The 57,671-nt window shown below is 38.3% G+C and carries 49 protein-coding genes (2 of these 49 only partly in view); 38 read left to right on the top strand and 11 right to left on the bottom strand.

The window, feature by feature from the left end; genetic code table 11:
- The 15 genes from J2Z82_RS04875 to J2Z82_RS04805 form a co-directional block, all read left to right on the top strand.
- A protein-coding gene (locus tag J2Z82_RS04875) for a CHY zinc finger protein (protein ID WP_209479653.1) crosses the window boundary here: on the top strand, positions 1-150 show its final stretch. It extends 165 nt beyond the left edge of the window; 150 of the gene's 315 nt are visible here — the last part of the coding sequence; its start codon lies beyond the left edge, outside the window; its stop codon occupies positions 148-150.
- A gap of 75 nt (positions 151-225) precedes the next feature.
- Complete coding sequence (locus J2Z82_RS04870) at positions 226-462, top strand: ferredoxin family protein (protein WP_209479652.1); 237 nt, start codon at positions 226-228, stop codon at positions 460-462.
- 337 nt (positions 463-799) lie between these two features.
- Positions 800-1,504, top strand: coding sequence for an ATPase domain-containing protein (locus tag J2Z82_RS04865; protein WP_209479651.1), 705 nt, complete (start codon positions 800-802; stop codon positions 1,502-1,504).
- A 94-nt stretch (positions 1,505-1,598) separates the two neighbouring features.
- Positions 1,599-1,856, top strand: a complete 258-nt coding sequence (locus tag J2Z82_RS04860) for a hypothetical protein (RefSeq protein ID WP_209479650.1) — start codon at positions 1,599-1,601, stop codon at positions 1,854-1,856.
- Positions 1,853-3,991 (top strand): LuxR C-terminal-related transcriptional regulator, encoded by a 2,139-nt coding sequence (locus J2Z82_RS04855; RefSeq protein ID WP_209479649.1) that lies wholly within the window; start codon positions 1,853-1,855, stop codon positions 3,989-3,991. The genes J2Z82_RS04860 and J2Z82_RS04855 overlap by 4 nt, the downstream gene beginning before the upstream one ends.
- Before the next feature lie 244 nt (positions 3,992-4,235).
- On the top strand, positions 4,236-4,652 hold the full coding sequence (locus J2Z82_RS04850) for a DUF192 domain-containing protein (protein ID WP_245251106.1): 417 nt from the start codon (positions 4,236-4,238) through the stop codon (positions 4,650-4,652).
- 39 nt (positions 4,653-4,691) lie between these two features.
- Complete coding sequence (locus tag J2Z82_RS04845; RefSeq protein WP_209479648.1) at positions 4,692-4,865, top strand: Flp family type IVb pilin; 174 nt, start codon at positions 4,692-4,694, stop codon at positions 4,863-4,865.
- Between the two features lie 76 nt (positions 4,866-4,941).
- Positions 4,942-5,451: an A24 family peptidase gene (locus J2Z82_RS04840; protein WP_209479647.1), complete on the top strand. Its 510-nt coding sequence runs from the start codon at positions 4,942-4,944 to the stop codon at positions 5,449-5,451.
- Positions 5,448-5,825: a TadE/TadG family type IV pilus assembly protein gene (locus J2Z82_RS04835; RefSeq protein WP_209479646.1), complete on the top strand. Its 378-nt coding sequence runs from the start codon at positions 5,448-5,450 to the stop codon at positions 5,823-5,825. The genes J2Z82_RS04840 and J2Z82_RS04835 overlap by 4 nt, the downstream gene beginning before the upstream one ends.
- A gap of 16 nt (positions 5,826-5,841) precedes the next feature.
- A complete protein-coding gene (locus J2Z82_RS04830; RefSeq protein WP_342453600.1) occupies positions 5,842-6,753 on the top strand; it encodes a pilus assembly protein TadG-related protein in 912 nt (303 codons plus the stop codon).
- Positions 6,754-6,765: 12 nt separating this feature from the next.
- On the top strand, positions 6,766-7,743 hold the full coding sequence (cpaB, locus tag J2Z82_RS04825) for a Flp pilus assembly protein CpaB (RefSeq protein ID WP_209479645.1): 978 nt from the start codon (positions 6,766-6,768) through the stop codon (positions 7,741-7,743).
- 14 nt (positions 7,744-7,757) lie between these two features.
- Positions 7,758-8,573: a CpaE/TadZ family protein gene (locus J2Z82_RS04820; RefSeq protein ID WP_209479644.1), complete on the top strand. Its 816-nt coding sequence runs from the start codon at positions 7,758-7,760 to the stop codon at positions 8,571-8,573.
- Complete coding sequence (locus tag J2Z82_RS04815; protein ID WP_209479643.1) at positions 8,570-10,003, top strand: TadA family conjugal transfer-associated ATPase; 1,434 nt, start codon at positions 8,570-8,572, stop codon at positions 10,001-10,003. The genes J2Z82_RS04820 and J2Z82_RS04815 overlap by 4 nt, the downstream gene beginning before the upstream one ends.
- A gap of 5 nt (positions 10,004-10,008) precedes the next feature.
- A complete protein-coding gene (locus J2Z82_RS04810) occupies positions 10,009-10,938 on the top strand; it encodes a type II secretion system F family protein (protein WP_209479642.1) in 930 nt (309 codons plus the stop codon).
- Entirely contained in the window at positions 10,938-11,864 is a 927-nt protein-coding gene (locus J2Z82_RS04805; protein WP_245251104.1) for a type II secretion system F family protein, read from the top strand. Before J2Z82_RS04810 ends, J2Z82_RS04805 begins: the two co-directional genes overlap by 1 nt.
- Positions 11,865-11,896: 32 nt before the next feature.
- Here the strand turns inward: J2Z82_RS04805 and J2Z82_RS19525 are convergent, their stop codons facing one another.
- The 5 genes from J2Z82_RS19525 to J2Z82_RS04785 form a co-directional block, all read right to left on the bottom strand.
- Entirely contained in the window at positions 11,897-12,031 is a 135-nt protein-coding gene (locus J2Z82_RS19525) for a hypothetical protein (RefSeq protein WP_280922968.1), read from the bottom strand.
- Positions 12,032-12,256: 225 nt separating this feature from the next.
- Complete coding sequence (locus tag J2Z82_RS04800; RefSeq protein WP_209479641.1) at positions 12,257-14,302, bottom strand: thioredoxin domain-containing protein; 2,046 nt, start codon at positions 14,300-14,302, stop codon at positions 12,257-12,259.
- 453 nt (positions 14,303-14,755) lie between these two features.
- Positions 14,756-15,184 carry a YmaF family protein gene (locus tag J2Z82_RS04795; RefSeq protein WP_209479640.1) on the bottom strand — a complete coding sequence of 143 codons (429 nt, stop codon included), beginning with the start codon at positions 15,182-15,184 and terminating at the stop codon, positions 14,756-14,758.
- Between the two features lie 89 nt (positions 15,185-15,273).
- Positions 15,274-16,938 (bottom strand): glycoside hydrolase family 13 protein, encoded by a 1,665-nt coding sequence (locus tag J2Z82_RS04790; RefSeq protein WP_209479639.1) that lies wholly within the window; start codon positions 16,936-16,938, stop codon positions 15,274-15,276.
- 13 nt (positions 16,939-16,951) lie between these two features.
- The gene (locus tag J2Z82_RS04785; RefSeq protein WP_209479638.1) at positions 16,952-18,700 is read right to left on the bottom strand and encodes an alpha-glycosidase; all 1,749 of its coding nucleotides are present in this window, start codon (positions 18,698-18,700) and stop codon (positions 16,952-16,954) included.
- A gap of 444 nt (positions 18,701-19,144) precedes the next feature.
- On the opposite strand from J2Z82_RS04785, the gene J2Z82_RS04780 reads away from it, so the two are divergent.
- The 20 genes from J2Z82_RS04780 to J2Z82_RS04685 all read left to right on the top strand — a co-directional run bounded on the left by J2Z82_RS04780 (position 19,145) and on the right by J2Z82_RS04685 (position 42,786).
- Positions 19,145-20,437: a sugar ABC transporter substrate-binding protein gene (locus J2Z82_RS04780; protein ID WP_209479637.1), complete on the top strand. Its 1,293-nt coding sequence runs from the start codon at positions 19,145-19,147 to the stop codon at positions 20,435-20,437.
- A gap of 85 nt (positions 20,438-20,522) precedes the next feature.
- Positions 20,523-21,827 carry a carbohydrate ABC transporter permease gene (locus J2Z82_RS04775; protein ID WP_209479636.1) on the top strand — a complete coding sequence of 435 codons (1,305 nt, stop codon included), beginning with the start codon at positions 20,523-20,525 and terminating at the stop codon, positions 21,825-21,827.
- On the top strand, positions 21,827-22,666 hold the full coding sequence (locus tag J2Z82_RS04770; protein ID WP_209479635.1) for a sugar ABC transporter permease: 840 nt from the start codon (positions 21,827-21,829) through the stop codon (positions 22,664-22,666). The genes J2Z82_RS04775 and J2Z82_RS04770 overlap by 1 nt, the downstream gene beginning before the upstream one ends.
- Before the next feature lie 40 nt (positions 22,667-22,706).
- Positions 22,707-25,052 carry a glycoside hydrolase family 31 protein gene (locus J2Z82_RS04765; protein WP_209479634.1) on the top strand — a complete coding sequence of 782 codons (2,346 nt, stop codon included), beginning with the start codon at positions 22,707-22,709 and terminating at the stop codon, positions 25,050-25,052.
- 24 nt (positions 25,053-25,076) lie between these two features.
- Positions 25,077-26,102, top strand: a complete 1,026-nt coding sequence (locus J2Z82_RS04760) for a LacI family DNA-binding transcriptional regulator (RefSeq protein ID WP_245251102.1) — start codon at positions 25,077-25,079, stop codon at positions 26,100-26,102.
- A gap of 960 nt (positions 26,103-27,062) precedes the next feature.
- A complete protein-coding gene (locus J2Z82_RS04755; RefSeq protein WP_209479633.1) occupies positions 27,063-27,515 on the top strand; it encodes a flavodoxin in 453 nt (150 codons plus the stop codon).
- A 228-nt stretch (positions 27,516-27,743) separates the two neighbouring features.
- Positions 27,744-28,586, top strand: coding sequence for a MurR/RpiR family transcriptional regulator (locus J2Z82_RS04750; RefSeq protein ID WP_209479632.1), 843 nt, complete (start codon positions 27,744-27,746; stop codon positions 28,584-28,586).
- A gap of 17 nt (positions 28,587-28,603) precedes the next feature.
- Positions 28,604-29,665 (top strand): serine hydrolase domain-containing protein, encoded by a 1,062-nt coding sequence (locus tag J2Z82_RS04745; protein ID WP_209479631.1) that lies wholly within the window; start codon positions 28,604-28,606, stop codon positions 29,663-29,665.
- Between the two features lie 17 nt (positions 29,666-29,682).
- Positions 29,683-31,230 (top strand): ABC transporter substrate-binding protein, encoded by a 1,548-nt coding sequence (locus J2Z82_RS04740; protein ID WP_245251101.1) that lies wholly within the window; start codon positions 29,683-29,685, stop codon positions 31,228-31,230.
- A 60-nt stretch (positions 31,231-31,290) separates the two neighbouring features.
- Positions 31,291-32,235 carry an ABC transporter permease gene (locus tag J2Z82_RS04735; protein WP_209479630.1) on the top strand — a complete coding sequence of 315 codons (945 nt, stop codon included), beginning with the start codon at positions 31,291-31,293 and terminating at the stop codon, positions 32,233-32,235.
- Positions 32,236-32,267: 32 nt separating this feature from the next.
- Positions 32,268-33,095 carry an ABC transporter permease gene (locus tag J2Z82_RS04730; protein WP_209479629.1) on the top strand — a complete coding sequence of 276 codons (828 nt, stop codon included), beginning with the start codon at positions 32,268-32,270 and terminating at the stop codon, positions 33,093-33,095.
- A gap of 24 nt (positions 33,096-33,119) precedes the next feature.
- On the top strand, positions 33,120-34,325 hold the full coding sequence (locus J2Z82_RS04725) for an anhydro-N-acetylmuramic acid kinase (protein WP_209479628.1): 1,206 nt from the start codon (positions 33,120-33,122) through the stop codon (positions 34,323-34,325).
- Positions 34,325-35,341, top strand: coding sequence for an ABC transporter ATP-binding protein (locus J2Z82_RS04720; protein ID WP_209479627.1), 1,017 nt, complete (start codon positions 34,325-34,327; stop codon positions 35,339-35,341). Before J2Z82_RS04725 ends, J2Z82_RS04720 begins: the two co-directional genes overlap by 1 nt.
- Positions 35,310-36,350, top strand: coding sequence for an ABC transporter ATP-binding protein (locus J2Z82_RS04715; protein ID WP_209479626.1), 1,041 nt, complete (start codon positions 35,310-35,312; stop codon positions 36,348-36,350). Before J2Z82_RS04720 ends, J2Z82_RS04715 begins: the two co-directional genes overlap by 32 nt.
- A gap of 20 nt (positions 36,351-36,370) precedes the next feature.
- Complete coding sequence (locus J2Z82_RS04710; RefSeq protein ID WP_209479625.1) at positions 36,371-37,336, top strand: N-acetylglucosamine kinase; 966 nt, start codon at positions 36,371-36,373, stop codon at positions 37,334-37,336.
- A 20-nt stretch (positions 37,337-37,356) separates the two neighbouring features.
- On the top strand, positions 37,357-38,232 hold the full coding sequence (locus tag J2Z82_RS04705; RefSeq protein ID WP_209479624.1) for a MurR/RpiR family transcriptional regulator: 876 nt from the start codon (positions 37,357-37,359) through the stop codon (positions 38,230-38,232).
- 223 nt (positions 38,233-38,455) lie between these two features.
- Positions 38,456-39,367 carry an N-acetylmuramic acid 6-phosphate etherase gene (gene murQ / locus J2Z82_RS04700; RefSeq protein ID WP_209479623.1) on the top strand — a complete coding sequence of 304 codons (912 nt, stop codon included), beginning with the start codon at positions 38,456-38,458 and terminating at the stop codon, positions 39,365-39,367.
- 116 nt (positions 39,368-39,483) lie between these two features.
- Complete coding sequence (locus J2Z82_RS04695) at positions 39,484-40,779, top strand: ABC transporter substrate-binding protein (RefSeq protein WP_209479678.1); 1,296 nt, start codon at positions 39,484-39,486, stop codon at positions 40,777-40,779.
- Between the two features lie 89 nt (positions 40,780-40,868).
- Positions 40,869-41,762, top strand: a complete 894-nt coding sequence (locus J2Z82_RS04690) for a carbohydrate ABC transporter permease (protein ID WP_209479622.1) — start codon at positions 40,869-40,871, stop codon at positions 41,760-41,762.
- Between the two features lie 181 nt (positions 41,763-41,943).
- Positions 41,944-42,786 carry a carbohydrate ABC transporter permease gene (locus J2Z82_RS04685; RefSeq protein WP_092491909.1) on the top strand — a complete coding sequence of 281 codons (843 nt, stop codon included), beginning with the start codon at positions 41,944-41,946 and terminating at the stop codon, positions 42,784-42,786.
- A 681-nt stretch (positions 42,787-43,467) separates the two neighbouring features.
- On the opposite strand, the gene J2Z82_RS04680 is transcribed toward J2Z82_RS04685, so the two are convergent.
- From J2Z82_RS04680 to J2Z82_RS04670, 3 genes are read right to left on the bottom strand one after another with little or no spacing between them, the layout of a single operon-like run.
- Positions 43,468-44,733: an exo-beta-N-acetylmuramidase NamZ family protein gene (locus J2Z82_RS04680; RefSeq protein WP_209479621.1), complete on the bottom strand. Its 1,266-nt coding sequence runs from the start codon at positions 44,731-44,733 to the stop codon at positions 43,468-43,470.
- 24 nt (positions 44,734-44,757) lie between these two features.
- A complete protein-coding gene (locus tag J2Z82_RS04675) occupies positions 44,758-46,866 on the bottom strand; it encodes a glycoside hydrolase family 3 protein (protein WP_209479620.1) in 2,109 nt (702 codons plus the stop codon).
- Positions 46,867-46,876: 10 nt separating this feature from the next.
- The gene (locus J2Z82_RS04670) at positions 46,877-48,568 is read right to left on the bottom strand and encodes a serine hydrolase domain-containing protein (RefSeq protein ID WP_209479619.1); all 1,692 of its coding nucleotides are present in this window, start codon (positions 48,566-48,568) and stop codon (positions 46,877-46,879) included.
- 219 nt (positions 48,569-48,787) lie between these two features.
- On the opposite strand from J2Z82_RS04670, the gene J2Z82_RS04665 reads away from it, so the two are divergent.
- Positions 48,788-49,678 (top strand): DMT family transporter, encoded by an 891-nt coding sequence (locus J2Z82_RS04665; RefSeq protein ID WP_209479618.1) that lies wholly within the window; start codon positions 48,788-48,790, stop codon positions 49,676-49,678.
- Between the two features lie 43 nt (positions 49,679-49,721).
- Here the strand turns inward: J2Z82_RS04665 and J2Z82_RS04660 are convergent, their stop codons facing one another.
- Positions 49,722-50,735 (bottom strand): potassium channel family protein, encoded by a 1,014-nt coding sequence (locus J2Z82_RS04660; RefSeq protein ID WP_209479617.1) that lies wholly within the window; start codon positions 50,733-50,735, stop codon positions 49,722-49,724.
- A 159-nt stretch (positions 50,736-50,894) separates the two neighbouring features.
- Between J2Z82_RS04660 and J2Z82_RS04655 the strand changes: the two genes are divergently transcribed.
- Positions 50,895-52,559 (top strand): sensor domain-containing protein, encoded by a 1,665-nt coding sequence (locus J2Z82_RS04655; protein ID WP_209479616.1) that lies wholly within the window; start codon positions 50,895-50,897, stop codon positions 52,557-52,559.
- A gap of 33 nt (positions 52,560-52,592) precedes the next feature.
- Here the strand turns inward: J2Z82_RS04655 and J2Z82_RS04650 are convergent, their stop codons facing one another.
- Positions 52,593-53,921, bottom strand: coding sequence for a short-chain fatty acid transporter (locus tag J2Z82_RS04650; protein WP_209479615.1), 1,329 nt, complete (start codon positions 53,919-53,921; stop codon positions 52,593-52,595).
- 310 nt (positions 53,922-54,231) lie between these two features.
- On the opposite strand from J2Z82_RS04650, the gene hag reads away from it, so the two are divergent.
- Positions 54,232-55,080, top strand: coding sequence for a flagellin Hag (gene hag, locus J2Z82_RS04645; protein ID WP_209479614.1), 849 nt, complete (start codon positions 54,232-54,234; stop codon positions 55,078-55,080).
- Between the two features lie 373 nt (positions 55,081-55,453).
- Here the strand turns inward: hag and J2Z82_RS04640 are convergent, their stop codons facing one another.
- Positions 55,454-57,671, bottom strand: partial view of a YheC/YheD family protein gene (locus tag J2Z82_RS04640; RefSeq protein WP_209479613.1) — the 3' portion only. 299 nt of this gene lie beyond the right edge of the window; the window shows 2,218 of its 2,517 coding nt (coding positions 300-2,517); its start codon lies beyond the right edge, outside the window; its stop codon occupies positions 55,454-55,456.

The raw sequence follows: 57,671 nt of genomic DNA, 5'->3' as shown, positions 1-57,671 counted from the left end.
TTTAATGAAAAGGCTATTTTATGTGGTACGTGTAAAACAGAACTTACAATAAATAAATATCTTGATAGTGGGTACAGCTGTCCGTCTTGTCATGTGGCATTTAACCCTGGCTGTTCTTTGCATTATCACTTGTATTTTGACAAATTGTAAATTGAACAGTTTACTTGATAGGCTTGTATCATGTATTATTAACTGTAGCAATGAATGTAGAGGAGGGTGCGATAGATGGCTTTTGTAATATTGGACCCATGTCGTCAAGAACAATCAGCAGAATGTTTGACTGTTTGCCCGGTTGATTGCATTGAAAAAGGACCGGAGCAATACTACATAGATCCAGACGTTTGTATTGATTGTGGTGCATGCAAATCGGTATGCCCAGTTGATGCGATTGTGGAAGAATATGATTTAACACCAGATCAGGAAACTTACTTGGAACAAGCAGAAGAGTTCTTTGCGAAGTAGCAATATAGAATTAGAAAAACCCCTTAAACATTGTTCAGCAATATGGACATAGTTTGGGGGTTTTTATTTTTCAAAGTCTGAATCTTTAGTCCTTATTTTATGCTAAATATAGGAAATAATCCTGCTAAATACCTTATTTTGCCGAAAGTTTTGAGTCTTTGTTATTATTTATTACCTGATACTAATAGTCGATATTAATAGGAACAGCGCATAAATTAAAATGAGAACAGTAGGGGATATATATCAAAAGATCGCTAGTATAAGATAGGATGTATCTTTCCTATAGCTTTGTACTGTTATGGATGAATGCCCCTGACTGAAAAGGATAGGTGAGATAATGCGACAAAAAACTGTTTCAGGAATACCTGGATTAGATAACGTTTTATTCGGAGGTTTTCCACAAGGAAATACAATTATTGTAGAAGGTGGACCAGGAACTGGAAAGACAACGTTTGGTATTCAGTTTTTACTTGAAGGTATTAGAAAGCATAATGAACCTGGGATTTTCATTACATTTGAAGAATTCCCTGAACAAATTTATGAAGATATGAAATTATTTAACTGGGATCTGCGTAAGCTCGAACAGGAAAATAAACTGCGTGTTGTTGGTCTATCGCCAGAAACTCTTATAGACCAAATGGTTAAACCAGGCGGATTGTTCGAGGAATTGATTAAGGAAATTGATTGTAAGCGAGTTGTAATTGATAGTATTAGTCTTATAAAATACGTAAACGGTGATGAACGGAAAATGCTTTACACAATTCGAAATGTGTTACGTAAGCATGGCCTGACTTCAATCCTTCTTCAGGAACAGTCTCCTTTAAAATCAGAAACAGCTTCAGTTGAGCATTTTGTGTTTGATGGCTATATACGGCTAGCAATAAAGACGCGTTTCAATACTTTGCGTAAAAGAACGATCGAAGTATTAAAAATGCGCGGTACAAGGACCGCTGATGGAGAACACCCTTATCGTATTTTAGACAACGGACTATATGTACAAAAAATGAGCCTGCTTTCCAGATTTATGAAATCCTTAGTTTAATAGTTAATAAAGTAGGGTAAACATGTGCAAACAATATAGGCTTACATAGTAAATGTTTTTAAGGAGTAATTGGAAATTTAGAGGAGGAAATCCCATGGTAAAGGATGATCTATTGCCATTGAGGGCGGAGTGTACTATGCTATTCCAATCAAATCCTTATATGGTTGAATCGATTGATGGCTTGGAGCTGCGGCTTGGAAGAAAAAAGGAAAATCTTGTTCCAGTATTGGAACTATTGGTGAAGCAAGGAATATTACAGCTATTGGGAGATGAATCCATACCATTATACCGGTATAAAGAACCTTTTATCATAACGGAGCTTGAAAGTAAAAGTACACTGGAGGGTACATGAACCAAAATATCGAAGTATTGAAAGAAATTCTTGATATATCCAGTGAACGTTTCATGCTTTCCGTTATAACGACAGATGTAAATGGCGAACCTGTGCTGCCGATAAAAGGGAATAATAGACTTTGTACAACATTGCTTCACCAGCAACATGACAGTTTATTGACTGTTATGAAAAAGACATTAAGCGAAGCGAAAAATATAAAGAATCCACTGGTCTACGAAATATGGCCAGGTATTCATACAATCATAGCCCCTATAACATCAGGTGAATCTACATACTTTTTATGGGCGGGCTTAATGATTGAGGAAGAAACAAAGCATTTAGTTAAGAAACAGTTGGAAAATAATTATCCTGATGTTAATGAATGGGAATATATTCTTGATGAAACACCGGTACTTACTATGGAGAAAAAGCGCGAATGGATTAGTTGGATTAATAAATTGATTAAACTCTCTTCAGCATATTCTGACGAGAGAAACGAATATGCATCCTTCCAAATATATAACGAGTTGCTCATGGATGCCTTCCAAAACAGTGATTTAGAACTTAATGCATTAATGGGAAAAGTTTTTGACAAACGTAATGATTTTGATTTTATGGGACTAGCTGAAAAATGTGAAGAAGAAACCTACTCCATTACAAGTATTTCAGGAGAAACTGCACAGGGATTATTGAATGCAAAATTCTCAGTAGGGGAGGGGTTTTTAGGCCGAGTCCTTATAACTGGTGACAGTGAGTACTGGGAAAATATTAAGAATGATCCAAGAACGAATTTTTTTAATAGATTTCATTTTCATCCTGCAGCTTTGTATTGTTTTCCATTTACAAAGCATGACGGTTCATTAGCACTGTTTTTTGGCGGACATATAACACGTAATACATTTTCTAAAGAACTTGAGTATGCCAAAACGTTAGCTATTATTCTGGAAAACAGCCTTCTGACTGGTGCGTTGACTAATGAGAATATCCAGCAGCACCAACGCTTATCATCGCTTGTTGAGATATGTAAAATGATGGTCACTCGACCAGAATACAAACGAATTATTTATATATTAGTAGACATTAGTCTTAGCTTGGTGGAAGGACCCTTCTCATGCATGGTCCTAAAAGATTCAACAAGCGGGAAAATGAAACTAGTCTCCCGTGGTGATCATAATGAAAATATGGGTGTATACGCACAGGATGTTATAAACCGATATTATAATGATTCACAGAGAGTCAGTACGGATGTTGTGTTAAAAAATAGTTCAGACGAAACGAGATGGGAACATCCAGTAATTGAGTGTCCATTATTTTATAAGGATGAGCTACTCGGCGTGTTATGTGTGGGTACTAGTTCAATGGGCCAATTCCGATTAAATGAGGACATGAATTTTTTACAGACTCTATCGATTATTGGTGGCGCTACCTTACAGTTAGCACAAAACCAGGACGGTGGTAAGGAGGATAAGCAAGTGTACTCCTTATATCAAGCAACTGGCCAGTTTGATCCAGCAGCATTCGTCAATGCTAAAAAAGCATCACAAATAGCTGGTGAATTTACCGGGAAACTGGGGCTGTCATCGTGGAATATTCATGATTTAATCAATAGCTGCCTTCTTTATAATTATGATCCAGCTTTTATTAGAGATATGATCCCTGATAGCAGAGTTGCAAGCATCGTGGAGGATGCCAAAGATCTGATAGGTGAAAAATCAACAGTTCAGTGGGATGAAGTAAGCTTAGAAAGTCAATCTTTAGCAATTATTTTAACTTATGTGAAATATAATAATCTGGAAATAATTAAGTCCTTTACATCTAAGTCAAGTGAAATCATATCTAAATTTATAGCATTTATTCATGATGGGCAACTAATTGAAGAAGAAGTCTCAACTGAAGAGTTCCAGAGTAAAGGAAATATTGAATCTATTGAACAGACCATTAAGGAATTGAAGATTTCCCCTAGAGAACAAGAAGTGCTCGACCTTGTTATACAAGGTTTGAATAACCGGGAAATCGGAGAGAAGTTATATATTAGCGGTCATACCGTAAAGAACCATGTTACAAGGATTTTCCAAAAACTTGATGTATCGGATCGTGCTCATGCCATATCAAAGGTATATCAATTAAGGTATGGACGATCACATTCTAATTAGACCTCCCATTTGGGGGTCTTTTTGCTTTGGGTATTTAGACTTATCATATGTCAGATGTCGATTTTTGTAGGTTATTTTACATGTTTTTGTACCTTTAAGCACGGGGTTCCTGAGTCATAAGTATTGATAATTGACCCTCTCCCCTATTTTATAGGAAGGCATTCTCAATATCTGGAATTTAGAATAACGGGAACGCTGAGGGATGCCTTATTTATACAATTTTCGGCATAATAGGACATACAGATTGCAAAAGCAGCTGTACAACAGAATAAGTACAGAAGCGGGGGTGCTACCGATCAATTTGGTCAACAGAGATACTGGCCAACTAATCGCTAGTGATGTACAGACAGCCTATTCATTTTGGAAAAGACTTAAGGGGTTAATGTTTGTAAAAAGTTTACCAGATAATTTTGCATTGCATATCGCTCCATGTTCATCAATTCATACGTTCTTTATGAAATGCCGCATTGATATATTATATCTTAGCCAAGAGAACGAAATTGTTGGAATGGAGGAAGATCTTGCGCCAGGTAAAATTGGTAAACGATTTTCCAATGTACAATCAGTGCTTGAACTACCGGCTGGTAATATCAAAACTTCTGCTGTAAATGTTGGACAAGCTGTCGATTTTGTTAAAAGAGAACATGAGAAAGTCACTTAGACAGGAATTAATATATTTTATATAAAAGGAGAGGTTCACATGTTAGATAAGTTAAAAGGATTGTTTATTGAAGAAGAAGGACAAGGTATGGTTGAGTATGGGTTAATTTTAGGATTGATTGCAGTAGTGGTAATTACACTCCTAACCACATTAGGTACAGAGATTGAGGCTTTATTTCAAAGTCTAGTAGATACATTACAAGGCGAAGTATAGGTTTAATAAAAATTAAGGACCCTCCCCCTTGGGTCCTTTTTAACTAATTAATCAAACTACGAATGAAGGGATGGTCATGATGCTCGATACTTTTCTACTACTGATTCTATTAATTTGTGTAATTACAGATCTGAAAAACAGAAAAATCTATAATAAAGTTATTTATCCAGCATTGTTAGTTACCTTTATCTATCACTCGGTTACAAGTGGTTTAGAAGGGTTATCCCATTCTTTCATTGGTTTTTTGATTGGTCTTAGTTTGCTGCTTATTCCATACCTTATGGGTGGAATGGGAGCAGGAGATGTCAAACTTCTCGCATTGATCGGTGCAATGAAAGGCGGGGCTTTTGTTTTTCAGTCATTTCTTTATATTGCATTACTAGGGGCAGTCCTAGCGATAGGAATTATCATATTCCGTAGTGGTGTAGTTAAATCAATCGTCTATTATGTGACAAGTCTAAAGAGCGGTGTCGTTCTTCGTGGTGGCGTATCAAGAGGCTCCTTAACGGCAACATATCCATACGGTGTGGCAATTGCAGGCGGGGCGGTGCTCTGCATGGTGATGCAAGGATGGCGTTTTCTATGAACAAAAATGAAGATGGTCAATCATTAGTGGAGTTTGCGCTAATCTTACCTATACTGCTTATGCTAGTGGTAGGTATTTTTGACTTTGGAAGAGTTTTATATACCCATTTGCAATTGGAATTAATTACTCAGGAGTCTGTTCGAATAGCCGGGTTAGGACAGGGTGATGAGGCTGTTCGTACGTATGCACAGAATAATTTTGATATTGGTGAATTAACTGATCTGGGTATCGCCATCTCCCCTGAAGAACCTAATCGTTCATCCGGTGAATATGTAACCGTGACGTTGACATATCCAGAGGAATTTCTCAATGTGCTTGGGGATGCTGCAATTCACTACACAGTCAAGACCAGTTCCACTATACGGGTTGAGTGATGAGAGGTGAGGGAACGTGCTGAAAAGGTTAAAAATGAATGAGCAAGGTAATGCAATTGTATTGGCTGCCTTAGCGCTGGGCGGTTTGCTTTTAATAGTAGGTTTAGTCATTGATGGCGGACACTTATTTATGACAAAAAGTCATTTGCAGAAAACTGCTAATGCAGCAGCATTGTCAGGCGCCCAGGAACTTCCTAATTCAGATGCAGATGTAAATAATGTTGTCGATAAAATAATAGAAGAACACGGAGAAACCAGCACTCAAAATCGAGTTAACCTTGACGTTGAACAACAATTGGAAGTCGAACTAACCAAAGATGTGCCCCTTTTCTTCTCGAAACTATTTGGAGTCGAAAAAGTACCAATTCATGTCAATGCTAAAGCAGCACTTAACCCGATGGCAAAAGCCAAAGGTGCAGTACCACTTGGAATTGATGAATCAGTTGAACTGGTTTACGGAGACACTTATTCATTGAAAGTAGACTCAGGTGATTCCGAGGCTGGAAACTTTGGTGTGCTTGCATTGGATGGTCCTGGTGCAAAATTATATAGCGAAAGTTTAACGACTGGCTTTGATGAGAACTTAGAAATTGGCGATATCATTAATACACAAACAGGTAATATTGCTGGCAAAACTCGTGATGCTATCAATTACAGAATTGATAATTGTCCATATCCAGTTGGTGAATATGAGCACCGAGATTGTTCGCGGGTAATGCTAGTTATTGTATATAAACCGTACGACAATGATTCAAATCAAATGAAAAGTATTGAAATTACCGGATTTGCTTATTTTTATATAACAGAGCCAATGAGTTCAACAGACGACTCAATTGAGGGTATTTTTATAAAACGAACTGGTACAGGATTTACCGGTGATAATGGACCATTGGATCGTGGCGCATACGCAGTCAAATTGATAGAGTAGGTGAACACATACATGAAAGCTAGACGAATAGTACTACTTGCACTTATTTCAGGTATTATTACTACAGGTATTTTTTATATCGTTATGAACCAGGCTGCACCAACAAGTTCTAATCCGAATGAACAAACAGAGATGGTGGAGGTTGTAGCTGCGAATACCGATATAGCAATCGATCAAAAGATAACAGATGAAAACTTGAATACAAAAGAAGTACCAAAAGACCAAATACATACAGAGTCTGTGAAAGAAAAAGAAGAGGTGATTGGGAAATTTGCCTCAGCTGAAATTAAAGCCGGAGAAGTAATAATGAATCACCGAATCCGAACAAAAGAAGAAGTAACTGATGTAGTTTCCAGGAAAATCACTGAGAATAAACGGGGGGTTTCGGTTAAAGTAGAATTTGACGAATCCGTCTCTAACCTGACAGTACCAGGAGATTATGTTGATGTAATGTCAAATGTAGTTTTAGATCAATCTATTCCTTTAATAGAAACAGATTTGATTCTAGAAAAAGTACGTGTTTTGGCTGTTGGTGAACGAATGATTGAAAAGAAAGATGGTGATGTCGAGAAAACATACATGACAGTGACGCTTGAGCTTTCAAAAGAAGATTCTGTAGAACTTGTACATGCTAGTGAACTAGGAAGTATTCATCTTGCTTTGTACAGTAAAGTTGATTCAGTTGAGAAAGAGTCAGAGCAGGAGTCAGGAGAACAGCAAGAACCAGAAGAAAAGGATAACGAGGAAAGTGAAGCGAAAATCGGTGATGAAACAGATACCCGTTTTGTTACAACCCCGGAACGATCGATTATCCGTAAAGCACCCCAATTAACGGCGCCCGTTGTAACGGTTGTTGATCAAGGGACTGCTTTACTTTTTTTGAATGATCAGAAAACAGATGATGATGAACGTGTATGGTTTAAAGTGAAAACAAACAAAAAGAAAGATGGCTGGGTGAGCAGCCGTATCGTAAAGCACGAGGATGAATAAAGGGGGGATAGTCAGTGGCTATTGATACTGCAAAAAAGAGACAGATAGTTGCCGTCTGTAGTGCCACTGGTGGTCAAGGGCGAACAACAGTAACCGTTAACCTGGCAGCATTTCTAGCGGCAAGAGGGTCAAATGTGAGCATTATAGACGGTGATCTTCAGTTTGGTGACCTCGCGATGGCACTTGATCTTGATCCTATTTTAACGATAAAGGAAATCGCAGAACGAGATGATAGCGAGAATAGTGTTAATTACTATTCCACCCATTCATCTGGTATTGAATTATTAGCCGCCCCAAAACGGCCAGAGCACGCAGACGTGATTGATAGTGAACAGATTTCAGCAGTTATTGACGCAGTACACGCTACATCAGAAATTTTATTTGTCGAAACGCAGACAGGGCTGACGGACCATACTTTACAAGTTGTGGAAAAGGCAGATCAAATACTGGTAACGGCAACTCCAGGAATGGCTTCCTTAAAAAATGCCCGGTTAATGATAGAAACCTTTGAGGCACTTGGCCTAAAAGATAGAGTCAGGTTAGTTATCAATCAATCAACTGCTTCGTCAGTCGTCAAAAAAAGTGACATTCCTGAGCTTGTGAAACTATCAGAAGTATTCTATTTACCATATGATAGTAAACATGTTTCACATTCTTTAGATATAGGTGTTCCAATTGTTCAAAGTCAACCAAAGCTTGAGTTTTCGAAAGGAATAGAACGGCTGGCAAAAAAACTGTTTGCAGTTGAACGCAGTGCTTCTAAAAAATTGCCATTTCGCGGACTTTTCCGCATCAAAAAAAGTAAACGATTGCGAGGGAAGACCGAATGAGTCTGTTAGAAAAGCTACAATCAAAAAGTGAAACCAAAACGAACACGACGGAACCAATAAATGAGGATAATAAAATAAAAACAAATATAGAACAGGAACACCAGGAACAACCAAGTGATCTTAACGTTATCGATCCTTCCCCTAAGCCTAAACAAACCAAAAAAACTGCCGTGTCTCAAGAATATCGTGAAGTAAAAAGTCTTGTCTTTAAGTACATTATTCGCGAACGAAAAGACGAAGATGTGAACGAAATTGTGTCTGATCTTGATACAATTATATCTGAAATTATAAATGAAAATGATTATAAGCTTCGACGTGCTGACGATAGGAAAAATTTGAAGGAAGAAATCGAGAATGACCTTACTGGATATGGTCCAATCACTCCCTTATTGAATGATGAGAGTGTTACGGAGGTAATGGTTAATGGACCTAATCAAGTATATGCAGAGCGAAACGGACGTTTAGAGCTTACAGATACCACCTTCCGTGACAATGACCATGTATCGGCAGTTTTAGAGAAGATTGTTGCTCCACTTGGCCGTCGAATTGATGAAAGCAGTCCAATGGTTGATGCCCGACTTAAAGATGGGTCACGTGTAAATGCGATCATCCCGCCGCTTGCACTTGGCGGACCGACAATCACAATTCGTAAGTTTTCTAAAGATCCGTTTACCATTCACGATCTTATACGATTTGGAACACTTAGTCAGGAAATGGCTGAATTTGTGCAAGCATGCGTTGCCTCCAAATTAAATATTTTTGTAAGTGGTGGAACAGGTTCCGGGAAAACAACAACGTTGAATGTATTATCATCTTTTATTTCAAATACGGATCGGATTGTAACGATTGAGGATGCTGCGGAACTGCAGCTTGGGCAGGATCATGTTGTCTCGCTTGAAACTCGTCCACCGAACATCGAAGGAAAGGGTGCCATTTCAATTCGTGACCTCGTTCGAAATTCACTGCGGATGCGGCCAGATCGAATTGTTATTGGTGAGGTTCGAAGTGGTGAGGCGTTAGATATGCTTCAGGCAATGAATACCGGCCATGATGGCTCATTGGCAACTGGACACTCGAATAGTCCGAGGGATATGGTTTCACGTTTGGAAACAATGGTCCTAATGGCTGGTATGGATTTGCCAATTAAAGCTATACGTGAGCAAATAGCTGGTGCGCTTGATGTTATTATCCAGCAATCCCGTTTAAAAGATGGTACCCGGCGAATTACAAATATAACGGAAGTACAAGGCCTTGAAGGTGACATAATTGTACTACAGGATATTTTTACGTTCAGACAGTCTGGTGTTGATGATGATGGCAAGATTTTAGGTAAGCTTGTACCTACTGGAATACGTCCGAAATTCTATGAACAGATGGAGTATCAGGGAATTACACTTCCGCCATCTATCTTTTCGGAAAAAATGGAGTGATTTAAATGGAAGCACTTTTATTAATTTCAGTATTTATAACGGTTTTTCTTTTTTTATTAGCGTTCAGTAATTTACGCGGATCCAAAAAAGAAGATGAATCTGTGGTACAAAAATCGCTGTCGATTTCGGAGCTTCTGAAAAACGCAAATCAGCGACTCAAAATGCTATTAATTCAAAAGAAAAAACCAAGTAAAAAGCGTAATACACTGGAAGATAGACTTAGTGTAGCTGGACTTCCAATAAAGCCAGAAGAGTTTGTCGCGTTTCGCTGGCTGTTAGCTGTGATTTCAGGAGGTATTCTTCAATTGAACAGCAACATTCTACTGGGAATTATTGGAGTCGTTTTTGGTTATTTTATTCCTGAAGTTTGGCTGAAAAGCAAACAGCGAAAGCGTATCAAAGCGTTTAACGAAGGTTTACCTGGAATGATTACATCGATAATTGGATCATTGCGGGCAGGTTTCAGTTTCGTGCAATCACTGCAAATGGTTTCCCAGGAATCCTATTCACCAATCAAAGAAGAAGTGGAGCACATTATTAAATCAATGCAATATGGTACAAGTATGGAAGATGCCCTATTAGAATGGCAAAAAAGGATGCCAAGTGATGATCTTGGATTGCTTGTTGATGCTATCTTAATACAACGGCAAGTAGGCGGAAATTTAGCCTATTTGCTGGATAAAATTGTTGAAACAACCCGTGAAAGAACAAAGATCGAAAATCAGATTAAAACATTGACAGCGCAGGGAAGGCTATCCGGAATTGTAATTAGTTTATTACCAGTGGCCCTTGGTTTTATTATTTATTTAATGAATCCAGGGTATATTACAACACTGTTTGTAAATCCGATTGGTCAATTAATGCTTGGGGCAGCTTTGGTTGGTGGAATTATTGGCTTTTTCCTAATTCGTAAAATAACTACTATCGAGGTGTAATGATGTTAGCAATGTATATTAGCTTTTTTCTAAGTATCAGCTTAATTTCATATGGCGTTGTTGCCTACTACTCGGGACGAAGGGGAAAAGTTCAAGCACGTATTCAGGCTTATTTTATAAACAATACACCTGAGGTTGACCAAAGCGCCGCTGTTGAAGAAGAATTGCCTTCCTTTTATGAGCGTGTTGTTTTTCCAGTTTGGAAGAAGATCAAGCGTAAATACAGTAATAAATTAGGTCAAGAAGAGGCTTCTAAGATCGAAGTGAAATTACTGCAAGCAGGTCAGCCATTTGGGCTAAGTCCAGTTGAGTTTAAAATGCTGCAGCTAATTATGATCGTTTCATTTTCTGTTGTTGGTCTAGGGTACGGACTGCTGTTAAGCGTTTCCGTTCCACTTCTGTTGCTATTAGCAATTATGGGGCTAGCAGTTGCTGTTGTTCTCCCAAAATATTATCTTAAGACGAAGATTGAGCGAAGAAGTAAATTGGCAGAGAAAAGTCTGCCTGATGTCCTTGATTTACTAACGATTAGTTTGGAGGCTGGACTGGGATTTGATGCAGCAGTCAGTCAGGTAGCAGCAAAGAAAAAAGGTGTATTAGCTGATGAATTCAAGGTCACTTTGGAAGAAATGCGTTTAGGAAAGACAAGGAAAGAAGCATTAAATGCAATGAATGACAGGATTTTGTCAGATGATTTGAGGACGTTAATTTTCAACATTGTACAGGCTGAGAAGCTTGGTATCGGTATGGTTTCAGTATTACGTGTTCAAACCGAGGACATACGTGAACGCAGGCGCCAACGGGCAGAGGAAGCTGCTATGAAAGCGCCAATTAAGATGATGTTTCCGCTAGTTCTATTCATATTTCCAACGTTATTTATTATTCTACTTGGACCAGCTATTCTTCAGCTGTTAGAAGTATTTTAAAACAGACTTCCTGTGATGTGGTTGGCTGTTTTTTATTCGTCAACTGGAGTAGCGATTTTACTGGCGATCCAACGTTTGGCAGTGGTTTCGTCAATTTCATAGACTTTACCTTCGCGCAGCAAGTCCCCATGATAGGCTGTCTGGACATTCATTTTTATTTTAACCATCCGGAATCTCCTTTATTTGTTGTTTAATTACATTTTACCACAGGAATCGTGGTGATTTATGCAATTTAGCTGAAGTTGTCACACATTCGGCTCAAGTTCACAATAATTCCGCCGAAGTTCACAATTTCAACGGTGCGTCGCCAAAGAATAATACATCAAGCTGGACAGGGCGCGCCAATTTAGAAAAGTGAAATGCCGCTACAGAATTATATAGCGGCATACTAATTATTCAGTTATCATTTTAAAAGCTTGCTCAACATCGGTCGTAGGTTGTTTGCATGCGAAGTTTTCACATACGTAAATGGTAGGCTTCTCATCTATTTTACGATAATCACTGGCAAATGGTGCGACCTCAGCTAGTTGTTCAGCATTTTTACTGGCAAGTAATGTTACATCCGGTAAAAATTCTTTCTGGAGCTTGGCTAGAATATTCTTACCATTTCCTAAAACGACAACCTCTTTTGTAGGGTTTTCTGTCAGCAACAAGCTTTGAACAAAATGTGTGCTAGCTGTTACACCTTGTCTAACTTCCTCGTAAAAGGCATAGTACATTTCTTCAAGCTTATCAAGATAGGCTGTTTCCCCGGTTGAATAGCCTAATCGTGCCAGCATAACGGCTGCAACGCTATTCCCTGAAGGCAGGGCACCGTCATATATTTCTTTCTCCCTTGATAATAATTTTTCACTATCTTCTCCGCTAAAGAAAAATCCTCCATGTTCCTTATCCCAAAATAAGTCGATCATATAGTCTGCTAGGGCTCTGGCTTTTTTTAGATAGTTTAATGAAAAGGTTGCCTCATATAATTCCACGTTAGCCCACAGTAAAAAGGCATAGTCATCAAGGTAGCCGTTAAATTTAACGTCACCTTCACGATAGCGAGCCATAACTCGGCCATTTTTAACTAGATTCGCTTCAATAAAGTTTAAGGCAGTTTCTGCAGTTTTAATGTATTGCTGTTCCTCGAATACTTTACCAGCCTTAGCGAGGGCGGTTATGATCATTGCATTCCATGATGTTAAAATCTTGTCATCCACGTGTGGATAGATACGTTTTTCACGTGCAGCTAATAACTTAGCACGCGCTTCTTCAAGGTGCTGATTCAGTTCATCGACTGTAAAGTTATATGCATCTGCTATAGATTCCAGGTTTGCGTCATTCAGGTTCGGTACATTTTTCCCCTCAAAATTTCCTTCTGGCGTGATGCCATACACCGTCGCATATAGGTCACCGAGGTATTCACCGAGAATAGTAAAAATTTCATCATATTCCCATACATAATATTTGCCTTCTACACCTTCCGAGTCAGCATCAATTGCGGAATAGAAGGCCCCTTCAGAACTGCGCATTTCACGCATGACAAATTCAATAATCTGTTCACTTATTTTTCGGTAAAGTGGGTTTTTGGTGATTTGATAGCTTTCTGTGTATGCAATTAGTAATAATGCATTGTCATAGAGCATTTTTTCAAAATGAGGGACGAGCCATTTTTCATCAGTGGAATACCGCGCGAAACCGAATCCAACATGGTCATATATTCCCCCATTTGCCATGGCCTGCAATGTACTTTCAGCCATTTTGAGAGCAGCAGATTTTCCTGTAAAATGATAATAACGCAATAAATATAACAGATTTTGCGGCGTAGGAAATTTAGGTGCTGATCCAAATCCGCCGTTTGTAAAATCGAATCGTTTCCCAAGCTGCTTGTATACCTGATCGGTCATTTCTTGTGTTAATCTGTTTTCACTTTTAGTTGCGACTGTTTTGTCTAAGGCATCTGTTACACTCTTGGTAACTTCTTTAATATGATCAGGGTCTTCCTTGTATTTTTGATATAATTGCGTGAGTACTTCCATGATACCGGGCATTCCGTATTTACTTTCGCGTGGAAAATAAGTACCAGCATAAAATGGTACTTTTTCCGGTGTCATAAAAATCGAGAGTGGCCAGCCACCTTGTCCAGTCATCATCTGACAAACTGTCATGTAGACAGAATCTATATCAGGGCGTTCTTCCCGGTCGACTTTAATAGATACATAATGGTCATTTAAGTATGCAGCGACCTCTTCATCTTCAAATGATTCATGGGCGAGTACATGACACCAATGACAAGTTGAGTAGCCGATGGAAAGAAATATCGGCTTATCTTCCTGTCTTGCTTTTTCGAATGCTTCTTCACCCCATGGATACCAGTCAACAGGATTCTCAGCGTGTTGTAACAGATATGGTGATTTTTCACTAGCCAATCTGTTTGTAAACTTCTCTTGAGACATAGAGGTACCACCTTTTTCCTTTTAAGTATTTTGGTATAGTCTAACTCAATTAAGTATTTGTATACAATAGTGAGCATTTGTTTAGGGGGTAAGTTATTTATACTTAAACTGGCAGGATTAAGCAATAAGAGGATGAAAGTTTGCCACTCGGAATGAGGATCCGCCAAACAATCGAAGTGAATCCTCATTCCGCTAAATAGCAGAAAAGGTGCTCTTGGAAGGGTGGGACGGATCCTCGTTCCGTTAAAAGAAGAAAATCAGCCGATTTTTAGGCAGAAATAGCTAATAGCGGAATGAGGATCCGTACCCAAGCTTAAAACGAGAGATTTCAAGGAAATAACGGAATGAGGATCCGCGAAACAGTCGAACCGGGTCCTCATTCCGTTAAAAATGGATTCTTCACCAACAAGGCGAAATGTATCTAATTATTATGCGATATCTAATTCCGCCAACTTAACTTTTCGAAGCTCGTGTATACCCTTTTATCGTATGTGTATGACCATCATTTTCAGTAGTCTTTATCTCTGCGTAATGGGTATGATAACCATTACCTAATGAAATTGGCGGGCTTGTTTGTGCCTCATATTGATGAATGTGTCCGTCATCAAAGGTTGTGTTTCCATAGATCTTGTGTACGTGACCGTCATTCGTTTCGATTGGTGGGCTGGTAACACCTGGATGTAAATGGGTATGTTTGTCATTGCAGGTTGTTGCACCATAATGAGCATGTGTGTGACCGGCATTTTGATTGGGATTAGTACTATCTTTCGTAGTTTTATTACGTGGAAGTCCTTCTGGATGATTAAGGTTATATGGATGCTGCATACCATTTGGACTAACTGGTGGGTAGGCATATGCTACCGGGACCATCGTGTAATACATGTTTACATTCCCCCTGGAGTTTGATCAGTAGTAGGGTATGCATTGGGCGCTTGTACGGTGCTGATAATGAACCAAAACGCTGATCCGAGTTAGGAATCAGCGTCATAATATACACAGGACTCATATGGTTTTAATTCCAGTCTTTGTCCTGATCTCTTATTAGGTTCGTGATAATTTCCTATTATTTTACTAGCCTTTAGGAAGTCTTTTGGTATTTCAAAATGGATGAAATCATTTGTGAAATTACTTACCACCAATAAGCTTGTATTTCCAAGTTTTCTTGTATATGCAAAGATTTTTTCACTCTCAGCCATCAGCAGTTCATATGCTCCATAAACAATAATCGGGTAGTTTTTCCGTAAAGCAATAAGCTGCCTGTAGTAATGATAAATTGAGTCAGGGTCAGCAACTGCCTTTGCAGCATTAATATCAACATAATTTGGGTTGACTTGGAGCCATGGTGTTGTTTTCGAGAATCCAGCATTCACACTTGTGTCCCACTGCATTGGGGTACGAGCGTTGTCCCGTGATTTTGCATGTATTGTTTCTAATACTGCCTTTTCTTCGGCACCTTCATTTATTTTCTCTTCGTACATATTTAACGTTTCAATGTCACGGTAGCTTGCTATCTGACTAAAACGCACGTTAGTCATTCCAAGCTCTTCACCTTGGTAAATGTACGGTGTGCCTTTCATCATGTGTAAGGTAGTTGCTAGCATTTTTGCTGACTCAACTCGATAATTACCATCATCTCCAAATCTGGATACAACACGTGGCTGGTCGTGGTTATTCCAATATAAACTGTTCCAGCCTTCATTCTCCAATTCGGTTTGCCATTTTGATAGAATTTGCTTTAATTCTACAAGAGACCAAGGTTTGATATCCCACTTCCCGCTTAAGCCTGAGTCAATGTCCATATGTTCAAAATGAAAGACCATATCTAATTCGTTGCGGCTTTCTGCTGTGTATAGTTTAGCTTGTTCTGGCGTGACACCTGGCATCTCACCAACCGTCATAGTGTCATAATTTGCTAGGGTTTTCTGATTCATTTCCTGCAAAAATTCATGGACGCGCGGACCATTCATATAGTAGGGGTGGCCTGAAGCGTATAAATTTCCGTTATTTGCTTCACCATCTGGCAGGCGCTGGTCTTTTGAAATAAAGTTAATTACGTCCATTCGAAAGCCGTCAACCCCTTTATCAATCCACCATTGCATCATTGTATAAAGGTCATTTCGGACATCAGGATTTTCCCAGTTTAAGTCAGGTTGTTTCTGTGAAAATAAATGTAAATAATACTGATTTGTTGTCTTATCATATTTCCAGGCTGACCCACTAAATGCAGACTCCCAATTATTTGGCTTGTCACGCCAGATGTAATAATCACGGAAGGCGTTGTCTGTTGATTTCCGGGATTCGATGAACCAGTTATGCTCATCAGAAGTATGGTTAATTACCAGATCCATGATCAATTTCATGTCACGTTTGTGAATTTCGTGAAGCATCCTGTTCCAGTCTTCCATGGTACCAAAGTCGCTCATTATCCTTGTGTAATCGCTGATGTCGTACCCGTTGTCATCGTTTGGTGATTCGTAAACAGGGGAGAGCCAGATGACGTCAATCCCAAGGTCCTTTAAATAATCAAGTTTTTGGATAATCCCATTGATATCACCAATACCATCATTATTACTATCGTTAAAACTCCGCGGATAAATCTGATAGACAACACTTTCTTTCCACCATTGGCGGGTCATACATTCACCTCCATTAGACTTTCAGGATTAAAAAGTCATTTGCTTCTGCATCTAGATGCAGTAGATTATCATCTGCTGAAACCTGCTTTCCGGTCCATAGATTAGTAGCCTTTTTCCCATTTATCGTTACTGATATAGGCTTACTCGAAGGGTTTATTACAAAATAGATCACTTCATTGTTAAATGATTTTGTGTATACAAGATGGTTTGTTTCAGAACTTGACTCCACAATGCTAAACTCTCCTTTACTGCCAAACGCTGGCTCGGTTTTCCGCAGCCTAATTAATTTTTTGACAAAGGATTTTAAATGCAAATCCTGCTGGTTTTCATCCCATTTCATACACTTTCTGCATTCTGGATCTTCTCCGCCTGTCATCGCAATTTCGTCTCCGTAATAAATACAAGGTGTTCCTGTAAAGGACAGTTGGAGTAAAAATAATAACTTGACCTTTTGTTTGTCATTGTTACACAACGTAAGTACACGTTCAGTATCATGACTGCCCAGCAAATTGAAGGTTGTTTCATTAACATTTTCCGGGTATGAACATAGAACAGCTGAAACCTGGTTTGCAAACTCATTTGCATTTTTCGTGTCTTTTGCTAAATAATCAAGAGCAGCGAGTGTGAATGGATAGTTCATGACTGCATCAAATTGATCACCTTGCAGCCAGGGCATCGAATCATGCCATATCTCTCCTAAAATATATGCGTCGGGCTTTATGGCCTTCACTTCTTGCCTGAACTCCCGCCAAAACTGATGATCAACTTCATTCGCAACATCAAGGCGCCAGCCATCAATATCAAATTCCTCAATCCAGTAGGCAGCAACCTTTAACAGATATGCTTTGACTTCCGGGTTTTCGGTATTCAATTTTGGCATATGTGGGGTAAATGCAAATGATTCAAAGTTAGGTTCAGGCTCCGTTTTAACAGGAAACTCTCTAATGTGGAACCAGTCTTTGTATAGTGACTTATCACCATTTTTCAAAACATCCTGAAACGGTGGGAAGTAGTATCCGCTATGGTTAAAAACTGCATCAAGCATAATACGAATCCCTTTTTCATGACACATATTAACTAATTTCTTGAATGTTTCCTTGTCTCCAAACTGCGGATCAATTTCCATGTAGTCGATTGTATCGTACTTGTGATTAGAGTGCGCTTTAAATATAGGTGTGAAATAGATTCCGTTTATACCTAAGTCAACCAGATAATCCAAATGATCAATTATTCCCTGAAAATCACCACCAAAAAAGTTTTCCTGTTGTGGTTGAGCACTGTCCCATTCAAGTGTTCCTGCTGGGTCAAGTGAATGATCGCCATTTGCAAATCGTTCCGGGAAAATTTGATACCAAACAGTGTCTTTCACCCATTCTGGTGAGTTAAATACATCAACCTCATTCAAAAATGGAAAACAAAAGTAATACTGAATATCATCTAACGGAGGTTCATCTGAGAAGCCTCTTTCAGCATAAACGAGTTTTTCATCGCCGTTGTAGAGTGCAAATCCGTAACGTAATCGTCGATAAGGAGGATTGATTTTGATAAGCCAATAATCAAATAACTCATCTGATGCCTGCAGGAACATATCTGTATACTGAAACTGCCAGCCTTCCTTATCCCAATCATATGGATCACCATGAATCAGTTTTACTTTTTCTACATCATGTTTCTTCGTACGCAAACGGATGTGTATTGTTCGCTTGTCATATGCATATGCAAAATTATTCTTCGGACGATGATAAATCGCTTCTTTCATCATATTATTTTTCTCCCTTCATAAATAAAAAACCCCGCTCTCCAAGTGTGGAAAACGGGGTTGTTGTTCTTTAGCTTACAAAGCATTGCCCTCAAATTATAGATTCATTTAATTATAGAATACTGTGATTTTGAAAATTGTCAATAGAAGAGGTTGTTCAAAAAGTCCGGTGAAAATGATACATCGGATTTCGTCGTTAGCTTGGCAGTCATAAAAGTGTAAATCATTTTTTACTGCATAAGTGCAGCAACTAAGACTTTCGCCATTAAGGGTTGGCGATAAGTCAGGTTCTCTAACTTTTCCGTTCCTTGGAAAAGAAATAATAAATAAAATCAGTGAAAACGGTTGCATTAAATTTGGTTAGCATTTAGAATAAGAATTAAGAAGTTTGTGCAACCGATTTCACAAAAGTCGGTTCATAACAAAATTAAAGGGGGAAGTTTTCTAATGAAAAAATCTACATATCTATTAATTGCTGCACTTATGTTTATCTTTGTAGTATTAGCAGCCTGTGCACCAGAGCGTTCGGAAGACACTGAAGAAAGTGATGATGAAAGTAGTGCTACTACTGAAACTACTGAAACTACTGAAAAACCTGAATCATTGACAATTTGGGCGAACGATGAAGAGAAACAATTAGAAGCTGTTGAGGATATTGCAGCTAACTATGAAGAAGAAACAGGAATTACAGTTAACGTTGAGGTAAAATCGATGCTTGATCAAATGGAAGAATTAGCACTAGCAGGACCTGAAGGAAATGGTCCGGATTTATTTTTCCAACCGCATGACCGAATTGGAAATATTGTAGCGCAAGGTCTCGCAGAACCTGTGGAAATACCTGAAGATGTAATGAACTCCTACAGTGATGCTGCGGTTGATGCGATAACATACAAGTATGATAATGAAACAAATCAATATGGTTTTCCAGCAGTAATTGAGACATATGGTATCTTCTATAATACGGATATTGTAGAAGAAGAGCCAAAAACTGTTGATGATTTGATGGCATTACTGGAAAATAAAACGAATCCTGGTAATGATGAATATGGATTTTTGATGAAACCTAACGATTTATACTTCGCTATACCGTTCTTCAATAACTATGGCGGTTATATTTTCGGAGGGGATGCAGGTGAATATGATACAGAGGATATCGGATTAAATAATGAAGGATCTGTTGAAGGCGGGAAGTTATTCCAATCCTTTTTCGGAAAAGGTAAAATTCCACCATCAACTACAACTGACGTAATTGACGGACTATTTAACGATGGAAAAGTTGGAGCAGTTATTAATGGCCCTTGGAGTATTGTCGGTTATAAAGAAGCACTTGGTGATAAACTAGCATTTGCACCATTTCCTTCAATCAATGGGGAACCGGCTCAAACTTTTGTAGGGGTTAAGTCATGGATGGTTTCCTATTATTCAGAAAACAAAGAATGGGCTGCTGACTTAGCGGCGTTTATGACTAATCCAGAAAGCTCACAGCATTACTATGAAGTAGCAGGGGAACTCGTGCCTAGTAAAGAAGCACTCGAATCAATAGAAGACCCAATTTACGCAGCGTTTGCAGAGCAAATTAAGCATGGTGTACCTATGCCAAGTACCTCAGCTATGCAGCAAGTATGGGAGCCATTCAACAATGCATTGCAATTTATTGCGGAAGGTGAAGATGTAAAACCTGTACTAGATGAATCAGTCGAACAAATAAAAACAAACATAGAAGCAAGTGGAGTAGAGTAAATACCAAGCAATGATTTTTGATGGGGGGAGTTAACTCTTCCCATCATTCTGTTTGTTCATCAGGACCTAAAAGGGGGTACCAAAATTGTCTTCTCCTGACAATAAGCAAAAAACCGGCAAGAACCACAGTCCAAAGGTTGCAACGATTTTATCGATTTTATTTGCTGGCTTGGGACAATTGTACAACCGTCGCTATATAAAAGGGATTTCGTTAATTGTTATTGAAATAGCGTTTCTGCTGACAGCTCTCCAATCATTGAATTACGGAATCTGGGGGCTGCGAACGTTAGGAACCATTGCAGGAACGGATCACTCGATACGCTTGCTTGTTATTGGTGTTCTTTCACTAATCACAATTATTATAGTTGCGGCATTATATGTATTTAATGTGTACGATGCACGAAAACAGGCGAAGAAAATTCAAAATGGATGGAAACCGCTTAAGCTAAAAGACACGATACGAGTTGCATATGATAATACATTTCCATATTTGATGACATTTCCAGGGCTGCTTCTCATGGTTTTCGTGGTTATTTTTCCGCTAATCTTTTCAGTATTACTGGCGTTTACAAATTACAATCTATTTAATTCACCGCCACGAAATCTAGTAGACTGGGTTGGCTTTGATAACTTTGTAGAGTTGGTTACTGTACCGATATGGCAGGATACGTTTATTAGCGTTTTTGCTTGGACAATTGTGTGGACAGTTGTTGCGACAACTTTACAAATTGCCCTTGGACTATTTTTGGCTGTACTTGTCAATGATCCAAGAGTTAAATTCAAAAGGATCATTCGTACTATTCTAATTCTTCCATGGGCAGTACCAGCATTTGTGACCATTCTGATTTTTGCAGCAATGTTTAATGATGAGTTTGGAGCAATTAACAGAGATATCATCATCCCACTAATCGGCGGTGATGGTCTGCCATGGTTAAGTGACCCGCTTTATTCACGCGTTGCGATTATTATGATCCAGACGTGGCTTGGTTTTCCATTTGTGTTTGCATTATTTACTGGAGTACTCCAAAGTATTTCGAAGGATTGGTATGAAGCTGCAGATGTTGATGGTGGATCACGCTGGCAAAAATTCCGAGAGATTACGTTTCCGCACGTGATGTTTGCAACGGCGCCATTACTAATTATGCAATACGCACAAAACTTTAATAACTTTAATATTATCTATCTATTTAATGAAGGTGGTCCGCCAGTTAGAGGACAAAATGCCGGTGGGACAGATATTTTAATATCCTGGGTATATAAACTGACATTTGATACAAACAATTACGCGATGGCAGCAGTAATATCCATTATTATGGGGCTGCTTGTATCAGGGTTTGCCTTTTATCAGTTTAGAAAAACCAGATCCTTTAAGGAAGAGGGTGAAATATAATGGATCAGAAGCTGAAATCAAAATTGGAAGTATCTGCAATTTACATTATTATCGCGGTTGTATCGATTATTATATTTTACCCTCTAATATGGACAGTTGGAATGTCACTTAATCCGGGAACTAGTTTATATTCATCATCTATTATTCCGGAAAGCTTCTCATTAGAGCATTATAAATGGCTGTTCAGCGATGGCAGTGATTATCTAGTCTGGTACAAGAACTCATTAATTGTATCATCATTCGTCGCAGCAGGAAGTGTGATTCTAACGTCTCTTATAGCCTATGCTTTTTCCAGGTATCAATTTGTTGGAAGGAAAAACGGGTTATATGTCTTTTTACTATTGCAAATGTTTCCAGTCATGATGGCAATGGTAGCTTTATATATATTCCTGAATATGATTGGTCTGTTAGATTCACTGACTGGGTTAATTCTGATTTATTTGGGTGGACAAATCCCATTTAATGCGTGGCTCGTAAAAGGGTACTTTGACACGATACCACGTGAACTTGACCAGGCAGCACGTATCGATGGTGCTGGCCATTTACGGGTTTTCTGGAGCATCATGCTTCCATTGGCAAAGCCAATTCTTGCGGTTGTAGCTTTATTTAACTTCATGATGCCGATGTTTGACTTCCTGTTGCCATCAATTGTGCTTACAAGTGAGAGTAACTATACATTAGCAGTTGGGTTGTTTAACTTTATAAATGATCAATTCTCTAATAACTTCACTCGATTTGCAGCAGGTTCCATTTTGGTTGCTATACCGATCGCAGGTATATATTTATTCCTGCAGCGTTATCTGATTTCCGGATTAACGGCAGGAGGATCAAAAGGATAAGAAAAATAGTAATTTTGACAGGTAGGGGGTAATCTTAGGGATGCTTGAAGATACTAGCTTTGCAATACATCCAGGAAACGAGCAGCAATCCAAAGCAGTACTATATCGTGATATCGGCAGTATGAAATCCTATAAACAATTGGATACCGGCTATTTTTTTCAATGTGAGAATGGTCAGGTTACCATACAATTTTTTACAAATTCGATTATCAGAGTTGTGATGAATCAATTTAATGAACCGAAACTGAATGGTTCTTACGCAGTTATAGCTAGTCCGGAATACGTAGACGTAAAAGACAGCGACTCAGAAGAACAAGTTGTACTGAAAACAGATAAACTAAATGTTACTATCCAAAAATCGCCATTTCGCCTTACAATATTGGATCATGATGGGAACACATTTCTTGAAGAAGGAGAGCGTGGTATGGCCTATCGGGAAAATGGTGAGGTTACGGCATTTAAAAAAATGAGTGAAGATGATCATTTTTATGGATTCGGTGAAAAATCCGGCCATCTTGATAAACGTGGCGAAACGTATGAAATGTGGAACACAGATGTGTATGCACCACATAATCCTGAAACAGATCCATTGTATGAATCCATTCCCTATTTCATGACACTGCGTAATGGTCGTGCACATGGACTGTTCTTTGATAATACATTCCGAACAACTTTTAATATGAAAGCTGATAATAATGGATATTCATTCAAAGCAGAAGGCGGGCAGCTTGATTATTATGTTCTGGCTGGACCTGAACCAAAGTCGGTATTGCAGCAATACACACATCTTACTGGTAAAATGCCATTGCCGCCAAAGTGGGCACTAGGCTATCACCAGTCACGCTACAGTTATAAATCAGAAGAGGAAGTAAGAGAGCTTGCCTCTAACTTTGTAGAGAAGGATATTCCAATTGATGTTATCCATCTCGATATTCATTACATGAACGAATATCGTGTGTTTACGTTTGATAAAGAGAAATTTCCGGATCCTGCGAAACTTATTGCTGACTTGCGCGAAATGGGGATTCGAATTGTACCAATAGTTGACCCCGGTGTTAAAAAAGATGCAGAGTACACGATCTATCAGGAAGGAATTACTCAGAACCAATTTTGTAAATACATTGAAGGTGATGTATATATTGGGGATGTTTGGCCAGGTGAAAGTGCATTCCCTGACCTGACCGAAGAAAGTGTTCGTAACTGGTGGGCTGATAAACATGAAGTTTATACGTCTATTGGTATTGAAGGTATTTGGAACGACATGAACGAGCCAGCTGTTTTTAATGACACGAAAACAATGGATGTTGATGTGATGCATCGTAATGATGGGAAGCCAGCAACCCATCGGGAGCTGCATAATGTTTATGGTCTATTGATGAGCAAGGCAACGTACGAAGGTATGGAAAAGCAGCTTAATGGTAAGCGGCCATTCTTATTGACTCGTGCAGGTTTTGCAGGCGTACAGCGCTATGCTTCTGTCTGGACAGGTGACAACCGCAGTTTCTGGGAGCACTTACAAATGTCGTTGCCAATGGTGATGAATCTAGGCGTTTCTGGCGTACCATTTGCCGGACCTGATGTAGGTGGTTTTGCCCATGATACGAGTGCAGAATTATTGGTTCGCTGGACACAGGTAGGTGCTTTTACACCCTATTTCCGTAATCATTCAGCAATGGGTACCATTTATCAGGAACCATGGCAGTTCGGTGAAGACAATGAAGCGATTATGAAAAAATATATTCAAATGCGCTACATATGGATGCCCCAGTTATATTCATTGTTTTACCAAGCGAGTGTAACCGGCCATCCGGTAATGCGACCTTTGTTCATGGAGTATCCAGAAGATCAGAAAACGTATAATATAAATGATCAATTTATGATTGGAAACAATGTGGTGGTTGCGCCAATATTGGCACCATCCGTGACAGATCGTGCAGTGTATTTGCCTGCAGGTCAGTGGATTGATTATGAAACTGGTGTTCAATATGAAGGGAAAAGAGCACATTTAATTCATGCAGAATTAGATAGGATGCCTATTTTTATCAAACAAGGTACTGCAATCATGCAAGGTGAGTGGACATCGAATCAAAATAAAAATCCTCACCATGTTCAAATGGATGTTTATGCAGGAGCAAACGGTGAAACATACAACTTTACGTACTATGATGATGATGGAGAAACTTTTGATTTTGAAAACGGAGCATTTATGGAGTTATCAATTGAAGTGAAATCAACAACCAATGCTGTGGTTGTTACCGTCTCAGACCAAAGTGGTCATTATAAACCTGCTTATGGTAAAATTCATGTAAATGTCCATGGGTTACATGATGAACAGGATGTTATACTTAATAATAATGATAATGTAGCAATATCTTTAGTAAAATAAAACAAAAAGTAGAGGGTGAAGATTATGGTAACAATTAAAGATGTAGCAAAAGCAACAGGTGTCGCGCCCTCTACCGTATCTCGTGTAATTGCAAACAATCCAAGAATCAGTATTATGACTAAGGAAAAGGTACGAAAGGCGATGAAGGAATTAGGGTACCATCCTAATGTAAGTGCTAGAAACTTAGCGGTTAAGTCGACTAAAGCGATAGGTGTGGTTTTACCATCGTCTGCTGATAAAGCACTGCAAAATCCCTTTTTTCCTGAAATATTACGTGGAATTGGCTCAGTCACACATGATATGGAATACTCCATGACATTGTCGAGTGGCATTACCGAAGAGGAGATTTTTGCTGAAGTGCAACGAATGGTATACGGAAGTTACGTTGACGGGATTATTCTATTATATTCACGCCTAAACGATAGAGTTATGAATTTTTTGCATGACAAAAATTTTCCTTACGTAATTGTAGGTAAGCCTTACGAGGATATCGATGAAGTTACACATATTGATAACGATAATTTCACAGCTGGTAAGGAAATTACGAATCATTTGATTGAAACCGGTCATGAAAGAATTGCATTCATCGGCGGGTCCAAAGAATTATTCGTAACGATGGATCGTGAAGCTGGCTATCAAGCTGCAGTAAAGGAAGCGGGCCTGAAAGATTGTGAGGAATATAAAATCCACACCGAATTCTTAAAATCAGGTGGGCGTGAGGCAGTTGAAAATCTGCTGTCACTGAAAGTTCGGCCTACTGGATTGGTGATCAGTGATGACTTAATGAGTCTAGGTGTGCTGAGCGGACTGGAAGAAGCGGGGTTTTCTGTACCACACGATATTTCATTAGTTAGTTTCAACAATGTTTATTTGTCAGAAATCATTCGGCCTTCCCTGACAACTGTCGATATTCATATACACGAATTAGGAGCAGAATCTGCCAAAGCACTTATCGAAAAAACCATAGATAAATCAGAACCAGCTAAGCGAATTACAGTCCCACATGAAATTGTATTCAGAAATTCAGTCAGCAAAAGGGAAGCCTTTTAAGGGCTTCTTTTTTGACCTTTCTTACTGCATAAGTGCAGTATACACTATTAAAGCTGGCTATTGCCGATTTCTAGAATAGATAACCAATACAATATGAAACCAAGCCATCGAAGCAGCCAACTCGGTATTTTTAAATTTCCACAAAATTGTCGGTATTTTGTTGCCACTTCTTCGGCCTGAAAATCGAATGTAGTTACACAAAGTATTATTTTTGAAAAAAATAATACAAACAATATTAAATATCGTACGACCATAAGATAAAAAGGCTGTATATAGGGTTTAATCGTCTTGTAAATCGTGTCATTGTTAAACGAAAGTAAAAGAATAGCAAGGAAATGCCTGAAACAACTTTGCCGGACATGAGGGACCTTATTTTATGGAATACAAGCAATTTGAAGGTTTAAGCGGACACCAGATACCTTATTTGCTAGAAACACCCCTATTTCACTTGGATATAAGTTAAATAAGTGCTCCTGTGTCCGCGTATTCCTCAAAATGCGCTTTTAAACTGAAATAGCGGCACCTGTGTCCGCTAATTATCTTCTAGAGATTCAACTTTTTTGAATGAATAGGAAATTATAAAATTTAAGTGTTGTGGATAACTGGACTTCCCTCCCCGTGTCTACGATAAGAAATAAAGGATGTTCGACTAAAACCACCACATCCTGTGGCAACGTCGAACCACCCCACGTCCTGTGGGGCAGCTTACGCTCTTCGTGTATCCTTTATCTCAGGGAAAAGAAAGATCGACTAAGACCGCCGCTTTGCGCGGCAACGTCGACCTACCCGCGATGCGCGGGCACAGTCCATACGGCGCTGAACAGGCGCTTGCGCTTTTGTTTTCACAATTCTGTCACAAAACCCAAAAAATTTCGTTATACCCTCATAATTTAATTGAAATTCGTTCTTACTAAGCATTAAAATAAAATGGAATACTTCGGAGTATCGGAGGAGATTTTTATGGGTAAGGTACTCATGTTATATGCCAGCATGACTGGCAACACTGAATTAATGGCAGAGATTATTGCGGAAGTAGTCGAAAATAGAGGGCATGAAGTTGTCACAAAAACTTTCGATCTTGATCCTATAGATGTAGAAGAACTTCTGGAATATGACGGAGTACTGGTTGGCACGTATTCCTGGGACGATGGCGAGCTGCCATATGAAGCTGAGGATTTTTATGAAGAACTCGATGACGTGGACATTACCGGGAAAATTGTCGGTGTCTTCGGATCCGGGGATTCCTTTTACGATTCGTATGGTGGAGCATCACAATTGATGGGGGAAAGGTTTAAAGAAAAGCAAGCAACTTTAGTAGCGGAGCGCTTAATAGTTGACCTTGAACCTGATAAACAGGACGTAGTAAGATGTCAGCAATTTGCTGAGGCGTTTTGTGGGATGATAGAGGAATAGTTAAAGATTGGAGGGTGTGCATAGTGCACACTCTCTTTTTCTTTGCCCAAAAAAAGAGCTTGTTAATTCGTATGCTCAATTATTAGAAAATTACTATAGTTTATTGACATGTTAAAAATATTACTCTAAAATGTAGCTTAACTACATAAGTGACATATATTTAAGGAGTAAAACTTCTAAACTAGTTAACTGTTTTTTCAGGTAAATGAAAAGGATGAGTTGAAGCCTATGTTTAACGGCATGGAACGAATCAGGCAAGGATTATCTACGTTAAGACCTTCTGAGCAAAAGGTTGCAAATTATATAATCAACAATTCAAAGGCTATATTGGATATGCCGATAGCCCAGTTAGCGAAGAACACTAATACTAGTGAGGCTACAATTATTCGCATGTGTCGTTCATTACATATTAAAGGATTTAGAGAACTGAAATTAAGTATTTCTGCATCCGCTAATCAGGATGGAATTACTACTGACAGATATGAAGATATTGCTGCTGATGCAAACTTATCACAGATTATTAAATTCATTTCGCATAATAATTATCGTTCCATTGAAAGTACGTTAGCATTGATTGACGAAGACAGTATGGAAAAAGCTATCGATAAACTTGATTATGCAAGAAAAATTGTAGTAATAGGTGTTGGAGCTTCAGCAATTGTTGCCTTTGATTTTGAGCAAAAATGTAAGCGCATTAATAAGTGGTGCGAAGCTTTGACAGACAGTCACACACAACTTACATCAGCTGTTCATTTGAATGATAGGGATGTTGTACTCGCTATCTCGTATTCAGGAGAAACGAAAGAAATTATTGATACAGTTAAAATAGCTAAAAAGAATAACGCAAACATTATTTCGTTGACTGGCTATAGCAGTAACACAGTACAAAACCTTGCTAATGTGAATTTATATGCTTCGCCATTGGAAAAGAGTATAAGAAGTGGAGCTACAGCATCAAGAATTGCGCAGCTAAATATTGTTGATATCTTATTCACAGGATTGGCTTCTTTAAACTTTGAACAATCTGTTGATTTTCTAGATAAGACAAGAGAGGTAATTCAGAATAGATAATAGGTGGAATGGTAAAGATGGAATTTGAAAATATCGAACATATTTTTAACAAATATATGGATAAAGACTACTTTACTGGCGGTGTTTGTTACATATCAGTAAATGGAAAAAAAGCCTATCATGAGGCATTTGGATTATCAAACAAGGTTGAAGGAACACGGTGTAACCTTGATACAGTTTTTGACCTTGCGAGTATCACCAAAATAGTAACTTCAACGGTTATTTTAAAAATGATTTCTGAAAACGCTTTATCCTTAACAACGAAACTTGAAAAATGTTTGCCGCAATCAGCGCAGATTCCGGAGTTAGCACCAATTACTATTAAGCAATTGCTGACCCATAGCAGCGGGTTAAAGGCATGGCATTCCTTTTATGCGAACGAGAAGTGTGATTCTTTGTTTGCGATATTGAATTCTATTGATCTGACACATAAGGAAGCTAGAAAAGTAGTTTATAGTGATTTAAATTTTATACTGCTTGGAGAAGTGATTAAGTATTATTATCAATCTAGTTTACAGCATGTTTTTCAGAATCAGTTGGCTGAACCATTGGATTTAGAATCACTTACATATAATCCTCATTATAATACTAATATTGCAGCAACAGAATTTGGCAATAAAATTGAGGAGAAAATGTGCAATGATAGAAATTTTCATTTTACTAATTGGCGCAATCAAAATGTCCCTATTTCAGGAGAAGTAAATGATGGGAATACCTATTATTTTTTTGGTGGTGAATCAGGTCATGCTGGATTATTTTCGAATGTTAAAGACTTAGTTTCAATAGGGGAACTTTATTTGAAAGGGGGAATTAACGGAGAGGAGAAAGTAATTTCTAATGCTCTGATAGAAGAGTCATTTAAAAAACAAGTAGATAATAGGGGATTAGGCTGGGAGACTTCAGACGTTTATCCGGAAGGGGTCGGTCATACGGGATTTACTGGGACCGCCTTATGGATTGAACCAGAAAGAAATGTCGCAGTTGGTCTATTAACAAATAGGTTACACGTAGATCAGCCGAAGAATATTAACCCATTTAGGAAAGAACTTTTTGAGGAGATTTTTAAGAACATATCGTAAATAAAAGGGGAGTTATTATGTTGAAAAAAATATTTTTGTTTTTTCTATTACTTATAGTTGCTGTAGTTGTTGCAGCATGCTCAGATGACAGTGAAACAACTGCTGATGGGGAAGATGGAGGAGAAGAAGCCGCAGAACAAGTACTTAAAATCGCAAATGATCAGGAACCTGCAGGGTTAGATCCACATAAAACACCTGCTCATTCATCGGTTAGAGTTTATTCCAAGGTATATGAAGGACTTGTTACATTTGATGAAAACATGGAAATAAAAGGGCAGCTAGCAAAAGACTGGGAGCAGCCAGATGATTCAACTTATATCTTTAATCTTGTAGAAGGCGTTAAATTCCATAACGGCCGGGAAATGACAGCGGAGGATGTCCTGTACAGTTTTGAACGTATCATGGATGAAGAAACTGCATCACATATTAGCTCTTATTTTTCAGATGTAGAAAATATTGAAGTGATGGGCGACTATAAAATCAAGTTTGAATTAGCTGCGCCAAATGCAACATTCCTTTCACACTTAACTAATTCAAGTGCAGCAATAGTTCCAAAAGAAGTTGTAGAAGAGAATGGTGATTTACAGCAAGTGGCAGTAGGAACTGGACCATTTGTATTTGAGGAATGGGTACCTGATAGCAGTGTAACACTTTCAAAAAATGAAGATTACTATATTGAAGATGTGCCAAAGCTTGATCGAGTAGAATATTATACGATGAAAGAAGAAGCTGCCAGATTATCAGCAATCCGAACTGGTGAGATTGATATGACAACGTTAACTGCAAAGTCAACGGAATTACTCGAAGGTGAAGATGCAGTTAACATTAAGGGTTATCAATCGTTAGAGTATAGTTACATTGGGTTTAATGTAGACAAAGAACCTTTCAATAATAAAAAAGTAAGACAGGCATTAAGCTTAGCAACTGATCGTCAAAATATTGCTGATGTTGTTTGGGATGGTGAAGCAATTATTACCGGTCCAATAGCTCCTGCCATGGGGGACTGGTCAATTGATGTAGAACAGGAAGAGCTTTATCAACGTGATTTAGAAAAAGCGAAGGAGTTACTTGCTGAAGCCGGTTATCCAGACGGGTTCTCAACGGAAATAACAACAGCATCAACATATGCTGATATGGTTGACACTGCACAACTTCTGCAACAGCAATGGAAGGAAATTGGAGTAAATGCTGAGATTAAACAAATTGAGTGGGGCGAATATATTGATACATGGTCAAATACTTCTGCCGATATACTAGTTGGCAGAAATGGTTCTGGTACAGATCCTGACCGTGCAATGAATTATTTCTTCCATACAGACGGTTCTGCAAATGTGTGGAATTTCTCCAATGAAGAATATGATGCGATTGTAGAAAAAGGGAAACGTACAATTGATCAGGAGAAGCGAAAAGATATCTATGTTGAAGCACAGGAAAAACTACTTGATTTATCACCAAATTTATTCTTAGTTTCTCCTGAGAACTATGTGGCAGTTAGAGATGGTGTGAAAGACTTTACACCATATGCTCACAACGGTGAAGATATTGATCATGTCTATAAAAAATAATAGTAGAAGTGCTGCTTTTCCAGCAGCACTCTTCTATTCTCTTATTAAGGGTGAGTAACGATGTATACATATATAATGAGAAGAATATTGATGCTATTCCCAGTACTTTTCGGAGTATCTTTATTTATTTTTGTTGTTATGCGCGTAGTTCCAGGTGATGTTGCGCAGACAATATTAGGTACGGATGCAACACCTGCAGCGTTGAAACAGCTTCGACAGGACTTTGGGTTGAATTTGCCTTTATATGAACAGTACCTGAATTGGATAGGTGGAGTTCTGACAGGAGACTTTGGCGAGTCTATGCGTACAGGAAAAGAAGTGCTGCCTGATATCTTGAACCGTTTTAAATTAACGTTTGAGTTAACTTTTTTATCTGCACTGATTTCGTGGGTTATTGCAATTCCACTCGGTATTATAGCTGCTATGAAACGTAATAGTAATGTTGATTTTGGGGTTCGGATTATATCTTTATTAGGTGTATCAGTACCAAATTTTGCTTTAGCAACAGTTCTGATACTTATTTTGTCGTTAATGTTCTCTTATAGTACTCCAGTTGGCTATGTTGGTTTCTTTGAGAATCCAATGAGAAATTTGGAAATTATGGTTATACCAGCCATTGTTTTAGGAACAGCAATGGCCGGAGCTGTAATGAGGATGACACGTTCATCAGTACTGGAAATATTGCGACAGGATTTCATACGTACAATCCGTGCAAAAGGTGCAAAAGAAAGAGTTGTAATTTTTCAGCATGCACTTAGAAACGCCATGATCCCCATCTTAACCATTATCGGCTTGCAAATTGGCACATTGTTAGGTGGTACGGTCATCATTGAACAGATATTCTCGTTGCCAGGATTAGGGCAGCTGGTACTTACAGGTATAACACAACGTGACTTTATGGTTGTTCAGGGTGCAGTACTCTTTATAGCATTTGTATTTGTGATGATTAATTTACTGGTTGATATTCTTTATTCTTATTTAGATCCAAGAATAAGTTACAAATAATTGTCGACTTAGAATATAGAAAGAGTGATTCAATGAAACAATTTCTGAAACGTTTAAGACAGGATAAAGTTGGGCTAATAGGAAGTATTGGCGTATTGTTAGTTATTATTGTCGGGTTTCTCGCGCCTGTTATAGCACCGTATAGCCCCGAGCAAATGTTTACAGAACATACAATGGAGGGGCCAAGCGGACAATTCATTTTCGGTACAGATGAATTTGGCAGGGATATATTTTCAAGGATTGTCTATGGCACACAAGTATCGTTGAAAGTAGGCTTAATTGCAGTTGGTGTAGGAGCTACCGGCGGTTTGATTTTCGGACTGTTAGCTGGTTATTTCCAAGGGAAAACTGACCAGGTTATCATGCGGATAATGGATGTATTCTTTGCATTTCCTGATATATTATTAGCCCTGACTATAGTAGCAGTACTGGGACCAAGTGTAACCAATACAATGATAGCAATTGGAATAGTTTTCACACCGGTCTTTACAAGGGTTGTTAGAGGAACTGTTATTAGTGTGAAAGAAAATGAATATATCACAAATGCTGTAGCAATAGGTGTTTCTCCTGTAAAAATTATCTCAAAACATATAACACCTAATATCATGGCGCCGTTTATTGTACAAATAACCCTTGGATTGTCTGGGGCTATTTTGACTGAAGCAGCATTAAGCTTCCTGGGTCTTGGTGTGCAGCCTCCTGACCCATCCTGGGGTGTTATGCTTAATTCATCCCGGGCATATATGGAATTTGCACCATGGACAATATTGTTCCCGGCAGGTGCAATCGTGTTTACCATATTCTGCTTTAACCTATTAGGTGATAGTTTACGAGATATATTAGATCCGAAATTGAAATAAGAAGTAAATGTAGAGGTGAAAAACATGGGAAAAGCATTGGGTGTAGGTTTAATGTCAGGCACCTCATTAGATGGCATAGATGCAGTGCTCGTTGAGATAGAAGAAAAAGAGGACAATGTGGATGTAAACATAATAGATTCATATACACAACGTTACGATCAGGATGTGCGAAATGCATTAATGGATGTTTGCAGTCCGTCTACAGCAACGGTACAAAAAATTAATTCGATTAATATGTTCCTTGGAAAAGAGTTTGGCGGTATTGTAAACAAATTGCTGAAACAAGCAAACATATCAAAGAATGATGTACATTTTATCAGCTCACACGGACAGACAATCTATCATCAGCCCTTTGATGGAGAGTCTAATCTTGACGTAGCCGGGACCCTGCAGATAGGAGACATATCTGTTTTGTCTGAAGAAACTGGCATTGCTGTTGTTGGCGATTTTCGGACTGCAGATATGGCGGCGAGTGGACAGGGTGCTCCACTTGTTTCGTATGTTGATTACTTATTATTTAATAATCCGAACAAATCACGTGCTATCCAAAATATTGGTGGAATTGGCAACGTAACCTACGTACCTGAAAATAGTGACAGTGATCGCATACAGTCATTTGATACTGGACCCGGGAATATGGTGATTGACGAGGTTGTCTATCGGCTGACAAATGGTGAACGTAATTATGATAAAAATGGTGAAATGGCATATAGAGGCACCGTTAATCATCAGTTGTTAACGAAACTGATGAGTCATGATTACTTTAAGCAAGAACCACCTAAAACCACTGGTCGAGAGCTGTTTGGCAATCAGTTTGTAGATGATATTTTTAAAGAATACGGACAGATGAATCCAGAAGATTTAGTTGCGACTGTCAGCGAGTGGACAGTACTAACTATAGCGCATAGTTACAATCAATTTTTAATAGATAAAGGATTTAAGATTGATGAGGTTATTGTTGGCGGTGGCGGCAGTTATAATCCATATTTGATCGAACGGTTAAACTCTCATTTACCTGAAGTGAACATCTTTACACATGAACACTTTGGTATGTCGAGTGATTTAAAAGAAGCTATGGCATTTGCAGTATTAGGGTTTCAATGTATTCTTGGAAAGTATAATCAGCTTCCTTCAGCAACAGGTGCAAAAAGGCAAGTTATTATGGGGAAAATTGCGTATACACAACCTGATGCCCTCGAACGGATTGATATTTTGAGGAGAGGATTTTAATGAGTACAATATTGGATATAAACGATCTTTCAGTAGATGTAACTTTCGATAAACAAAAACATAATGTCGTAAACGGACTAAACTTATCTATAAAGAAAAAACAAAAATATGGGGTCGTTGGTGAATCCGGTAGTGGTAAAAGTTTAACGTCACTGTCAATTCTTAACCTATTACCAGATGTATTGAGTATTAGTAATGGCAGTATCATGCTTGATGGGTCTACTGATCTGACAAAACTGTCAAAAAAAGAAATGCTGAATATACGAGGTAATGAAATATCAATAATCTTCCAGGAGCCAATGACTGCTCTTGATCCGTTATTTACAGTTGAGCATCAGATTTCGGAAGTACTTCGATTCCATGGAAAGTATACAAAAAAGCAAATGAAAGACATGATAATTGATATGCTTGAAAAGGTAGGATTTGCTGAGCCGAGGCAGTTATTGAAACGGTATCCACATCAGCTTTCAGGCGGGATGCGGCAACGAGTTATGATTGCAATGGCATTAATTTGTAAACCGAAACTTTTAATAGCGGATGAACCGACTACAGCACTGGATGTTACTATTCAAGCGCAAATTCTCGATTTAATGAATGATTTAACGCAAGATTATGATACTTCTATTCTAATGATTACACATGATTTAGGTGTTATCGCTGAGACATGTGAACGTGTCGCGGTTATGTACGCAGGGACATTAGTTGAAGAATCAACTGTTGAAGAACTCTTTGATAATCCGACACACCCCTATTCAGTCGGTTTACTGGAATCTGTTCAGTCGCTTGGAGATAAGACGAAGAAACTGTATTCAATTCCTGGTAATGTTCCGACACCTGCAGAATTGAAAGAGTCGGGTTGCCGATTTGCATCAAGATGTCCGCATGTCATGGATATTTGCAGGCAGGAGGATCCGCCATTATTTCAGATAGATGATGATCATACCAGCAGGTGCTGGCTTTATCGAGAGGAAGGGGAGAAAAGTAATGAGTACAAAACAAGCAATGTTAAAGGTTAGTGACCTGAAAAAACACTTCCCTCAGAAGTCAGGAATTCTGCAAAGAACCAAAAACGTTGTAAGAGCGGTTGATGGGATTAGTTTTGAAATAAATGAAGAGGAAACATTTTCGTTAGTAGGGGAAAGTGGCTGCGGTAAATCTACTACTGGTCGTTCGATATTACGCTTGCATGAACCTACGTCGGGTGAAATCTTATATAATGGAACAGATATCATGAATTATTCAAAGCGGGAATTTCGAAACCTGCGAAGAGATTTGCAAATGATATTTCAGGATCCTTACAGTTCATTGAATCCAAGAATGACAGTTCGGAATTTATTGTTAGAACCTTTGTTAACACATAATATTTGTTCGAAAAAAGAAGCTGAACAGCGAATTATAGATATAGCTGAAAAAGTGGGGTTATCTAAGGAACAAATTAACCGTCATCCCCATGAATTTAGTGGTGGTCAACGTCAGCGTATCAGTATTGCAAGAGCTCTGATTTTAAATCCAAAGGTTGTAATTCTTGATGAAGCAGTGTCAGCTTTGGATGTATCTATTCAAGCGCAAATTTTAAACTTGTTAATCGAGCTGCAGCAAGAATTGAAATTAACGTACCTTTTTATTTCTCACGATTTAAATGTAGTTAGACATGTGAGTGATCGAGTTGGCGTGATGTATCTTGGTCAAATGATGGAAACAGCCAAAACGGATGAACTCTATAGCGATCCGCTGCACCCGTATACAAAATCTCTGCTTTCAGCAATACCTTCTAACCATCCTTCTGAGAAAAAAGAGCGTATTATCTTACAAGGAGATGTGCCAGATCCATCGAACCCACCATCAGGCTGCCCATTCAGACTTAGATGTCCTAAGGCGCATGAGCGATGTGCGATAGAGAAGCCTGTTTATCAGGAAGTAAAGGAAAACCATTGGGTTGCATGTCACCTATATGATCAAAGTAACCTTGATATAACGAACGAATCAGATTATAATTTTGGAGAAGCAACAAAAGTATTGAAATAATAATTCAAGGGTGAAATCGAATGGAATATGTAGCAGGGATCGACGGGGGTGGAACGAAAACAAAAGCAGTTATTGCAGACATGGATGGGCTAATAGTTGCTAAAACAACAGCAGGCCCCACTAATCCAAATGTTATGTCCCGTGAAAAACTAATACAAACATTAGACACAATGATGCAAGACCTGAAAGAACAAGCACCAGACGTGTTTGATAATATCTCAAGCGTATTTGCCGGCATTTCAGGTGTCGGCAATTCTAAAGCAAAAGCTGATTTAGAATACATTCTTAAACAAAAGGTCTCCAATAGTGTAACGGTATGTGTTGAAGCAGACACAGTTAATGCTCTATACTCTGGAACTTATGGCGAACCCGGTATTGTACAGATTTCAGGCACTGGTTCGATAACCTATGGAATTAATCAGCAAATGAAACATGATCGAGTTGGTGGCTGGGGTTACTTGTTTGGTGATGAAGGTAGTGGTTATGATATTGGGCGTCAGGGAATTATGGCGGCATTAAAAGCTAATGATGGGCGTGGAGAGAAAACCATTTTACTTGAAATGCTTTGTACATATTTTGATGTGACACACCCGTATGACTTTATCCAGAGAATTTATGCTTCACCAATTCCTAAAAGTGAAATATCTCCTATTTCTAAACTGGTATTTGAAGCATATAAACAAAATGATTTGGTTGCTAAGGATATTATGGGTAATATAGTAAATGAACTAAGCTCAAGCATCCGAACATTATATATGAAACTTTTTAAACCAGATGAGGAAGCAAGAGTAGTGTTATGTGGTGGTGTTTTTAGTGATACAGAAGTATTGCCAAGACTACTTAAAGCTGAACTGCAGGAATATAAAAATATAACTGTTTTGATTCCAATAATGCCTCCTGTTGGCGGCTCGGTAATTGGCAGTTATTTACTGCAAAATATAAGACCGGATTCTAAAATAGTTCAAAATATTATTTCAACACTCTAATTAAAAGAGAAGGTGATTGTGTGTCGCATGTAAAAGGTGGACTTGTCATATTGAAAGAGATGGTCAATAGTTTACCGCCATCAGAGAAGAAAATAGCAGAATATATTTTGAACAATCCAGAGGAATCAATTCTTCTTACAGCATTAATGCTTGGAGAAAAAAGTCAAACAAGCAGTGCAGCTGTCATCCGTTTATGTAAATCGTTGGGATTCAATGGTTTTCAAGAGTTGAAAATCCGTGTAGCAGGTGATTTACAGGCCGGGTCAGTGAAGGGATACAGGGATATCGAACGAAATGAGGGTTTTAAAGATATTATCGATAAGGTGACATCCAATACGATTCAAACACTTAAAGAAACGGTAGATATTATGAGTGAAAAGAATTTAAAGAAAGCTGTAACTGCATTATCAAATGCAAAATCCATTGTATTTATTGGATTCGGCGCTTCTTACATAGCAGCTAAAGATGCAGAACAGAAGTTTATTCGTATTGATAAAAATGCTCAGTCCTTTTCAGATGTACATATGGCAGCTACCGCAATTGCCAATAAAGGTCCAGATGATGTGGTAGTCGGTATTTCATTTTCAGGCAGCACGAAAGAAGTAAGTAAATTACTTGATCTTGCTCAACATAAGAGATCAACAACGATTAGCATAACAAAGTATGGCAATTCATTAGTCTCTAAATTCTCCGATATACAGTTGCATACCTCTGCAGCAAAAGAGGCGACTTTCAGAAGTGGTGCTACTTCCTCCAGAATTGCCCAGTTACATTTAATAGACATTTTATTAATGTGTTTAGCGTCAGAGGATTATGAAGAAACCATTCATCATTTAGATGAAACAAGAGAGGCAGTCTCCTTTTTACGGGAAGACGACTCAAAGGAAAAAAAGTGATTTTTATTTTCAAAAAATGGCTATTTTCATCTTATTTGGAGCATAAAATAGAATACGATTATGCTTATTGAAATTTTATTACTAAATTTTTGCGTTTTATTGACAAAATAATTCACTAGGACTATAATTATATCAAATAACTGAAAGCGCTTTTACGTAATAAAATTTATAAAACTACTAAATAAATTATCTACAACGTGAATGTTAGGAGAATTACATGCCAATGGAATTGTCAAAGTTAACTACCGAAACGCGAAATGAAAAAAGTATGCAGCTTGATCAAATGTCAACTATGGAAATCTTAAAGACGATTAACAATGAAGATCGGAAAGTGGCAACAGCAGTTGAAACAGTTTTGCCTAAAGTCGATAAGGCAATTGAACATATTTATAAAGCACTGGCAGATGGTGGACGACTTTTATACGTAGGTGCTGGCACGAGTGGGCGACTTGGTGTAATCGATGCATCTGAATGTCCGCCAACTTTCATGACCCCGCCGGATATGGTGCAAACCGTTATGGCTGGTGGAAATGGAGCATTCTTCAGTGCAGTAGAAGGGTCAGAGGATGATGAAACACAAGGGGCTGCTGATGTTAAAGCAAAAAACCTCACTGCTAAAGACGTTGTAATTGGAATTACTGCCAGTGGACGAACGCCATATCCGATTGGTGCACTAAAATATGCACGAGAAATTGGTGCTTACACGGTTTCGTTATCATGTAATGAAGGTTCATTGATAAGCCAATTTGCCGATTGTGATATAGAGGTAGTTGTTGGCCCGGAAGTATTAACGGGTTCTACACGAATGAAGGCAGCAACAGCCCATAAAATGGTGCTGAACATGATAAGTACAACAACGATGGTTAAGCTTGGTAAAGTACATGAAAATCTTATGGTTGATGTTCATGCAAGCAATTACAAACTAATGGAACGAGCAAAGCGTACGATTATTGAAATTACCAATGTTTCTTATGAAGAAGCTGAAGAAACTCTTAAAACCACTAAAAATGAGGTTAAGCCTGCAATTGTGATGATTAAAGGAGGTGTTACATACCCGGAAGCCATGGATGCAATCGAGTATAGTAATGGTTATGTTCGGGATGCAATTGATTATGCTATGCAACGCAATGCCTGAAACAACATTGATAGTTTCATATACTATTAATGGTTTCATATATATTAATTAATACAAAGGGGGAAATTAGATTGAAGAAGTTATTTAAAAGTCCTTTCGTATGGGTAGCCATTGTTATGCTTCTTTTGGCAGTAGGTTGTTCAGATGATGGTGGAGATTCATCAACTGATGGCAGCACTGATGAAGATGTGAAGAACGACGGAGAAGTAAATGGAACAATGGAAATTCAATACTTTGTCGGCGGTTATGGTGACTCTTGGTGGAAAGAAGTAATTGGAGAATTCAAAGAAGAGTATCCTGACGTTGAAGTTGTTGAACATGCTGGTCCAAATATTAATGAAGAAATGAGATCCCGTTGGGTTTCAAACGATCCACCTGATGTTGTATACATTGATGGTGCCGGATCAAGTGAAACTCAAATGGTTGAAGATGGACAGTTAATGAACTTGTCCGACTGGGTAAAAGATATTGAATTAGAAGACGGTACACCGCTTCTAGATAGCTTTATTGTAGAGCCCGCTAAATATGATGGTGATATTTACAGTCTGCCATTAGTATTTGACACATGGGGTACATGGTACGACAAAGCCTGGTTTGAAGAACAAGGATGGGAAGTACCAAAAGATTTTGATAGCTTTATGAGTTCAATGGGAGAAATCCAGGACTCTGCTGATATTGCTCCATTTGTAACGACTGGACAGCACCCTTATTATTTCCTAAGAGGTATGCTATATCCTGCATTTGGTGCAGCTGGTGGCGATGAGTTATTAAATGATGTCATCACTGGTGCTGAAGGTGCTTGGACTAGCGAACCAGTATTAAACGTTATGAAAAAGGTAGAAAAAATGGCTGAAGAAGGTTACATTGACCCTGGTTTTGGTGCATTGAACCATACACAGTCACAAATGAACTTCTTGCTTCATGATAATGCATTTATCCCAGTAGGTTTCTGGCTGCCAAATGAAATGGCTAATGATACGCCAGAAGACTTCGACTATGGATTTATTCCTTCACCTATGCAAGAAGCAGGTGAACCAATGGCAATTGTCCCGGATTTACGTCCATTAGCGATTGCTGAAGAGGCAGAGAATCCTGAAGCTGCTAAAGCTTTTGTGGATTTTGTTTATTCTAAAAAGTATGCGAAGTCATTCTCTGAGCATACTGGTGCAATTATGAATCTGCAAGGTGTGGATTTGGCTTCAAACGAAAATGTTCCTGGTTATTTAATCGATGCTAATGAGATGATTAACGACCCTGAACAAGTACAAATTCATCATAAACCACATCCAATGAGTTCAGATCTTGAGACACCTATTAGTAATTCACTTGTTTCTCTAATGCTGGGGAACATTACAGCAGAAGAGTTTGTTGAAGAAGCAGAAGCAGCAGCTGCTGAATATCGTAATCAATAAGTAAGTGAGTTTAAGTAACGGTATGGAATGTGAAGCGGGCTTCTATAGCTTTACATTCCATATATTTATTTTTTAGAAAGAGTGATTGGATGGTACAGTCTAAAAAACAAAAATACCTATTTCTTGCCTTTTGCCTTATACCTACTTTTATAATGTTTAGTATTTTTACCCTATATCCTTTGTTTAGTGGTCTATACTATTCTTTCTTTGAATGGTCAGGTTCGTCACAGGCTAAGGAGTTTATTGGGTTTGATAACTATGTAAAGTTATTTAAAGATGAGATAATCCCCGCTACAATCTGGCATGATTATTTTCTTGTTGTCACGAAGGTTATCGGTATTATGATTATGGCTTTGTTTATTGCTGTAGCATTAACGCAATTAAAGATAAAAGAAGCGCCATTTTACCGTATCATCTTTTTCTTCCCGAATATAATGTCTGTCGTTGTAATTGGTATTTTATGGACGTTTATTTATAACCCTAGTCTAGGTCTTGTTAATTCAGGTCTTGAATTCCTTGGATTGGAGAGTTGGGCTAAGCCATGGTTAGGCAGCGAGGATTGGGCCTTACCAAGTCTTGTGCTTCCGTCAATTTGGGCAGGTATAGGATTATTCATGCTCTTACTGATGGGTGGTATTGCTAATATTTCAAAAAGCTTTTATGAAGCGGCTGAAATAGATGGCGCAAATGAATGGCAGCAATTCTGGAAGGTGACCTTACCACTTGTATGGCCACAGATCAAAATTTCTATCTTATATATCGTTATCACAACGTTAAATGGTTCCTTTATTATTGTGCAAATCATGACGGGAGGCGGTCCGAATAACTCTACACACGTTATGGGGTCGTATCTCTATCAGCAAGCATTTCAGCAATACAACTTTGGATATGGTGCAACAATCGGAGTAATGATCTTAGTTCTTTCTCTGATAACTGTATTAATTTTACAGTTCTTTATGCGAAGAGAAAAAGTAGAATATTAGAAAACTAGGCTTATCGCCAAGCCTTAGTTGCACTTATGCAGTAAGAAAGGAATTAAACTTTCTTAATTGCGTAGAATACTTCGCTTTTCGCCAAATCTTTAATGGCTTAAAGTCTTAGTTGCACATGTGCAGTAAGAAAGTATTAATACTTTCCTGACTGCCTAGAAAGGGGGAAAACCCAGTGAAGCGTAGTGTAGGTCAATTTATAGCAAGAACGGGAATAAGAATTCCACTTATATTATGGTCAATAGCTGTACTTTATCCGATTATCTGGATGTTCATAGGTTCATTTAAATCAAACGCAGAGATTTATGCCAATCCATGGGGCTTTCCAGAGACATGGAATATTCAAAACTTCGTTACTGCATGGTCAGAATATAATATAGACACAAGTGTTTTTAATAGTTTAATTGTAACAGTAGTGGGCGCTTTACTTACGTTATTGCTGGCGGTTCCAACTGCATATGCACTTGAAAGAATCAGATTTAAAGGCAGTAACTTTTTATTTACACTTTATATTTCAGCGATGATGATTCCAATGGTACTCGGCTGGATCCCTCTATTCTTCCTGTTGGAACAGTTTAATTTATTGGATAATATCTTTGGACTTGCTATTGTGTACGCAATAAGTCAGCTTCCATTTTCTATTTTTGTATTGACAAGTTTTATCAGTACGATTCCAAAATCGCTGGAAGAGTCTGCTGCCATGGATGGTATGTCACCATACGGTGTTCTATGGAAAATAATCACGCCGTTATCCATGTCTGGTATTATTACGGTTACGATTATGAATGCAATCCAATTTTGGAATGAGTATTTCATGGCATTAATCTTTCTTCAGTCGGAAGGAAACTATACACTGGCATTAGCGATTGATTTTATTAGTAGTGAAGCACAGTATACAAATGCCTGGGGAACTTTATTTGCAAGTCTGGTAATTGCAATTCTTCCAGTCATTATTCTTTATGCAATCTTCCAGCAGCGGATTGCGAAAGGTATGACAGAAGGAGCTATAAAAGGATAATTTTAAATGAACAAAGAGCGGTAGCCACTATTTTGTGGTTACCGCTTTTTTAGTAAGGTTTTTTCTAAACGATTGTTGTTTTTGATAAGAATATATGAACTACGACCGATTAAGGGTAATCTTCGTTTGTGTGGCTCTCTGACCACGCAATCGGAATATACTCGCTTTCACCACTCCGGGTACAAAGGCGACATCTGTGCAAGCTGAAACTTTCACAGTGTTTTCCCTAGCAGTGGGCTCACCACGAGCCTCCTGCTCGTCGCAGCAACAGCTGAAGTTCCCGCAGGAAGCGATTCTTGCTTCCGAGGAAGCTGAAGCGTTGCCCGCGGAAAGCGGAATGTATTTCCGGAGCAGTGTCATAGCAATCTTTCATTTTCCCATATTACGTAAGAGTGTATGTCAATTGCGAGAGTTAGAGCAGTAAAATTTACGAAAAAATACCTTTATAAAATATAAAATGCAATTAGGAACTTCTTTTATCCGGTGTAGTAAAGATACTGTTTGGAAAAGCTTGTTCCATTCCACCTGTAGATTGCTTATTTCGACTTATTCTACTAAACCACCCCTTGGTAATATCATTCTGAAATAAGGTCGTATGACATACATCTAAAAGGATAAAAAAAGTGGGTGTCCCAAATGTATTGGGACACCCTTTATAGTTATGGGGGTAACTATCAACTCTTAATATAGTAAATACCCTTCTCGGATATTTTTAAACTCATTTAATTCATCTTTCCATTGTTCTTCCATATATTCTACCGATTTACCTTCTTCAATAGCTTCACGAATCCAGCCATTTCCGACGAGGTAATCAAAAAATGATACACCAGCGCTGTTCTCGGCACGGAATGCGAAGTCCTCTGGATACATATCGTGCATTGTCTTAACGATATGAAGACCAGTTTTTATTGGGTGAAATGATTGCTTGTGTGTAACGTGAATTTGTACACCATGACTTAATGTGCCACTATGCTTGGAAAATGCAGGTGTGAACGATGCTGCTCTGAAATCAACACCAGGCAAATGCAATTCATTTAAGGTTGCTGCAAACTCCGTGCTATTAATATATGGTGCTCCAAGCAATTCGAATGGTTTAGTTGTTCCACGTCCTTCCGATGCGTTTGTTCCTTCAACTAATGCTGCACCTGGATAAACATTAGCTGTATCTGTTGTTGGCATATTAGGTGATGGCATAACAAATTCTAATGGTGTTTCGTCATAATACATATTACGTTTCCAGCCATTCATTTCAACAACAGTTAGGTCAGCTCCAATATCGTATTCATTATTGAATAACTTCGCAAGTTCGCCGACAGTCATACCATGTCGTAATGGAATAGGATACTTACCTACAAATGAAGAGTATTCTGGATCAAGTACTGGCCCCTGTACCTTTTCGCCACCTTGTGGGTTCGGACGATCTAGTACGACGAATGGAATATCATTTTCCTGTGCAGCTTCCATTGCATAAGCCATTGTATAGATATACGTGTAAAATCTTGTTCCCACATCCTGAATATCAAAAACTAATACATCAATATTCTCAAGCATTTCTGGTGTTGGCTTTCTTGTTTCACCATATAAACTGTATACTGGTAATCCAGTTGTTTCATCAATATAATAATCGACGTATTCACCAGCCTGTGCACTACCACGTACACCGTGCTCAGGTCCGTATAATTTTGTTAAATCAACATCAGGGTCGTTGTGTAAAACATCAACAACACTGTTTAAATCCTTGTCAACTCCAGTAGGGTTAGTAATTAGTCCTACTTGCTTACCTTCAATTAAATCCTTTTGTTCGTCGAGTAAAACGTCTACGCCTAGCTCGAACTTTTTATCTTTACCTTTTGCTTTTCCATTGTTATCGCCATTATTTGCATAGACCGCGGTTAAGGAACCGAGTACAAAAAGAAGTGCTGCTATTGTTACTAGATATTTTCTCATAAATAATACGCTCCTTTTCTATGTTTAATAAGATAACCCGTATCCAAATTCGAATAATGCATCGCCATTTTCACCAGGAATCGTTACTGGTAAAAGACCAGTCGGATTGTTCTCGCCAAATAGTGATGCAGCAGTTGCTTCAAAGCTTGCATCCCTGAATCCATATTGGGCTAGATACCCATCGATTTCTGGATAGGCCATGATGTCATATGGATTGCGAATTCCTACTCCAATAACAGGGGAAGAAGCTTCTTCAATTAGTTGGTTAACCATTTGCATTTGTGAACTGTCTTCTGACCTGCCGCTTACATTATACGTATACGTACCAGCAACTACAGCGCTTGCGTCCTGCACCTGGGCAAGCTGTTCATCATTTAATGGTCCTGATGTCTGGATAACCTCTGTGTTTGGATGGTGCTTGCTGACGGCATTATATAAACTGTCAACAAATGAATTACCTACTACAACTACTTTTTCATCATTAGATAGATCTAGTGGAAGTGCGTTGTCATTTTTAAGTAAAGTAATAGATTTATTGGCTACTTCTGTTTCTACTTGCTTATGTTGTTCCGCTCCAACAACTTCTTCAGCATTTTCGACGATTTCATCTACTGGTGTTGGCGATTCTGATTTAATGATTTTCCGTTTTACTTTTAAGGTTAGAATTCGTTCAACTGATGCTTCAATTCGTTCCTCTGAAATCTCACCAGTTTCCACTGCGTTTAGAAGTCCATCAGCAACTTTTTCAAGTCCTACAGGCATAAGAACGATGTCTGTTCCTGCTTTAACGGCACGAATCACTGCGTCGACTGAACCAAAATGTTCTGTAATGGCATTCATATTTAATGCGTCCGTAATGATCAGGCCATCATAACCCATTTCTTCACGCATTAACCCAGTTAACACTTTATGTGAAAGAGTAGCCGGTAAAGAAATCTCGGTTCCGTCTTTTTTGGAAATAACTTTCGTATCATCTATTTTTGGAAAAGTAACATGTGCGGTCATAATCGCATCAATGTTAGCTTCCATTGCTTTTTGGAATGGGAAAAGTTCCACGTCCATTAAGCGTTCTTTATCATAAGGAACTTCTGGTAGTCCAAGGTGTGAATCAACTGCTGTATCCCCGTGACCAGGAAAGTGTTTTGCTGTTGCTGCTACACCGGTGCTTTGTAACCCTTTCGTATAAGCGATGCCCATGTCGGCAACCAGTTCAGGTGATCCACCAAAGGAACGTACACCAATAACCGGATTGTCCGGGTTATTATTAACATCCATAACTGGTGCCAGGTTCATGTTGATGCCAAGTGAGTTAAGTTCTTCACCAATTGCTTTTCCAACATCATTGGAAAGGTCAGTTGAGCGTGTTGCACCAAGCGCCATGTTACCAGGGAAGTCTGTTCCTGATTGCAGGCGTGTAACAATGCCGCCCTCTTGGTCGATTGTCATTAGCAGACCATATTTTTCAGATGCCTCTTGATATGCTGAAACTAATTTGGCTGTTTGTTCAGTTGTTACAACGTTTTCTCTAAATAAAATAACGCCACCAAGGTCATATTCTTTTACCGTTTGCTCAATTTCAGGTAGCATTTCTGTAACATTTTCGCCATCCCAATTCCGGAAGTCCGGCATAAGCATTTGACCGATTTTTTCCTTCAATGTCATACCTTCAATTGCATTATTAATGACGTTGTAGCGGTCACTTTCTTGCTTCACGACTTTTCCTGAAAATGATGATTTTCCTTTGTTTGCTGTGTTGTCTGGCTTGTAGTCAACGGCAATCCTGTCTTCATAAGTGCCGTCTGTAACTGTAATAAATGAACGACCCGGCTGTTCTGTAAATGTAACTTCGCCATCTTGATTAACAGTTGCGACGTTTTTATTAGTTGATTCCCAAGTGAGGTTTTCTGTGGTGGATTTAAAATGGCCATCACTATACATGTGTAATGCGCTTAAATCCACTTGATTATTTGTAACCTGTACTGTTGCTTGTGGAATGTTCTCTAACAGAATGAGGTCATTAACTGATTCGTCCTCTGCTGCTTTTGCTGTGTTATTTGTATATGTTAATGGACTAGCGATTAGCATAATTATTGTTAAGATAATAAAGGATAACTTGAAATTTGCTTTCATCATTTTCCTCCTATTAGTAATCTCGTTTTACCCAGTCTTGACTAGTGAAATCTACTGAATGACCATTACTTAGCTCAAGGTTGGATATATACCATCCTCGGCCATTGGTGTAAGTATCTGTTTGATAGTTAAAGCGAATGTATTTTGTCCCAGCCGGAATTTTAACCTCTTGAGACTGCCAATTGATACTGCTGCCAGTAAAGGATTCTCCTGTACTTGTCCAGCTTTGGCCATCATCTGAGACCTCAACAACTCCAAAATCGTACCCATGCTCGATTCTGTACCATGTATCAAATGAAAGTGACGTGTCATTTTCCACATCAACTTCAGCGGTTAATGTCTGATTAGTATTGTCACCATAACCAGAGAACCATGTATCATTGCTGCCTGGTGTAGTGACAGGAATTGCATCTGCAACTTGACGGGCGAATTGACGTCTGGCTGGGTTAGTAGAAACTGTTTCACGTGTTGGGTGTACCCGGTTCGTTAATAAAATAGCTATCGTATCGTTGTTTTGATTTACGACAAATGATGTTCCTGTATAACCAGTATGTCCAATAGTTGATGATTCAGATAAGGCATCCATGTACCAGCCTTGTGCAAGTTCAAATCCTAAACCATGTTCATCTCCTGGAAATTGTGGGATTTGATTTTCAACAAGCAGCTCAACCGTTTCAGGCTGAAGAATTTGTTTACTTCCATAACGACCATCATTGATCATCATATGACCTAACTTTGCCAGATCATTTGCTGTTGAAAATACACCGGCATGTCCTGCAACTCCACCAAGTGACCATGCGTTTTCATCATGTACCTCGCCCCAGACGAGACCTCTATCTGTCCATGGCTGGTATTCAGTTGCAGCAATTTGATCTTTTAATTCTTCAGGTGGGTTATACATGGTGTCAGTCATATTGAGGGGTTCCGTGATGTTTTCTTTTACAAATTGATCCAAGCCTTTACCAGATATCCTCTCGACAATAACTGCTAGTGTAATCATGTTTAAATCACTATACGTATATGTCGATCCTGGTTCATTGTCCAATGGGTATTCGAAAACGTATTGCAGTCGATCCTGTTTATTTTCGCCGATTGTATAAAGGGGAACCCATGGCTTGAATCCTGATGTGTGTGTCATTAACTGACGGATTGTAACATTTTCCTTCCCGTTCTGAGCAAATTCTGGAATGTAATCTGCTACAGGATCATCCAGGTTGAATTGCCCTTGTTCATGTAATTTCATTGCTGCAATGGTAGTGAATATTTTACTAAGGGAAGCAACATCAAAAATGGTATCTTTGCTCATTGCAACAGGGTCTTCAAGTTGATTTCCGCTATCATCCTGATAGATTGCTGCATCGCCATATGCTTCATGCTGAACAATGTGTCCACGGCGGGCAACAAATGTAACAGCGCCAGGCATCACGTTATCAGAAATCATTGATTCCATTACCGATTCAATCTCGTTTAACGGTTCTGCAACCATACCAGCACCTTTTACTGAGCCGGGATGCAATATAGGTGATGTAGGACCTGGAATGCCCCAGCCGAATTTAGGATGAGCCTTTTCCTGAACATTCTTCTTGTCCTTCTTTTCAATGGTGGGATTGGGTGCTTTGTCAGCACTTGCAGGCAATCCAGTAGTTGCTAAAAATGATGTCGAAACAATTACGGATAATGTAATATACGACAATTTTCTCCTCATCTCTCTCCTCCTTATGACAATTAATGTAAAGGCTTACATTAAGGATAAAATTAAATAACAATGTCGTCCATGCAACTTAGGTATTAAAAAACTTGGGAAAGTTAATAAACGTGTGATTAATGAAGTGGGTATAAAGTTTTAATAAGGGTAGTTATTTGCTAGGCTACTAGTAAATTACTATACTAGTTCTATTATGGTTTAAAAAGAGGTTTGTCGAATATGGGGAATTCTATACTAAGAAATAAATGGATTGTCTGGGGATTGATTCTGCTCATTACAATTATCTGGGGCTATGCATGGGTCTTTATGAAGGCATCACTTGGGTTTATGGGCCCGTTTACATTCTCGGCGTTTCGTTTTGGAACAGGCGCGGTCACACTGCTAATTGTCGTATGGCTGTGGAAAGCTGGTAAACCACCACGAAATATGTGGAAGCATCTGATTATTGTTGGGTTATTACAAACATCAATTGTGTTTCTACTTGTGATGTATGGGATGCAGTTTGTCGATGCAGGAAAATCATCGGTGTTATTGTATTCAATGCCACTTTGGAGCAGTATTTTTGCTGTGAAAATTTTGGGTGAAAAAATATCAGCCGGAAAAGTGATAGGTCTTGGAATTGGTATGCTGGGACTGCTAACGATTCTGGGCTGGGATATCTTCATGGTGCAGGATCCTGAAGTGATATTTGGAGAACTACTTATAATTGTTGCCGCGATTGCCTGGGCTTCATCCAATGTCTATTACCGGATAAATTTGCAGGGTATGAATAAAATCCAGGTCACAGCGTATCAAATGCTGTTTGGGACAATTGGAATTATCATTGCAAGCTTATTTGCGGAATGGGGAGACCCTGTTCAGCTAACAGGGGAGAGCATATTTTACATATTGTTTACTGGTGTATTGGCATCAGCATTATGCTTTTCCGTTTGGTTCCTGCTGCTGAGTACGATTGATATGGTCACTGCAACCTTATCAACATTGCTCGTTCCAGTGTTCGGATTATTCTTTGGCTGGCTGATATTAGGAGAGACATTGACAAGTGGAATTATTGTTGGGTCTATGCTGATATTAGTCGGGATTGTGTTTGCGCAATTATCACGAAAGTAGAGTAGGAGAGGATGCTTCCAATAGAGGCATCCTCTCGTAATCTTTATACAATCTTTTCAAACGTTTCACTATCACAAATAACATACAATTCAGCATCATCTGGTATTTTTTCATCTAGTCGCCTGTTAATATCCAGGTCTTCGCGGTCTGCGATGAGTGTTGCACCTTTCTCTAATAATTCTTTAAAGGCGTCATGATATGTTGACCAATTGTCCTTTTTTGAAATCTTAAACAGGTCCTCGCCATGCTGTCTGCTGATTAACTGTGAATATACTTTACTCACTCCCTTATACATTGCAGAACGGACAGCCAAGCTTGAGATGGTCTCATGCGATAAAATAAATTCATCTACTTTTACATGTGCGAAGTTCGCTGTATGTTTTTCCGTTAGAATTTCGACAGTAGTATGTACAGTTGGTGCTAATCGTTCCACGACAATCGCAACAGTCAACGTCTTTGCGTCACGCAAGGATGGTTCATAAATTTTATCATCCGAAAAAATTATTACTGACTTTGCCTTTGTGATATTGGCTTTTTTATATGTTTCTTCTTCGGTTGTATCTCCTTGAATATAGTGAACTCTGTCTAGCGATACATCAAAAGGTGATTTTGGCAATGTGTCAACAATCACGACTTCAGCAGTTTCATTTGAATTTAAAATTTCATCTACAGCAGACTCTGTTTTCTTTCCCCATCCGATAATAATGATGTGATTTTCCTGTGTATATTCCACTTTACCTTCCTCCCTTTTCTTCCTAAAGATTGAAAATACATCAACAACTTTACCAATAACTACCCCTAACAGGCCAATTCCTACCATATACATAAGTACGGCGAACAATTTTCCAGCTGCGGTAATCGGCGAGTAATCACCATAACCAACTGTGGAAAAGGTTGTCATGACATAATAGAAAGTATTTAACAGACTCTCAAAGTTATCAGGCTCCAGGAAGTACATAACGAAGGTGCACAGAATCACAAAGATAACGGTGGAGAGCAACAACGTCAAGTTTCTCATCTTTATTAAGTTTAATCCGAGTTTTACAAAAAAATGCAATGACCTGTCCTCCTAGTTTCACACAATAAATATATTTATCATTTTATCATAAAAATTTTAAAACTTCTTCTTTAGATAAATATACTTGTCAATGCAGTATTAAATTTGTTATATAGGTAATATGTGTTATATTTTGGAAATATTGAATTTATAGGGGGGATGTGCATTATTTCTAAAAAGGTGTTAATGGAAGGTTTAAGTGACATGGTCTTTGTAATGAAAGTAGAAAGTGGATTTGAATTTACATATGACTTTGTAAACCGTGCGGCAATGGAAGGAACGGATATCACTCAGGCTGCATTAGGTAAAACAATTAAAGAGGTATGCGTGCGAGACCAATCAAACTTCTTATATGAGCAGTATAAGGAAGTAGTTATAAGCAAAAATAGAGTAACCTTTGAGGATTCGTACATATCTCACACAGGTGAAAAATTTTACTCAAAAACGTTACTTACTCCACTATTTAATGATTCAGGACAATGTGAACAAATTGTAGGAGTGGTTAAAGATATCACCAAGGAAAAAGTAGCTGAGTCTGATAGGAAAATAGCATGGGATAGGCTTCATGAAAGTAAAGAAAGGTATCATTCATTATTCCATCATAATTCCGATGCAATAATTTCACTGGATTTAAATGGTCATATTACAAATGGGAATGTTGCTGTTGAGTCGATTTCTGGATATTCACCTTCAGAATATATTGATTCAGCCTGGGATTCATTCGTGGTTGAAGAGGATAAACAATTAGCTGAAAAACTGTTTATGGGAGCTATAAGTGGATCAACTGAAAATTCAAATCTAACAGTTCATAACAAAGCAGGAGATAAAATTTGCTTGTCGATAAAAGTGACGCCGTTAATAATAAATGAACAAGTAATTGGTGTTTATTGTATTTTAAGAGATATAACGGAATTATTGAAATCTCAAAAACTATTAGAAGAGAGCCAAAAGAGATTTCAAATTATAGCTGAACATGCGAACGATTTGATAACTTTAATGGATGAGAAAGGTAAAATAATTTATGCATCACCATCTTATAAAAAAATATTAGGACATGATAGTCAGGATTATACCGGAAAGTATTTTTTACATAATGTGCATCCTGATGACCGAAAGCGCTTGGAAGGGGTTTTTATCCATTCCATTAATAGTGGTGAGTCGTTTACAGTTGAAATAAGGCAATATAACCATCAGAACGAAACTGTTTGGTCACAATCACACGGCGCTCCAGTTTTTGATAATCGAAATAATTTTATACATATGCTGGTATTGACCAGAGACATTAGCTTGCAGAAAGAGTATGAAATGAAGTTAAAAGATTTTGCTTTTCAGGATCCATTAACAGAGCTTCCAAACCGCCGTTTATTTAATGAACGATTAAATCAAGCTTTAGAGGCTTTAACAGGAGAGAACAAAGATGAACTAGCTGTAATCATGTTGGACATTGACCGCTTTAAAGAAGTTAATGATGAACTGGGTCATGACATGGGGGATAGGGTAATTGTAGAGTTTGGGAGAAGAATAACTCAAATAGTTAGAGAAAAGGGTATTGTTGCACGTATAGGTGGCGATGAATTTATAATACTTTTACCGAATATAGGATCTGCCGATGAAGCAGTTTCCATTGCCAAAGATATTCAACAGTATATTCGAAAGCCTTGGCAGGCAAATGATAGGCAGCTTTACATTACAACTAGTATAGGGATAGCTATGTCTCAAAAGCAATATAATACCGCGTTTTCCCTGTTAAAGAATGCTGATGTTGCATTATATGAAGCAAAAAATCGAGGAAGAGATTCATATAATCTGTGGAAATATAAATAATGCTGTCATCCTGGTGGGATGACAGCATTTTAATTAAAAGAATAATAGTCCGATAGAAATCGGGATAAAGCTATACAATAGTATCATTACACAAAAGCCCATAATATCGCGGACCTTCAAGCCTGCAATTGCGAGGAGCGGCAATGCCCAGAACGGCTGGATCATATTTGTCCATGCGTCCCCCCATGCAACGGCCATCGCTGTTTTCGCTGTATCTGCACCAATTTCCAATGCTGCCGGAATCATAATTGGACCCTGCACAGCCCACTGGCCGCCACCAGATGGGACGAAGAAATTCACAATCCCTGCACTGATGAAGGTGAATAATGGCAATGTATATTCAGTTGAAATGCTCACAAACCACATGGACATTTCCTGCGACAGACCAGATGCGACCATCATTCCCATAATCCCTGCATAAAACGGGAACTGAATGATGATACCACCAACATTTTTAACTGCACCCGTTACACTGATTAGGAAACGACGTGGCGTTTTATGGAAAATGATTCCTAAGAATAGGAAAATAAAGTTTACGATATTAATGTTCAGGTCGAAACCGTTTTGCGTAAAGTGATAAATAATAAAGGCAAGTCCCATAATACCAATTAATAACGAAAGAATCTGGCTGTTTTCTAATCGTTCAGCTGGTGTCATTTCTTCCTTAACTGGAGCTTCTTCCTCTGGCTCAGTATCCTCCGATTTCCATGTCGAAGCATCTGTATTGTTAAGCGGGTCGCGTGACTTCATTAGAAACCTGTTCAATAGTGGAAGTGTAATAAGCAATGTAACCACTATGAAAATATTAAATCCGCTAAAAAGTGTTTCAGTTACAGGGACAACTCCGATTGTATCCTGCAGAAAGTGATCAGGTGTTGCAATTAATAATGGAATAGAGCCTGAAAGACCACCATGCCATAACAGGAATCCACTATATGCACTCGCCATTAGTAAACGATAGTCTACTGACGGAACGCGTTTAGCCACATGGATTGCCAGTAACGCCCCTACTACCAGTCCAAAACCATAGTTAATCAGACATGCAATTGCAGCAACAAATGTAACAAGTATGATTGCCTGGCCTGGTGAATTTGCAAGCGTACTGATCTTTGCTAACAATCGTTTGACAAGCGGTGTGTTTGCAAGTATGTAGCCAGTTATAACTATAAGCGACATCTGCATGGCAAAAGCCAGTAAATTCCAGAAACCGTCTCCCCAATATTGCGTCATTTCAATGGCTGTACTGCCCGTGACACCCATCCCTAAAATGAAAACGATAAACGTTAAAATAATTGCAAAAAGAAATGCATCAGGTAAATAACGTTGAACCATCCGGTCAAAAAATGATGTTAATCCTTTCAATTAGAATTCCCCCTTTGTTTTTTGTAAGCGCTTTATTTATGCGCACATTTTAAAACTATCAAAAGATTCATTGTGGCGTCAATTGGCTTGTTTAATTGTATGATTTGATTAAGGAGATGATGAATGTTAAAAAACGGGGAAATATATTAAAAAATTTTTCCAGAAAAGATTTAAACATTATCGAACTTTGCCGATATAAGTAATACATCATCATGATGAATGAATGTTATGGCCATAACATCAGAAGGACATGCGAGACATAAGGATGTGACTCGCAAAAAAAATACACTTACATGGAGGTAAGGAAAAAATGATTATTAATCACAATATCGCGGCGCTAAACACGCACCGCCAACTAAGCAACAACAACCAAGCAACACAAGGGTCTTTAGAAAAACTTTCTTCAGGTCTACAAATCAACAAAGCAGGAGACGATGCAGCAGGTCTTGCAATCTCTGAAAAAATGCGTGGACAGATTCGCGGTTTGGAAATGGCCCAGAAAAATGCTCAAGACGGTATTTCTTTAATCCAAACAGCTGAAGGTGCTTTGAATGAATCACATTCAATTCTTCAGCGTATGCGTGAGTTGGCTGTACAAAGCGCCAACGATACAAATACTGATGAAGATCGTGCCGAAATGCAAAAAGAAGTCGATCAACTTGCGAGTGCACTAGATGATATTTCTAACGATACGGAATTCAATACGCAAAAATTGCTTGATGGATCTATTACTACTGAGGGTGAGTCTGGTCCGTTAACGTTTCATGTTGGAGCAAATGAAGGTCAGAACTTAACTGTTGAAATTGAAAGTATGAGTGCAGAGGATTTAGGAGTACAAGGTACAGAAGAAGGTGATGGAATTGAGATTTCTACCCAAGAAGAAGCTGATGGCGCTATTGAAACTATTCAGGAAGCAATTGACACTGTATCAGCTCAGCGTTCTGAACTTGGGGCAGTACAAAATCGATTAGATCATACTATTAATAATCTAGGAACTTCTGCTGAGAACTTAACTGCCGCAGAATCACGTATACGTGACGTTGACATGGCAAAAGAGATGATGAACTTCACGAAGAACAACATTCTTTCACAAGCGGCACAGAGCATGTTGGCGCAAGCAAATCAACAACCTCAAGGAGTATTACAACTTTTACGTTAAATTAAAATATTTGCAAGAGACTCTAGTTATCTAGGGTCTCTTTTTCACTAAGAAGACTGGTGCTTTGTTGTACCGTAAAAACAAAAGAAAAAGGATTAATAACCAATGGGAAAACTGTTATCTGTGCTCAATTTTTAATTGATTAAATGACAAGTGGTCTGTTCTCTTAATAACCTAATGATAAAGTATCCAAAAAATGCCAATAGTTAAATTTAAAACCAGTTTAAATTGGTACATATTAATATTTCTAATTAAATAAAATTATTTCTAATATATAGTTGTATTAAAGTTTATTGAATTACGATATAATAGTAAACTATTCTAAAATTGTTATTTAATATCTAAAAAGCCACCAAATGATGGTGGCTTTAAATTAGTATGTTAATTGTTTTTCTTCCTCAAGTGATGCTCCTGATTTATTTAAATCTACTAATAAACTGGCATATGATATAACATGTTTTGCAAATTTAGTTACGTCAGTTATCACTTTAGGACCGTTTGGATCTGCTTCCATAAGACTCAGTTCCCCATTCTCATCTAGCCCTAGTTTTATGTCTATTTCACTAATTAATTCATCGTGGGTTTCCTCAATAGTGTTAACAATTTCCCTAGATAACTTTTCTAATCGCCTATGCAACGATGTCGAATAAATTGAACCAAAATTGTTTTCATTAAAATCCTTTTGCTCTCTATGAACCTCTTGTTGTTTAGTATTATCCTCGTTATTTTTAACTTCTGAACAAAGACTTACTATACCCCATTCGTTTTTATTTCCTTTGGTCATGTGTACATGAATGTTGAACGGCTGGGTGCTATTTGTAATAGAGCCTGAATCTTTTTGGACAATAACATTTTCTTTTTTAATTAGATTTTTCAAGTTATTTACTAATGGAAATTCACTGTATTCTTTAATTGTTTTTCCTTTTGTCACTGAATATTTGCCATTAGCATTTTTTTCAATGTACTGACTAGTTAAAAGGGAACCAATTTCAGGTTTTACGATCACTTTCCCATATTTTTCAATGAACCGGAATACGTCACGGGTTCGGTGGATCCTTTGATAAGGTGATAGAAGGTTAGCCAATTCTTCATTTGTTTGCAGTTTTTCGTATAATTCCGAGCGCTTGCTGGTGTGGGCTGACCATTCGTTTGTAAATGGAATATCTTCGAGTTCTTCATATAATACTTGGGCTCTTTTAGCACCTCTCAATTTAAGACGGTCAATTATTACATCAGGGTATTCAACCACTTTAGGTGTCCAGTCGTTGTTTTCGTAAAAGAATCCTTTTATCAACATTTCATCATAATCAATGTCCTTTGGTGAAAAGGAATAAAAATGGAAATTAGCTTCTTTTGCTTCTTGAATCGCTGCCGATGCTAAATTGTCATTTGTTTGTGATCCATGGAGCAAACCAATAATTGGCCGGTTATCTAAATCAGCAAACGGGAGATTTGTTGTTCTTGCATTGAATTGCCCTTTTACCTTACTAGCTTCACGAATGCTGTCTGTACGAACTAACATATTTTTTGCAATATATTTGGCATATCCTATAGTGTTCACTGCTCTTTTTTCCTCATGAAATGCAGTTTGTGGACCGTTGTTTGCTTCATGCATCCAATATCGTCCATTTTCATCAATTGCTAAGTCGATACCAAGTTCATCCAAGGCAAGTCCGTGAAGTTTGTCAAGATGCCAGGCCAAATCCATGGATAGCTTTAGGATAGCTTGCTCATGTTTTTTCCCTTTTTCGCCATATTCATTTTCAAGAAAGGTCAGAAGGTCCTCTACTCTACCTTCTGTACTGATGTTACTAAGATTACTCTTTTTACTTCCGACACGGGGGTATATATGAGTAAGTTGCCATTTTCCTTCCATGTCTTTTTGGACATGTGCACGAATATGGTAAGGTTCGTCATTTTTTGTCCTGGTATGAATGTAACGCTGAATGATATAGCTGCCTTTTTGACTTAAAATAATTTTTTGCAGCCATTCATTAAATGCGCTCTGATTTAAAATCTGTTGTTTCTTTTGGTCCAATAAAGAATAGCGGTTACCTTTTTTAGTAATGAAGTATATATTTTCTCCCCGATTTCCTGAAAGAGCCTTAAATACAACACTGTTATTTTCATCTAAAAAGTCATGTATCATTACTTCGTTGGTACAAACCTTGAAGGGAACAAGTAATTCAGCATAATCTCTATGTTGGACGATTCGCTTTGGTAAAGAGAATTTATTACCGACATGGAAACTGGTGAACGGAATCTGTCGGCGTAATTTCCGCTCGGTGTGTGATCTTCTTCCTCCACCAACATTATTAATAACATCCGGAAAAGCAGCTACAGTACGTTCCCATTTTCCATTCTGCCATTCATCCGCTTCTATTTGTCCTGAGTCAAAGTCAACATCACTGGATGAGAAAAAGAGTAACCTTGTATTTTGCCTCTTACTTTCCTGAACTAAGGCATTAACACGTTCTTTTGTGTAAAATGTTCTGGGATTCCGTAGGGAAGCAAAAACACCGATTGTAATAAATCTGTTTTCATCTTGAACAACTACTTTTTCTGAAAAAGAATTTCTTAAATCTTTAAGC

The sequence above is a fragment of the Virgibacillus litoralis genome (genome assembly GCF_017873675.1).
Taxonomy (GTDB): domain Bacteria; phylum Bacillota; class Bacilli; order Bacillales; family Amphibacillaceae; genus Lentibacillus; species Lentibacillus litoralis.
Note: the sequence above shows the minus strand (reverse complement) of the source record. Positions and strands in the feature narration are given on the sequence as shown.

Excerpts from the sequence above, each read along its gene's own strand:
- J2Z82_RS04755 (WP_209479633.1), top strand. The coding sequence starts at position 27,063 with ATGGGTAAGGTACTCATGTTATATGCCAGCATGACTGGCAACACTGAA.
- J2Z82_RS04745 (WP_209479631.1), top strand. The coding sequence starts at position 28,604 with ATGGAATTTGAAAATATCGAACATATTTTTAACAAATATATGGATAAA.
- J2Z82_RS04770 (WP_209479635.1), top strand. The coding sequence starts at position 21,827 with ATGGATCAGAAGCTGAAATCAAAATTGGAAGTATCTGCAATTTACATT.
- J2Z82_RS04845 (WP_209479648.1), top strand. The coding sequence starts at position 4,692 with ATGTTAGATAAGTTAAAAGGATTGTTTATTGAAGAAGAAGGACAAGGT.
- J2Z82_RS04765 (WP_209479634.1), top strand. The coding sequence starts at position 22,707 with ATGCTTGAAGATACTAGCTTTGCAATACATCCAGGAAACGAGCAGCAA.
- J2Z82_RS04670 (WP_209479619.1), bottom strand. The coding sequence starts at position 48,568 with ATGAGGAGAAAATTGTCGTATATTACATTATCCGTAATTGTTTCGACA.
- J2Z82_RS04760 (WP_245251102.1), top strand. The coding sequence starts at position 25,077 with ATGGTAACAATTAAAGATGTAGCAAAAGCAACAGGTGTCGCGCCCTCT.
- J2Z82_RS04805 (WP_245251104.1), top strand. The coding sequence starts at position 10,938 with ATGATGTTAGCAATGTATATTAGCTTTTTTCTAAGTATCAGCTTAATT.
- J2Z82_RS04730 (WP_209479629.1), top strand. The coding sequence starts at position 32,268 with ATGAAACAATTTCTGAAACGTTTAAGACAGGATAAAGTTGGGCTAATA.
- J2Z82_RS19525 (WP_280922968.1), bottom strand. The coding sequence starts at position 12,031 with ATGGTTAAAATAAAAATGAATGTCCAGACAGCCTATCATGGGGACTTG.
- J2Z82_RS04870 (WP_209479652.1), top strand. The coding sequence starts at position 226 with ATGGCTTTTGTAATATTGGACCCATGTCGTCAAGAACAATCAGCAGAA.
- J2Z82_RS04675 (WP_209479620.1), bottom strand. The coding sequence starts at position 46,866 with ATGATGAAAGCAAATTTCAAGTTATCCTTTATTATCTTAACAATAATT.
- J2Z82_RS04750 (WP_209479632.1), top strand. The coding sequence starts at position 27,744 with ATGTTTAACGGCATGGAACGAATCAGGCAAGGATTATCTACGTTAAGA.
- J2Z82_RS04655 (WP_209479616.1), top strand. The coding sequence starts at position 50,895 with ATGTGCATTATTTCTAAAAAGGTGTTAATGGAAGGTTTAAGTGACATG.
- J2Z82_RS04800 (WP_209479641.1), bottom strand. The coding sequence starts at position 14,302 with ATGTCTCAAGAGAAGTTTACAAACAGATTGGCTAGTGAAAAATCACCA.
- J2Z82_RS04680 (WP_209479621.1), bottom strand. The coding sequence starts at position 44,733 with ATGAGAAAATATCTAGTAACAATAGCAGCACTTCTTTTTGTACTCGGT.
- J2Z82_RS04710 (WP_209479625.1), top strand. The coding sequence starts at position 36,371 with ATGGAATATGTAGCAGGGATCGACGGGGGTGGAACGAAAACAAAAGCA.
- J2Z82_RS04695 (WP_209479678.1), top strand. The coding sequence starts at position 39,484 with ATGCTTCTTTTGGCAGTAGGTTGTTCAGATGATGGTGGAGATTCATCA.
- J2Z82_RS04790 (WP_209479639.1), bottom strand. The coding sequence starts at position 16,938 with ATGACCCGCCAATGGTGGAAAGAAAGTGTTGTCTATCAGATTTATCCG.
- J2Z82_RS04785 (WP_209479638.1), bottom strand. The coding sequence starts at position 18,700 with ATGATGAAAGAAGCGATTTATCATCGTCCGAAGAATAATTTTGCATAT.
- J2Z82_RS04665 (WP_209479618.1), top strand. The coding sequence starts at position 48,788 with ATGGGGAATTCTATACTAAGAAATAAATGGATTGTCTGGGGATTGATT.
- J2Z82_RS04720 (WP_209479627.1), top strand. The coding sequence starts at position 34,325 with ATGAGTACAATATTGGATATAAACGATCTTTCAGTAGATGTAACTTTC.
- J2Z82_RS04795 (WP_209479640.1), bottom strand. The coding sequence starts at position 15,184 with ATGTATTACACGATGGTCCCGGTAGCATATGCCTACCCACCAGTTAGT.
- murQ (WP_209479623.1), top strand. The coding sequence starts at position 38,456 with ATGGAATTGTCAAAGTTAACTACCGAAACGCGAAATGAAAAAAGTATG.
- J2Z82_RS04815 (WP_209479643.1), top strand. The coding sequence starts at position 8,570 with ATGAGTCTGTTAGAAAAGCTACAATCAAAAAGTGAAACCAAAACGAAC.
- J2Z82_RS04780 (WP_209479637.1), top strand. The coding sequence starts at position 19,145 with ATGAAAAAATCTACATATCTATTAATTGCTGCACTTATGTTTATCTTT.
- J2Z82_RS04810 (WP_209479642.1), top strand. The coding sequence starts at position 10,009 with ATGGAAGCACTTTTATTAATTTCAGTATTTATAACGGTTTTTCTTTTT.
- J2Z82_RS04725 (WP_209479628.1), top strand. The coding sequence starts at position 33,120 with ATGGGAAAAGCATTGGGTGTAGGTTTAATGTCAGGCACCTCATTAGAT.
- J2Z82_RS04865 (WP_209479651.1), top strand. The coding sequence starts at position 800 with ATGCGACAAAAAACTGTTTCAGGAATACCTGGATTAGATAACGTTTTA.
- J2Z82_RS04735 (WP_209479630.1), top strand. The coding sequence starts at position 31,291 with ATGTATACATATATAATGAGAAGAATATTGATGCTATTCCCAGTACTT.
- J2Z82_RS04860 (WP_209479650.1), top strand. The coding sequence starts at position 1,599 with ATGGTAAAGGATGATCTATTGCCATTGAGGGCGGAGTGTACTATGCTA.
- J2Z82_RS04835 (WP_209479646.1), top strand. The coding sequence starts at position 5,448 with ATGAACAAAAATGAAGATGGTCAATCATTAGTGGAGTTTGCGCTAATC.
- J2Z82_RS04715 (WP_209479626.1), top strand. The coding sequence starts at position 35,310 with ATGAGTACAAAACAAGCAATGTTAAAGGTTAGTGACCTGAAAAAACAC.
- J2Z82_RS04740 (WP_245251101.1), top strand. The coding sequence starts at position 29,683 with ATGTTGAAAAAAATATTTTTGTTTTTTCTATTACTTATAGTTGCTGTA.
- cpaB (WP_209479645.1), top strand. The coding sequence starts at position 6,766 with ATGAAAGCTAGACGAATAGTACTACTTGCACTTATTTCAGGTATTATT.
- J2Z82_RS04855 (WP_209479649.1), top strand. The coding sequence starts at position 1,853 with ATGAACCAAAATATCGAAGTATTGAAAGAAATTCTTGATATATCCAGT.
- J2Z82_RS04840 (WP_209479647.1), top strand. The coding sequence starts at position 4,942 with ATGATGCTCGATACTTTTCTACTACTGATTCTATTAATTTGTGTAATT.
- J2Z82_RS04690 (WP_209479622.1), top strand. The coding sequence starts at position 40,869 with ATGGTACAGTCTAAAAAACAAAAATACCTATTTCTTGCCTTTTGCCTT.
- hag (WP_209479614.1), top strand. The coding sequence starts at position 54,232 with ATGATTATTAATCACAATATCGCGGCGCTAAACACGCACCGCCAACTA.